Consider the following 57671-nt stretch of genomic DNA (forward strand, 5'->3'; position numbering starts at 1 on the left):
GCGCCGTCATCCAGATCGGCATCGTCATCGGCGGCGCCGACGGCGACTTCGACGACAACGAGAAGGCCGTCGTCCGCGAGGCCTGCCACGCCGTGGGTCTCCCGCCCGCCGAATTCGAACTCTGACCCGCACCCGCCCGCTCCACTCAGAGGATGACGGACGCCGGCGCGTGATCGATTTGTCCAGGAACGCGTCCAGGTTGGCGCGGAGGTGGGCGACGTTCACACACCGCTCCGGACGATTGTCTCCGCCTTGCCCGTGGTTCGGCTCGGGCACCATTCAGGTGACCGTCGTGGCCGCCGAACGGCAGCGGGCGGCCCCGCCGGACTAGCGGCCGGTGGCCGGGGCGGTGGTGAATTCGCGCAGAGCCCGCGCCAGCCGGCCGAGACCTGGGTCCTCGACCGGCATGTGCCCGCAGTCGTCCAGCATGACCAGGCGCTTGCGGGCGGCCAGCCGGTCGAAGAACGGCATGCTCAGCTCGACCGGGGTCCAGCGGTCGGCGGCCGGGTGGACCATCAGCACCGGGCAGGCGGTGAACTCCTCCGGCTCGATCTCGGGGACCGAGTTCAGGTAGGTGCGCAGGAACCGCAATGAGACCCGGCCCCCTCCCCCGAGTCGGTCACGCGCCACCGCCGCGTTCAGTTCGGGCTGGTTGGACATCGCCGACATCCGGGCCAGCCACCTGACCGGGATGTGCAGGCCGTCCAGCGCCCGCAGAGCGTTCATGCCCGGCCTGGCGGCCCTGCCCAGCGGACCGAACCGTGCGGCGGCCGTCCGGGCCTCGGCGCTGCGCACGTCCAGCAGGCAGGTCACGGCGAGCCCGTCGGCGCCCGCGCGGGCGACCGCGCTGTAGGCGAGCATTCCGCCGACGCTGGCGCCCAGCACCAGCACCGGCCGCTCGTCGCGCTCGCGCCGGATCAGCTCCGCGGCTAGAGCGACCCACGTCGAATACTCGACGCGCCGCCCGTTGCAGCGGGTCCGCCCGTAGCCGGGCATGTCGGGGGCCACCACCTCCACCGGCCCGACCAGCCTCGCGTACGGCAGCAACATGTGCCCGTACCCGCCCGCGCCGTGCAGGACGAGGAGTTTCACCGGCGCGGCGGGGTCGGCCACCCGCTCCAGGTGCACGTCCATGCCGCGCCAGTGCCACCACTGTGACACCGCTTGCGGGACGTCCGCCTCGCGCACCCACGTCGGGAAGAACCGCAGGTAGTCGACGGCCATGACCGCTCCTTGCGCCGGTTGGTCGGTGACCGCGACGATAGTGAGCGATTGCTCGCTTTTCTACTCGCGTCAGGCCCGTCGATGCCCGGTACTCCCAGGCCGCTCCGCCCCCGTAAAACCCCACGTCAGAGTCGGTCGGCCGCGACGGATGAGCGGATCCTGGACGCGGCTGCTCGCGTTTTCGTCGAGCACGGCTACGCCGCCGGGACGACCAACCGCATCGCCGAGGCCGCGGGCCTGTCGATCGGGTCGCTCTACCAGTACTTCCCGAACAAGGACGCCATCTTGCTGCAGCTCGCGCGGCGGCACGTCGAGCAGGGCCGCCGGGCCGTCACCGCTGCCTTGCCGACCGGCCCACCGGCGACGTCGCCGCCTTCCGGCGGGAACTGATCGTCCTGCTCACCGGTGTCGTGCACCGCGCCCCTGACGGCCCCGGCGGGCCGACCGGAGAGCCGGGCACCGCCGGCAGGCCATGAGCCGGCCGGTGCCGGCCCCGGCCCGTCCCCGGCGGCGAACTGCCCATGCCGGGCCGCCTCACCCTCGCCAAGGGGGACAACGTCCGTGGTCGCCGACTTCAACGACTTCGGCCACGGGAAGCGCATACGCCCGTGGGAGCGACGCGGCAGCACGGGTCAACGGGGCCGGCCGAGGTGGTTGCGGCGTTCTTCGGGGGTCAGTTCGCGGGTACGGCGGGTCCGGGCGAGTTCGAGCACTCGTGCGCCGGGGCCGCATACCTCGCAGGCTCGGATGCGGACGAGCTTTCCGCCGAGACCGGTTGACAGATCACGTCCGATGATCAGCGGCGGGCTGAGTCCCCTGACGATCCGTGTGCCGTCCGGGTTGAAGGCGGCGAGGCCGCCGCTCGCACCCCAGCCGGTCAGTTCCAGCGGTTCGCCGCCGGTGGTCCGCCAGAGCCGCAGGGGGCCCGCGGGCTCATTGGTGACGAGCCAGCCGCCGTCGGGGCTGAACCGAACTTTGCGGACACGGTTCTCGGCGCCGCGCAGGACGGCGACCGGCTCCCCCCGGCCTCCGGTGTCCCAGAGCCGGATGGCGCCGTCCGCCGCCGCGGCGGCCAGCCGCCCTCCGTCCGGGCTGAAGGCCAGGCCCGTGATGTCGTCCTGATGGCCGCGCAGGACTCTCGGCTCGCCCTTATGAGCGAGGTCCCAGAGAAGAACGGTGTGGTCATCGCGAGCATCGGCCAGCAGGGTGCCGTCAGGGCTGAGCGCCACGTCGCCATCGGCCCTGGCGCTGGGCTGGGTCTCCCAGCCGGTGACCGGGGTCAGGTTGCCGGTCGCCGGCACCTGCCATACTCGCGGCTCCGTGCGGTGCCCGCCCGCCGCCAGCCGCTTTCCGTCCGAGCTGAAGACCAGGCTCGCCGGTGGGCCGGGGAAGGCCGCGGGCGTCGCGGCGGGCGCGCCACTGGCGGCCAGATCCCACAGGCTCAGCGTCCCGGCCCTGCCGACGCCCGCCATGCGCCGGCCGTCCGGGCTCAGCGCGACGAGGAATCCGGAGTCGCGCTCACCACGCACTTCGGTCGGCTTCGTGGTGCCCGCCGTGGTCCACACATCGATGCGGATCTCTCGCGCGCGGAGAATCGAACCGGCACTCCGGCTGACCGCCAGTGTGGCGGCGTCCGAACTGAGCGCCAGCAGTCTGCCCTCGCTCGGCGCCGGATCACCCGCCGAGGCGTCCCACAGTCGCAGGGAACCGCCCGCGTCGATGCCGACCAGCGACTTCCCGTCCGGCGCGAACGCCGCGCCGCGCCAATCCAGCCGGGGCGCCCGCAGGACCAGCGGGTCGACGTCGCTGCCCGTCGTCCAGACGCGGATCACGCCGTCGGCCCCGTAGGTCGCCAGGCGGTCGCCGCCGGGGCTGAACACCAGGCCGTTCAGCCTCGGCGCATGGTCGTCCAACTCGGCCTGCGGAGTCCAGTCACCGTCCGGTCGCTCCAGGCCGTCCCAGACGCGTGCCACGTCGTCTTCGACGGTCGCGACCCACGGCCCGTGCGGGCTGACGGCCACCTGCGCGGGCCCGCCTCGTGCGGCCGCGCGCCGCGACCGTGGCCGGTCACCGGTCATTTCCCAAAGGTGCAACGGTGAGCCGATTCCCCCGGTGGCGAGCAGCCGGCCGGTGGGGCTGAAGGCGACACTCCGCGCCGCGCGGCCGGGGGGACGGAACTTGATCGCGCCTTCGCCGGTCCCGGAATCCCAGATCCGTACACCGTCGTCGTGAGCGCTCGCCACCCTGCCGTCGCGGCTGACGCTCACGCCGTGCACGCCGCCCTCGACGGTTCCCAGCACCGTGGGAGAGCCGGCGGCCTCCAGATCCCACAGCGCGACCTCACCGGAGGAGCTTCCCGTGGCGAGCCGCCGGCCGTCATGGCTGAAGGCGGCACTCCGTATGCGGCGCGTGCGATCCGGCGGAAACGCGTAATCGATGCGCCGCGGAGCGGAATCGTCGAAGGTCCAGATCACCAGCCCGCCGGCGCTCCCTCCGGACCCCCAGATCGCGATCCGGCGACCGTCCGGGGTCGCCGTCATCCCCTCGGCCCTGTCCAGGCCGGACGGCTGGGAGCCGCGCAGCCGCGCGTCGGCGGTGGCCTGGCGGAGCACGAGGTCGGACTCCCGGGTGGCTTCGGTCTCGTACGCCTCGATCGCCAGCAGCAGTGCCAGCTCCGGGTCCTGCTGGAGCTGGCGGCGCGCCTCCGCGGCGAGCCGCACCGAGGTGCTTCGATCGCGTTCGGTGTCGGCGTTTCCCATCTGCACGAGAGCGAGCGCGGTCAGCGCGGCGACCGCGACCGCGGTGAGCGAGAGCGCGCCGAAGGCCAGGCGGGTCCGGCGGCGGCCCCGGGCCCGCCCGGCGGACGCATGCGCCCTGGACAACGCCAGGAACGTGCGCTCCAGCTCGTTCAGCGGGGGGACGCCCTCGTCGTCCCACGCGGCGAGGCGGTCGCCGCGGTACAGGTAGTCCTCACCGCGCCCGTTGCGGGACCATTCGGCCGCGTCGAGGGTGAGCCGCCGGTGCCGCAGCAGCCTCTCCCGGTCGGCGGTGAGCCATTCCCGCAGCCTGGGCCAGCAGTGAATGATCCCCTCATGTGCGAGGTCGACCGTATCGCGGTCCACCACGACGAGCCGGGCGGCGGCGAGCCGGTCGAGGACGGCGGCCACCTCTCCGGGGGCGCCGATGCCGGTCAGCTCGTCCCGCTCGATCTTGCGGCGGATGTCGGGAGTGCCGTCGCCCGGCGCGGTGAGGCGCAGCAGGACGGCCTGGAGCAGGTGCCTCCGGCCGGTCGCCAGATCCGCGTGCAGGTTCTCGGCGATCCGCGCGATCGCTCCCGTCACACCGCCCGCGGCCTGGTGGTCAGCGAGCCGCAGGGTGCCGTCCTCTTGCCGGCTCCAGGTCTCCCGCAGGGCCTGCGCCACCAGGGGGAGCGCTCCCATCTGGTCGGACGCCTCGACCAGCACCGTGGTCACCAGCTCCGGGTCCACGCTCAGCCCGACGCGTTCGGCGGGCTCGGTGACGATGGCGCGCAGTTCCCGCTCGGTCACCGGCCCGACCTGAAGGTGCACGCCCGCGCGGAGCGCCGTGGCCAGGCTCGGGTGCGCGGTGCAGTGCCCGACGAAGTCGGCGCGGATGCCCAGCACCAGCCGAGGGCCGTCCTCCGCGGCGGCCATCGCGCTCAGCGCGTCCAGGAAACCGGCCCGCTCCCGATCGTCCGCGCAGCGGGTGAACACCTCTTCGAACTGGTCGACGATCACCACGGCGGACGTGCCGGCATCGACCGCGCGCAGGGCGGGCACCGGGTGCGCACCCGGAGTGAGCAGCGTGACCGGGATGCCATCGGCGGTCAGCCGCGCCGCCAGCCCGGCCCGCAGCAGCGACGACTTGCCGCTGCCCGAGGCTCCGGACACCGCCGTCAGCGATGACCCGCGCACGGCCTCCAGCAGCTCGTCGAGCAGGCGGTCCCGGCCGGAGAACAGCTCCGCGTCGTCGGCGCCCAGCGGGAGCGCGCCCGGGTACGGGCAGCGCCACCGGGACCATTCGGCCTGCTCCGCCGCCAGCCGCCACCGCTGCTCCCATTCGGCGCGGTCGCCGCCGCAGGCGACGGCGTACGCCACGGTCGCCTCAAGGGTCGGCAGCCGCGTCCCGGCGGCGGCCTCGGCCAGGGTGCTCCGGGAGAAGTGCGCGCGGCGCGCGAGTTCGCGGTAGCTCGGCCGCCCCGCGCGCTCCCGGATCTGCCGCAGCTCCCAGGCGAGCCGCTCGACGGGACCGGCGAGCGGATCCACGGGCTGTTCAGACCGCCCCAACGTGCAGCCCTCCATATCGCCGCCGTGGCCCCAGAACCGATTGTCCGGAGTCCGCGGACGTTGTCCGGAGCCCACGACGACCCGTTTCGGACATGTCGCGACAGCCCTAGACCTTAAGGGTCAGCGTCCGCCACGGGGAAGGAAGGCATTGGTGGCACAGAGAAAAGCGGAGGGCACGGCGGTCGGCACACTGCCGCCGGGGGCGGCGTGGTCCTGCCGTTTCGGCCGGTCCGCCCAGGAGATGCTTCCGCGCGAGATACCCGATCATCTGCTCCCGGTCGTCGAGGCCCTGCTGTCCGCGCAGACGGACGAGGCGGCCAGGAGGACGCTGGGGCTCTCACCCCGCACCTTCAGCCGGCGCGTGGCGGAGCTTCTCGGCCATCTGAACGCCGCCACTCGGTTCCAGGGCGGGGCGGAGCTGGCGCGCCGCAGCCACCGGGACCACTGCGGGTGCGCGGCCGCCGCGGCGTCGCAGGCACTGGCGAGTTCTAGCCACGGCCCGTTCGCCGGCCTGCGGCCGCCCATATAGTCGCCGTGCAGATTGGGTTCCGTAGATTGCCGAAGTACCGTATTGGAGGTCGCATGGCTGCGTTTTCGGGGAAGCTCAAGAAACACCTGATGCAATATTCTGCGGTTCTGTTCGTCCATCTCCTCGGACGCCTCAACCAGTGGTTCTGCAAGACGGCCGGGGGCGCCGCGCGCCCGGTGGTTTTCGACATCGACGAGGCCGTTCCCGAACTGCGTGAAATAGAGCGGGCGTTCGCCGATATCCGCAGCGAGTTCCTGGCCGCGTCCGAACAGGTCGCCGTAATGCCGACCTACCATGAGCTCGACCCGCTCCAGCACTACATCTCCGCGACCACGCCGCACGACTGGCGGATGTTCTACCTGGTCGCCATGGGCGAGGAGGCGGAGGAGAACGCGGCACTGTGCCCGAGGACGGTCGCGGCCCTGCGGAAGGTCCCGAACCTGTTCCAGGCGAGCTTCTCCATCCTGGACCCCGGGAAGTCGATCCCGGCGCACGAGGGCCCCTACTACGGCTACCTGCGATACCACCTCGGCATCGAGGTGCCCGCCGACAACCCGCCGGGCATCAGGATCCGCGATCACCTGTACACGTGGAAAGAGCGGGACGGCATCCTCTTCGACGACAGCTGGAACCACGAAGTGATCAACAACAGCGCGGACCGGCGGGTGGTGCTGATCGTGGACGTGCTCAGGCCGATGCCGGCGATGCAGCACGCCGCGAACCGCTTCTTCGCCTACCTCGCACGCTTCTTCTACGGCCGCATGCTGCTGCGGCGCCTCGAGCAACGCGCCGCCGCGGCCACCACCGCCCGCTGAGTACGGGCCATCCGAGCGCCGGGCGTCCGAGCGCCGGGCGCCCGAGAACCGGGCATCACGCGGCCCCCCGGCCCGGTGCGCCTGCGGTCGCCCGGCGCTCGTCCTCGACGCGCTCGATCATCCCCGCCAGGAGGGCGAAGGACTCCCAGGCGAAGATGTCGCGGGCCGTGACCGTCCAGCCGTGCCGGCGGGCCGCCAGAGCGCACAGCTGGGTGGCGGCCATCGAGTCGCCGTGGTCGAAGAAGTTCTCGCCGGGATCGCAGCGGATGCCCAGCACCTCGTACGCGAGGTCCAGCAGGACGGAGAGCGGCTCGTCGACCGTGCGGGCGGGATGTGTCGGCAACGGAATCCTCTTCCTCTGTGCGTCTGCGGATGATCGGAGGGAACTGCGCATGCGTCATTCGGTGCGCCAGAAGCGCTCCACCTTGCCGGAATGCGAGCGCGGAAGGGCGTCGACGACATCGGCGGTCACCGGGATCTTGTGTGCGGAGATCAGGCCCCGGCAGTGCTCGCGCAGGGCGGTGATGCCCGGCGGATCCTCCGGGTCGGCGGGGACGACCAGCGCATGCAGGACGTCCCCCAGGAGCCGGTCCGGACGCCGCACCACCACCGCTTCCGCGATGCCCGGGTGCGTCAGGAGCACGCCTTCGACTTCGCGCACGTTCACGTTCGCGCCGCCGACCAGGACGACATCGTCCAGGCGGCCGGTGAGGTACAGGTAGCCGTCGCCGTCCGTGCGGCCGGTGTCGCCCACGGAATAGAAGCCGTCACCACGTCCGCGCAGCCGGTGAGAAGCCGCGCCATCGAAGGCCCGGGTCCAGGGGCTGCGCATGAAGACCTCGCCGACCTCGCCGGGTGGCAGCGGTCTCCCGTCCCGGTCCGCTATCAGCACCTCGGTGGACCCGAAGGGCCGCCCCACGGTGCCCGGATGGGCCAGCCATTCGTCGCCGTCGCAGAACGTCCAGCCCGTCATCTGGGTGGAGGTGTACATCTCGTGCACCCGGTCGCCGCCCAGCCGGGCGATCCAGCGCCGCTTGACATCGTCCGGGCAGGTCGCGGACGCGTGCATCATCCCCGTCAGGGAGGAGCTCAGGGCGTCCCAGAGCGGTCCGCTCGCGTCGAGCAGCGCCATCTGGTGCGGCGTCAGCTGGCACCAGGTGGGACGGAACCGTTCGACCGCCGCCCGCAGCGACGCGGGGTGGAGTCTCCCCGGCAGCACCACATGGGCTCCACCGGTGATGCCGGCCATGCAGGTCATGAGGGGTGCGGCGTGCGACAGCGGTCCCACGGAGAGCTGCACGGCGTCACGGTGCCAGCCGGCCGCCCGCATGAGCTCCCGGGCGCCGCCGAGCGCCCGGCCGGGGCCGGGGACGACGGGATACAGCCGGGGAAGGCCCGTGGTACCGCCCGTCGGCAGGTGCCAGGTCACGTCCGGCTCGGGCGCCGGCAGCCGCTCGTCCGACGCGGTCGAGCCGTGTTCCAGCGCCGCGGCCAGTTCCCGTTCCCCCAGCGGGAACGCGTCCGCGAAGGCCGCCCCCAGTTCCGCGCCGAGGGTCCTGCGCTCAAGCCCGGTCGCCCCGGGCGGAAGGATCAGCGGGTCGGCGCCGAGCATCCAGGACGCCAGGACGGCCCGGATCAGCCCCTCGCCGTTCGGCAGCGCGACAACGGTGTGCCTACCGGGCTCCCATCCGCCGTCCAGGACGAACCGGGCCGTCGCCACCACCCTGCCGGCCAGCTCACCGGCGGTGTGGCAGGACCACTCGCCGGACGGCTCCGCGACGCTCAGCAGCGGACGGGCGGGCGCCGTGCGCGCCAGCGACAGCAGCCGGCGGGCCGCCGTGGTCTGCAAGCGGAACAAGGTGCTTCAACTCCCTCCGGATCGTCCAAAGCCGGTTGCCACAATATTTTGCGCGCGGACCATCGAAGGCCCCGTGGCGAATTGTCGCCACATCGCTTCACCGCCGCCCAGCGGAACTGGTAGATCTGAGCCAGCCGGGAATGCGGCAGGAGAAGGCCGAGTGCAGAGGACTTGAGAATGCCCGATGAAATCGGGGACCGCAGCGGGACCAGTTCCGAGAACGAAGAGGCCTTGGTGCGCGAATTCATCAGGAGGCTGGTCGGCGAAATCGCCCCCGCGGAATCCCCGGAGGTGCGGCCCGGGCACATCCTGCTGGACGAGCTGGGTTATGACTCCGTGCGCGAGGTGGAACTGACCTTCGCACTGGAAGAGATATTCGAGTTCGAGCCGTTCGTCATCGAGGATTCACCGGTCATGAGAACCGTCGCCGATCTGGAGGACTTCACCCTCGACATGATCGCCCGGGGACGCGCGTCGGTCCCCACATGGAGCGAGGTCGACGGGGCGGGAAGCCTCATCTCCACGTTCGCGCGGACGAGTTGACATCGGGCATCCGGAGAAGCTGGGAGGCGGGGAGTGACGGTAGCCGACGACCTTGGACGGTCGGACGACGCCGAAACGCGGTTCGTCTGGGACTACGGGCGGTCCGATGAACGGCTGCACGCCCTGTACGAGCGGAGCAAGGCGGCGCAGTGGAACGCCACGACGGACATCGACTGGGACGCCGGCGTGGGCACGCCCGGCCATGTCGAACTCCTCGGCACCGGCCTTCCGCTGGAACGGGCCGGATCCCCCGTCCCGCCCGAGCGGTGGTCCGACTTCCAGTGGGAGTTCCACTCGTGGATGACCAGCCAGTTCCTCCACGGTGAACAGGGCGCCCTGCTGGCCACCAGCCGTCTGGTGGCGATGGCCCCCGACATGGACACCAAGTTCTACGCGGCCGCCCAGGTGGCCGACGAGGCACGGCACGTGGAGGCGTACGCCCGCTACGCCGGCCTGCTCGGCAACACCTATCAGGTCAACCCGTCGCTCAAGCGGATGCTGGACACGGTGGTGACCGAGAGCCGGTGGGACATCGTCTTTCTCGGCATGCAGATCATCGTCGAGGGGCTGGCGCTCGCCGCGTTCAGGCTGGAGAGCTGCCGTTCCTTCGATCCCGTGATCGCCCAGCTCACCCGGCTCGTCGCCCGGGACGAGGCCCGGCACGTGACCTTCGGCGTGCTGGCCCTCCGGGAGATCTACGGCGAGCTGACCTCCCGGGAGAAGGCCGAGCGGGAGGAGTTCGTCAAGGAGGCGGCGCTGCTGATGTCGCGCAGGTTCCGCCTGGAGGAGATCTGGCAGCGCCTGGAGGTGAACGCGGCGGACGGCGCCGCCTACGCGCTCCGGGATCAGCGGATGATCGACTTCCGCCGGGTGATGTTCACGAAGATCATCACCTCGCTCGCCAAGGTGGGCCTGCTGACCCCGGGTGTCCACGCGCACCTGGCGCAGCTCCAGTTGACGCGCGCCGTCCCCGCAGAGGTGAACGCATGACCACCGCACAGAGCCGTATCGCCGCCGCGAGCACCGCGCCCCCGTCCCCGTCGCCGTGCACGCCCTCGCCCACGCCCACGTCCAGGCCCACGCCCGAGTGCCCGGCCACGCCGCCGCGCTGCGAGCACGTCCTGTGCTGGCTGGACCATCCGGGCCTGGACGAGTCCGTCCACTTCTCCGACGGCCGCGGCACCTGGACCGGGTACTCCTACGCGGCGCTGGCGGCCGGAGCGCGCCGCAACGCCCACCTGTTGCGGACAGCCGGCATCGGCTCCGGCGACATCGTGCTCCTCATCGGCGGGAACACGCCCGGATTCGTCATGTCCCTCTTCGGCGTCCTGCACGCGGGCGCCACACCGTCCATCGTCGCGCCGGCCGTCCCCGCCGAGCTGGCCGATCGCCTCACGACCATCGTCGGCACGATCTCCCCCGCGGCTCTGCTGGCCGCGCCGGAGCCGGCGCCGCTCCTCGACGATCTCCTCCGCCCGCTCGGCTGCCGCGTCCTGGCGGAGGCTCCCGAGGACGCCCCGATGGACGACACCGCGGCGGAGCCGCCCGACGTGGCGCTCGTCCAGTTCAGCTCCGGATCGACGGGCGCGCCGCGGGGCGTACAGATTCCGTGGCCGACGCTGAACGCGCACGTGCGCGCCCTGGACGACTGGCTCTCGATCACCGGCGCCAGCCGGGTGGTGTCGTGGATGCCCTTTTTCCACGACATGGGCCTGGTGGGCTGCCTGCTGCTGCCGATGGCCCGCGGGGCCGCGGCCTGGTACCTGCGGCCGGAGGAGTTCATCGGGGCCCCGGACCGCTGGCTCGCCGAGATCACCCGGGTGCGCGGCACCGCGACCGCGCTCCCCGCGTTCGCCATGGGCCACGTGCTGCGCAGGCTGCGTCCCGCCCAGCTTGACAAGTACGACCTCGGCAGCCTGCAGAGCCTCATCGTCGGCGCCGAACGCGTCGACCCGGACGTGCTTGACGCGTTCCACCGGCTGCTGACCCCGCTGGGCCTGCCGCACCGGGCCCTGCTCCCGGCCTATGGCATGGCCGAGGCGACCCTGGCCGTGACGGGCATACGGCCGAGCCCGGAGAAGATCACCACCCGGGTAGTGGACATGGAGGCGCTGGAACCGGGCAAGCCGGTGACCTTCGCCGCCGGTGACGCGCGTCTCGACGATGACCCGCGTCCGTCCGTCCGGCTCATCTCGTGCGGCCGCCCGCTCGCCGGGGTGGGGGTCCAGATCCTGGACGACGGCGGCGCGCCGCTGCCGGAGGGCGTGTTCGGGGAGATCGCGGTGAGCGGGGACGGCCTGGCGGCGGGCTACCTGGAAAGGGAACTCGTCCCGTTCGGCGACCGCCACCGTACCGGCGACATGGGATTCATCCTCGGCGGAGAGCTGTACGTCGTCGGACGGGCCGGAGACGCCATCAAGGTGCGGGGCCGCTGGCTGTTCGCGGACGACGTGCAGACCATCGCCGCGGCCGCGTCGCCCAAGCCGCAGCGGACCGTCGCCCTTCTCGGCAGCCTGTCGGGACAGGACACCGCGGTCGTCACCGTAGAGGACTGCACCGCCGAGGAGGCCGCCGCCGTCGGCCGGGCCGTGGCCGCCAAACTGCCCGGGCTGCGGGTGACGGTCCTGCTGACGCCGCACGGCACGCTCCAGCGCACCACCAGCGGCAAGCCCAGGCGGCGCGCCATGTGGCAGGACCTGGTGGCGGCGGGCGCTCCGTCCGCCCACCGAGTCTGGGACTCCGCGGCGGACCGGGCCTGAGCCGCCCGAGGCCGCCGCGCCGGACCGAGAAGAGGATCAGTGGAACGCAGGGGAATCATCGAGCAGATATGCCGTTCGCTCACCGTGGCGCTCGACCGTGAGATCACGGAACTGCACGAGACCACGATGCTCTACGAGGAGCTGGGGCTGGACTCGGCCGGCACCCTCGCGCTGCTGCTGGACCTTGAGGACACCCTCGGGTTCGAGGTCGACCCCGAGGACCTCGATATCGAGGTCTTCCGCACGGTCGGCACCCTTGCCGACTACGTCACCGGGCACCTCGTCACGACGGCCACGGCGTGACCCATGGGCGCATCACCGGATACCGAGCGCGGGGCCCTGGGACTGTCCCGGGTGGCGGTGCGGCTGCCCGAGGGCACCGAACCCGTCGACCTCGTCCTTGAGCGGGCGGGCCGCAGCCTCTTCGAGCGGCGGATGGCGAAGAGGTTCCACGGGCTGCGCGACACCCCCGCCCTCGCCCCCGGCGAGCGCATGGAGGACCTCCTGGTCGGGGCGGGCCGGGAGGCTCTCGCGGGACTCGGCGCCGACCTCGTGCTGTACGGGCACTCGCAGGTCGTCCAGGAATTCGCGACGCGGCCGGGGTTCGGCCGCCGGCTGTGCGCCGCGCTCGGCGTTCCGGAGGCGGAGTTCTACGGGGTGTCCCACATCAACTGCGTCAGCGTGCTCCGGGCCGTGGAGATGGCCCGCCGCTACCACGACCGGCCCGGTGCGGGGCCGGCGGACCGGGTCCTGGTGCTCGGCGGGGACCACGGCAGCTTCGCCGGCTCGGCGCGGATCGTCTCGGGAGTGACCGTGGCCGGAGACGCGGCCGCCGCCGTCGTGGTGCACTCCGCGCAGGGCCCTGCCCTCCCCCGTTACCGCTACCTGTCCGGCGCGGCTCAGCGCGACCACCGGTTCCACCGCTCCCTGCGGATGTCCCGGGAGGAACTGGCGCGCTACCCGCAAGCCTGCCTGGAGCACACGGCCGCGGCCCTGCGCGAGGCCGCGGACCGGACCGGCCTCGCGATCACGGACCTCGACTGGATCATGCCCGACCTGTCCAGCGCCCTGTTCTGGCGGAACTTCTGCCGCGAGACGGGCGTCGAACGCGACCGCGTCTGCCTCGACCTCCAGCCCGCGCAAGGGCACAACAACGCCGTCGACGCGCTGTCGGCCCTCCAGTACGCCGACCTGACCGGACGGCTGCGGAACGGCGACCGGTGCGCGCTGGTCGCACTGGGGCACGGCGCGTACTTCCAGGTGATCGTCGTCGAAGTGTTGGACGGGTAGAAATGGCCGAGCTGTACATCGACGCGTTCGCCATCGCGGTCCGCTCGCGTCCGCGGCTCCGGCCGGCGGACGAGCTGGGCCGCAGGAGCCTGCGCCGGCAGGTGGCGGAGATGATCGCGCGCACCCGCGGCGTCCCCCTGGCGCGGGTGTGCGCGCGGCACCCCGAGCCGGGCGACCCGGCCGACGCCGCGGACTACGCCGCCACCTGGCGGGCGCTCGGCGCGCTCGGTCCCCCGGACGGCCACCAGACCCTCGTGCTGGTGCGCTCGGGCCCGGTGCTCGACCCGATGACGGCGCCCCTCGCGGCCACCGTCCGCGCGGTCGGCTGGACCGGTGACGACGTGGGGATCAGCCACCTCGCGGAGCAGGGCGGGACGCAGGTGTTCCGGCTGCTCGGCTGGGCCGTCCCCGAGGACCGGGGCGCCACCGTCGTGATCGTCGACGACCCCGCCTACGTGGTCGTGCCGGCCGAGAAGCCGGCCTTCGCCGCGGTCGCCCTGAGGCTCGCCCGCACCGGAGCGCTCCGTGTCGCCGGCTGCGGCGAGACGCCCCCGGAGGCGCCCGCACCGCCCGCGGAGGCGCGGCACGCACGCGTCTTCTCCGGTCCCGGCGCCTGCGACGCGTGGCTCGACCTGTACGCGGCGCTGTCGTCCGGGGCGGTCGCCCCGGGCGAGCTCGTACTGCTGCGGACGATGGGCGACGAGCGGTGGGGCTGGCTGCTCCTCGACGTCGTCCGTCCCGGCGAACTGACGATGTCCAGCGTTCCAGTGGAGGACCCACGGTGAAGAAGACAGCGGCCGCCGAGCAGCGCCTGCTCCATGAGGCGTTCCTGTGGAGCGTGGACGGCGACGAGCACGCGGAGGCGCTGCGCATCGGCGCGGAGAGCATCAGCTACGGACGCCTCCACCAACGCGCGCTGCGGCTCGCCGGCGATCTCGTCGCCCGCGGTCCGCGCAGGCCGCGCCGCATCGGCGTGCTCGGCTCCCGCAGCGAGGACATGTACGCCGGTCTGCTCGCCGCCCTGTACACCGGCGCGGCGGCCGTCCCGCTCAATCCGGCCTTCCCGCCCGAACGCCTCCGCCACATGATCGACGCCGCCCCGCTCGACGGCCTCGTCGCCGACGCCAAGGGGCTGCCCGTGGTCGCGGAGCTCGCCGACGCGCTGGGCGACGTCCAGGTGGTGCACCGGCCCGCCGGCCCCGGCCTGGACGAGCCGCTGCCGTCCTCGCCGGAGGACGTCGCGTACATCCTCTTCACCTCCGGCTCCAGCGGACGGCCCAAGGGCGTCCCCGTCCTGCACTCCAACGCGGCGGCCTACCTCCGGCAAATCAGGGCGCGCTACGACTTCACGGCGGCGGACGTCTTCTCGCAGACCTACGACCTGACGTTCGACCTGGCGATGTTCGACCTCTTCGTCGGATGGGGCGCCGGGGGCACCGTCGTCAGCGTCCCCAAGCACGTGTACGTGTCGCTGCCCGATTTCGTGGCCAAGCACGGCATCACCGTCTGGTTCTCGGCCCCGAGCATGATCGGCCTGGTCCGCAAGGCCAGGGGGCTGGAGCCCGGGTCGCTTCCAGGGGTGCGGTGGAGCCTGTTCTGCGGCGAGGCGCTGCTGGTCCGCGACGCCGCCGAATGGCAGGAGGCCGCGCCGAACTCCCGCCTGGAGAACCTCTACGGGCCGACCGAGCTGACCATCTCGTGCAGCGTCCACCGGTTCGACCCGGACCGGTCGCCGGAGCTGGCGGTCAACGACGTCGTCCCCATCGGGACCGTCCACCCCCGTCTGCGGTACCTGATCCTCGGCGGGGAGGAGAACGAGGACGGCACCGGCGAGCTGTGCGTCACCGGCGACCAGATGTTCCCCGGCTACCTCGACCCGGCCGACGACGGCGGCCGTTTCCTGGACCATGAGGGGCGGCGCTGGTACCGCACGGGCGACCTGGTCCGCCACGCCGAGGACGGTGAGCTCGCCTACCTCGGCCGCGCCGACCACCAGGTCAAGATCAACGGTGTCCGGGTGGAGCTCGCGGAGGTCGAAGCGGGCCTGCGGAGGCTGGCGGGGGTGCGCGAGGCCGTCGCGGTGGCGGTCGAGGGACGGCTGGTCGCGTTCCTGACGGGCGACGAGCGGCCGGCGGCCGTGCTGATGAAGGAACTCGCGTCCTTCTACCCCCGGTACCTGGTCCCGCGGCACTTCGCGTACGTGGACGACCTGCCGCTGAACGCCAACCGGAAGGTGGACCGGCTGGCGCTCACGCGGCGGGCCCGCGAGCTGCCGGGCGGCTGAGCTACCGGGTGGCCGAGGCGACGGCCGCGCCGGCCGCCCGTAGCGTCCGCCAGTCGTAGAACTCCCCGACGGAGACGTCCACCCCGAACACCTCCGACATCCGCGCCAGCAGCCGCACCGCGATGATCGAGCTGACGCCCAGCTCCTGGAAGTCGTCGTCCAGCCCGATCTGCTCGACCCCGACGGCCTCCTGCCAGAGCGTCGCCAGCGCCTTCTCGACCTTGGTCTGCGGCGGCGCGTACGGGGTGTCGACGTACCGGGCGGCCAGGGCGGACCCGGTGGTCTCGGTACCGGCCCCGCCCACGGTGGCGGCGAACCGGTCGACGAGCGCCTCCCGCCTGCTCAGCCCTCCCGGACTCACCACGACCTGCGGACCGGCGCCGGAGGCCAGGATCGATCGCAGCACCCCGGCCCCCTCCGGCGGGCTGACGGCGATCTCGCGGTAGGCGTCCTGGACGGCGTACTCGGCGCGGGCGGCCATGCCCACGCCCGTCCACTGCGGCCAGTTGATGGAGACCACGTGGCGGCCGGCGCTCCACTGGGCCTGAGCGTAGGCGTCCATTACCGCGTTGGCCCCGGCGTAGTCCGACAGGCCGTAGTCGCCCGTGATGGCCGCGATGGACGAGTACAGCACCAGCAGCTGCGGCCGGAACACCCGGTCCAGCACATAGGTGCCCTGCACCTTCGGCGCGAGCACCCGCCCGACGGCCGCCTGCGCGCGTATCTCGATGAGACCGCCGCCGGTGACACCGGCCAGGTGGAACACGCCGTCGACCCGGCCGTGGACGCGCATCACCTCCGCGCGGATCTCCCTCATCCGGTCCTCGTCCGCCACGTCCCCGGCGCACACCAGCACGTGACCGCCGGCCTTTTCCACGTCGAGGACCGCCCGGAGCCGTTCCCGCAGCGCCTCGTCCGGTGACCCGGCGGCGAGCGACTCCCACTCGGAGCGGTCCGGCAGCCCGGTGCGGCCCACCAGCACGACACGCGCCCGCGCCAGCGTCGCCAGATCCTTGGCCAGCTCCAGGCCGAGGCCGCCCAGGCCGCCGGTGACGACGTAGACGCCCTCCTCCTTGAGGACGGACGGCATGCCCGCGGCCTCCTCGGGCCGGATCGCGGAGTGCCCGGCGACCCACCTCTTCCGGCCGCGCAGCGCCACCTCCCGGTCCGTGGAACCGGACCGCAACTCCCGGAACAGCTGCGTGGCGACGGTCCCGGCCTTGCCCTCTCCCACGTCGACACCGCGGATGGCGACGGAACGCATCTCCCGGGGCACGGTCTTGAGCAGCCCGCGCACCGCGGCCTTCGCCGGGTGGACGTCGCCGTCGCCCAGGGCGTCCTGCATGCCGCTGGTCAGGACCGAGACTTCGAGCGCGGTCCCGGCAGACCTCCGGGAGAACTTCTGGAGTGCCAGCAGCAGGCTGTACAGGCCGAGGTCGAGGTGCCTGCGCACGGTGGCCTGCTCGGTGCGCACGGAGCCGCCGCCGAGGAGCCAGGCGTGCACGAGGTGGACCCGTCCCGGCCCGGCGTCGAGGACGGCGGCGGCCAGCCTGCCGTAGTCGGCGGCCTCGCGCGGCCGGACGGTGTGCGCGCCGTCCGCGGTCTCCGCGTACCGGCCACCGGGCGTGACGACGACGACGTTCCCGCTCCCGGCCCGGATGAGCCGGATCAGTTCGCCGGTCACGGCCTCGTCGGGATGGGCGAACACCACCCACGCGTCGGCGCCGTCCACGGCGGAGGCCTGCGGCGGGCCCGTCTCGGTCCAGGTCGGCACGTAGAGCGGTCCATCGTCCCGGGGGACGTTCGCGGTGGTCCTGTCGCCCGCCGGTTTCACCCAGAAAGTTTCGCGCTCGTAGGGGTAGGAGGGGGCGTGCGCCCGGCCGCGCTCCTCGTGCGCCCAGAAGCGGTCCCAGTCCACGGGGCAGCCGTACGACCACAGCCGGCCCACGCCCTCCAGCAGGACCCGGAGGTCGTCGCGCTCATCCCGCGCGGTGCGGAGCAGGGGAACGGCCGGGACGGGCTTCGCCCGGGCGGGGGCCGGCTCGGTGAGGGCCGGCTCGGTGGAGGCCGGCTCGGTCGCACGGGCCGTCTCGGTGACGAGGTTGGACAGCGTCTGCCCGGGGCCCACCTCCGCGAAGCAGTACCCGCCGTCCGCGAGCAGCAGCCGCGCGGCGTCGGCGAAGCGGACGCAGGCGCGGACGTGCCGCGTCCAGTACGCCGGGTCGGTGGCCTGCTCGGCGGTGATCCAGTCGCCCGTCACGGTCGACACGAACGGGATCCGGGGGGCCCGCAGCCGCACCGCGGCGACACGGTCCGCGAAAGCCCGCAGGACAGGGTCCATCATGCGGGAGTGGAAGGCGTGCGACGTGCGCAGGCGGCTGACCCCCGCCTTCCGCGCGGACAGCGACTTCTCCAGGTCGCCGATGGCGGCGTCCGGGCCGGAGACCACGCACATGCCGGGGGCGTTGACGGCCGCCAGGTCGACGCCGGGCGGGAGCAGCGGGCCGAGTTCGTCCTCCGGCAGGGCGACGGCCGTCATGGACCCGGACGGCAGCGACTCGATCATCATGCCGCGCTCGGCGACCAGGCACAACGCGTCGTCGGCGTCCATCACCCCGGCCAGGGCGGCGGCCACGTACTCCCCGACGCTGTGGCCCGCCATGGCGGCGGGCTCGACGCCCCAGGACGTCAAGAGCCGGGCCAGCGCGTACTCCACGGCGAAGAGGGCGGGCTGGGTGACCGACGTCCGGCCGATCAAGGCCTCGGCCCGTCCGGCCTCCTCGGCCGTCGCGGGGAACAGGACGCTCCTCAGGTCGAGCGAGTGCGAGCGGCGCAGCACGTCGCAGCAGTGGTCCAGGACCGCGGCGAACTCCGGCTCGCGCTCGTAGACCCCGCGCGCCATGCCCACGTACTGGGCGCCCTGCCCTGGGAACAGGAAGGCCGTCTTGGGGGTGCGGTCGCGCGGCACCGGGTGCGCCGGCGCGGCCCGCCCCGCGCCCAGCCGCCGTACGGCGTCCTCCCGGTCGGCCACGACCACCGCACGGCGCACGGCCCGGACGGGAAGGCCCTCGGCCAGCGTGTAGGCGATGTCCGCGAGCCCGCTCGCGTCCTCGTCCGGAGGGGACGCGCTCAGCCGGGACTGGAACGCCTCCTCCATGGCCGCCAGTGCGGTCGGGGTGCGGGCCGAGAACGTCAGGAGCTGGTACGGCCGCCGCGGCGCGCCGGTCTCCACCTCCGGGGGCTGCTCCAGGATCAGATGGGCGTTGGTACCGCCCACGCCGAAGGCGCTCACGGCCGCACGGCGGGGAGCGGGGTCGCGCGGCCAGGGCATGGTGCGGTCCACGACATGGAAGGGCCCGGCGTCGAAGTCGATGTCCGGGTTCGGGCCGGTGAAGTTGAGGCTGGCCGGGATGATCCCCTCCCGGACGCTGTGCACGGCCTTGATGAACCCGCAGATCCCGGAGGCCGCGCCGAGGTGGCCGACATTGCCCTTCACCGAGCCCAGCGCGACGGTCCGCGCGCCCCCGCGGCCCGCACCGTACGCCCGGTTCAGCGCGGCCACCTCGATGGGGTCGCCGATCGGCGTGCCCGTGCCGTGGCCCTCGACGTAGCCGACCGACGCCGGGTCGATCTTGGCCGTCCGCAGGGCGGCGGCGAGCACCTCCGCCTGGCCCCGCTCCCCCGGTGTCGCGAACGCGGGCTTCGCGGCGCCGTCGTTGTTGATCGCCGAGCCGATGACCACCGCGTGGACGGCGTCCCGGTCGGCGACGGCCTGGCTCAGCCGTTTGAGCACCACCGCGCCGGCGCCCGCGCCGAACACCGTCCCGGACGCCTTCGCGTCGTAGGGCCGGACGATGCCGTCGGTCGCCAGGAGCCCGCCGCCCTCGCTGTGGTGGTAGCCGCCGTACAGCCGGAGCGGGATGTCCACCCCGCCGGCGATCGCCATGTCGCACTCGCTGTTGAACAGCGCCGCGCACGCCATGTGCACGGTCACCAGGGAGGTGGAGCAGGCGGTGACGCTGCTGACGGACGGGCCGCGCAGCCCCAGGTGGTAGGAGACGGCGGTGGACAGGAAGTCGGTGTGGTTGTCGATCCGAGCGCGCGCCTCGCCGATCGTCTCCATGAACCAGGGGTTGGCGCGCACGTGCCGCGTCAGGTACTCGTTGTGCCCGGCCCCGGCGTACATCCCGATCCGGCCGCCGAAGCGGTACGGGTCGTATCCGGCGTCGTGCAGCGCGTCGTGGCTGATCTCCAGCAGGACCCGGATCTGGGGGTCCATCGCCTCGGCCTCGCGCGGGGTGATGCCGAACAGCGCCGGCTCGAACCGGTGGAAGTCGTCGATCTGCGCGGCGACCTTGACGTAGGCCGGGTCGGCCAGGACGTCCTCCGGCACACCGGCGCGGCGGAGCTGATCGTCGGTCAGCCGTTTGAGCGACATGGCGCCGGCGCGGAGGTTGTCCCAGAACTCCGGCAGGCCGCGCGCGCCGGGGAACCGGCCGGCCATGCCCACGACGGCGATCGCGTCCCCGTACTCTCCGTACACGTGCAGCTCCTTGTGCCGTCCGGCGGATCTACTTGCCCGCCCCGCGGTTGTCTCCCATGCGGACCTTCGCCGAGCCCGGCATCAGTCCGGCGAACGCGGGGCAGCCGGCCGCTTCCGGCGGCAGCGCCGACAGGTCGGTCCCCGCGCTGACCTCGTCGTGGGTCGGTCCGACCCGGTCCGCGACGGTGCGCAGGCGGTCCAGGTCGAACCCGTACAGCCGCGCCGCGTTCCCGGCCAGCATCCGCTCGGTGTCCGCGACCGGGACCCCCTGGAAGGCGGTGCTCACGGCCGCCGCGGAGAACGGGTAGGAGGCCTCCAGGTGCGGGTAGTCGCTGCCCCAGAGGATCTTGTCGATGCCGATGTCGTCCCGGATCGCGACCTCGCCCGGGTGGACGAAGGTGGCGCCCGCGTAGCACTGCCGATGCCAGTATTCGCTGGGCCGCAGGGACAGGCCGTCGACGGCGCTCTCGGCGTCGTAGGCGACCGCGCCGCCGCCTCCGGCCGAGCGCATGGACGTGAAGAGCCGGTCCATCTTGCGCAGCTCCCGGGGAATCCAGCCCATGCCGGACTCGGTGAAGACGACCTTCAGGCCGGGATGCCGTTCCAGGACGCCGCCGAGGATCAGTTGCCGGAACCGGCTGACGTCCCACCAGCGCAGGTCGAGCAGGAAGAACATGTCATCGATGGGCGTGTCGCCCGTCCTCGGGCCCGCCCCGCCTCCGTGGCAGTTCACCGGGACGCCGAGCTCCTCGCAGACGCTCCACAGCGGGTCGTAGGAGTGGTGGTAGAGCGGTGGCACACCGGAGCCGGGAGGAGCGCCAGGCAGCAGGACGCCGCCGGTGAGGCCCGCCTCGCGTGCCCACCGGACCTCCGCGACCGCCGCGTCGACGTCGTGGAGCGTGATCTGGAAGACGCCCGCCCGGCGGCCCGGGGCGTCCCGGCAGAACTCCGCCAGCCAGCGGTTGTGGGCCCTGAGCCCGGCCTGCCGGCGCCTCAGGCCCTCGGCGCCCGCCACCCCTTCCTGGGCGCTGGCGAGCGACGACGTGGAGAAGAACGGTGGCACGGTGTTGGGGTAGATGACCTCGGCCACGACCCCGTCCGACTCCAGCTCGGCCGTCCGGCGCGCGGAGTCCCAGTTGCGCGAGGCATTGGGGCCTTTCAGGTCCTCGTAGGGGACGGTGAACTCCGCGGCCCAGCGGTCGAAGTCGTCGGCGTAGGCGGAGTCCAGGTAGTCCCGGTACTGCACGAGCTCCGCGCCCCCGTGGCAGTCGGCGGAGATGATGACGTGGCGGCTGTGTCCGCCCATGACTGCTTCCTTTGCCTTCTTCAGGTGCTGTCTTCCGGTGCTGTCTTCCGGGAACCGGAACCCTGCGGGGAGGCCGGTGACGGGGGCCGCGCGAGCCCGTCCCCTGTCACCGGACCGCCGCTGGTCACGTGCGCGCGTAGTTGTAGGTGAACGCGTACGCTTCGGGGTCGATCGCGAGGTACTCCTCTCCGTCCTCGTCGGTGAGGAAGCTCTCGTCGTCGACGACGCTCCAGGATTGGGGCTTAACGTTGACTTCCCGCATGTCACACCTCCTCTCCATTACCGGCCGGACACGAGCCGGGCGCGCGAGCGCGGCCCGGAGCATCAGCGGAAGTGGTGGTCGCACTCGGGGACGACGAAGTCCATGTGCGCCCCGGTGAACCCGTCTCCGAATCCGATGTGCATGACGCCGGCGCCCTCGTTCAGCTGCGAATTCACCCGCCAGTCGACGTCCGGCAGGACCCCGAGGTTCGTCCCCAGGCCCAGTTCGAGGGCCTGGAGGCCGTGATCCGGATTGGTCGCGCTGAGCAGTTCCTCGGTGAAGTCCCTGCCGCCCGCGGTGATCCCGGTCAGCACGTTGTCCTTCATCTCCAGCCGGATGGCGCCGAGTTCGGCGATCTCCGCCCTGAGTACCCGGGCCTCCTCGACCCGTTTCCGCCCGGACTCGGTGCACCGGGGATCGCACGCGGCCAGGACACCGGCGGCGTGCGCGGTCCCGTCCATGCTGAAGGAGTCGGCACCGGTCTGCCCTGCCTGCCTGGTGATGGACAGTTCGCAGCAGCTGCCGACGCTCACCCAGTTGCCGGCTCCGATCGTCGCGCGCGGCCACGCGTCCACGGACAGGGCGGCGCCCAGCGAGCACACGAGCCGCATCGTGTCCGCGTCCCCGTCCGCGGGGAGCGGCTCAGGCGGCCCGAAGACGACCTGCCCGGCCCCCTCCCGCAGCTTCTCGATCCAGTAGGTCGCCGTGTCCGCGGCGCGGACCCAGTCGGTCCGCAGGGTCATGTCGAGCGTGTAGCGGGCGGGCCCGGGCGAGCCGTCGAAGCTGATGATCGGCACCACCAGCACGCTCTGGTGCTTGAACATCAGCCGGATCCGCTTGCTGATCATGTGGTGCTGGAGGAGGAGGACGACGTTCGCGCCGGCCGGCAGCTCCTCGGCCTGTTCCAGGGGGACGTACGCCAGCCCCCGCTCCGCCGCGGCCCGCCCCAGCTCGGCGTCGTCGGCCACGGCGAAGATGTCACCCCGCGGGAACAGCTGCCTGAGCAGGGCGTCGGATGTGGTGGAAGTCGTCATGGGCGGTTTCTCCCCGTCGCGGTGGGCTCAGCCGCGGAACCATTGCGCGGCACAATGGGGTTCTTCTCGATGAATTCTGCGACGATCCTCCGGGCCGCCTCCTTGTCCGCGGAGGGGACCACTTCGGAGGGGTCTCGCAAGGCGTAGTACTCGTCCCTGAGAATCGATCCGACGAGCGCGTCATGGTGGGACCCGTCAACGAAATAGTAGTCCCGGAGAACACCTTCGATGGTGATCAGCCCGGCGCACATGTTCTCGACCGCTTTCCGATTGAACATCCCGCAGGTGAATTCCACCCGATGCGCGTTCTTCGCGTCGAAGAGCATTCCCACGAGCAGGATCGACGCCTCCAGGCCGAAGCCGGCGCCCCACATGTCGGCATCGCCGATCATGATGCCGATCTCATAGTTCCCCGGCGTCTGGGTCGCCTTCCAGCTGACCATGCCGAGGGCCTGGCCGTCCGGCGTGCACGCGATCAGGAACTCGTCGTCGGCCTGCTCCAGAAATGCCTTCAACTCCGCCGGGCGGGCATGGCTGCGAACACCGGAAGCGTAGATCCAGGTATCCGACGAGGTCCACTCGGAGAGAAGGGCGTAATCCTCCTCCCGCAGTGGCGCAAGCGTCACCGAATACTTATTGGGCATGCGACCTCAGCCTCCCGTGTCTCGCTGGGGTGTAAAGGTAGCGGCCCGCCGGGGGCGGGGAAAGCCGGGTGGCTAGTTGTCGCCAACCCGCATTCGGGAAGTGCTGTTCGGCCGCCTTATGACTTACGGTTCCTCCTGTGTGAGCCGGTGCCCGCGGGCAGCGTCTCCCACGTGCCGTGGAACGGCCGCCCCGGCCTTCGCTCGCGTGGTGCCGGGCCGGCCGCACCGTCAGCACCGGATGCGGGAAGGAGGTGCCATTCATGGGCAAGGACCCGAAACGGGAAAACGAGACGGTCGACATCACCGCTCTTGCCGACGAAGAACTCGACGACGTCGTCGGCGGCGCGGACGACATCATCGTGCCGGCCAAGAAGAACCAGTGACGGTGACAGGCCGGGCGGCACGGGGGGCGCACCTGCTCTCCCTCGTGCCGCCCGGCACACGGCACCGCCCCGGGGAGGAGCCGAGGAATGACGGGTTCCGGAGAGACCGCTGAACTTCCGCTCACCGCGGGCCAACTGCAGCACTTCGCGGTGATACGCAGGAATCCCGCACTGCGCATGGCGATCTGGTCCTGTTTCCGGCTTCCCGGCGAACTGGACGTCGACCGGCTCACCGACAGCGTCGAGACCCTCGTGTCGCGGCACGAGGCATTGCGCGTCGAAATACTCGAACGGCCCGGCGGAGAACCGCGCCAGCGGATCAGGGACCTGCCGCCCCGGGCCGGCCTGATCTCCTGCCAGAGCGTCCTCGCCCGCTCGGAAGAGCAGTTCAGCCGCTATGTTCGGCACATCCTGGTCCAGGAGGTGCGCCGGGAATGGGGCGGGGACGCCTACCCCTTCAAGTTCCGGCTCTTCCGGTACAGCCCTACCGTCCACACGCTGATGGTCGGCTTCTCCCACATGGCGGTCGACGGGATCGGCGCCGATCTGCTCATCCACGACCTGCTGCGCACCTACGCGGACGCCGCGGCGGGCCGCACCCCCCGCGGTCTGCCCCGCCGGGGATTCGCCGACTCGGTCAGCCGGCAGTCCGAGGCGATCGGCGGCGGACGGCGCTCCACCGGACGGGACCGCCCGGATCCATCGCCGCCCACCCGGTTCGACGTGCCGCCACCGGATCCCGGGGAGGACGGCGGCCAGAGCAGGCAGTCCACCCTGTCCCTCTCCGGAACCGAGCTGGCGGCGCTCAGGGAGCAGGCCGACCTGCACGGCTGCACGGAGTTCACCTGGATCCTGGCCGCCTTCGCCAGGACCGTCTTCCGGTTCACCCGGCAGGACCGGATCAGCATCTCCGTGCCGGTCGACATGCGCGGACCGGGCGAGCGCGAAGTCGTCGGCATGTACGTCCTGGAGGTCCCCGTCGTCGTCGAGCGACCGCGGGACACCGGTGACGCGCGCGGTCTCGTCGCCGGGGTGGGCAGCGCGGTGCTCCGCGCCATGGTCCGCGCCCGGCGGTCCAGGACTTGGGGAGACGAGTTCGGCCCCGACCTGTCCATCAACTACCGGAAGATGTCCGCACTGGACGGCCGCGCGGCCGGCCGGCTGAGCGGCGCCCAGTACCTGCCCCGGATCGACTACCTGACGCCGGGCATGAGCCTGCTGGCCTTCAGTTACCCGGACGTCCTCGACGTCCAGGCGCTGCTCGACTCCGGAGTGTTCTCCGCGGACGCCGAGAAGGACGTCACCGAGACACTCAGAAGAGACCTGACGTCGGGTTCGAGCCGGTGAGGGAGAGGCCGAGTGCCGGATGAATCGTCGTTCGACTTCTTCGCCCGTCCTCCGCGCGGCCCCGCCGGCGAGGCCCGGCGCCCACCGGGGCCCGGTCCTGGAACCGGGCGTACGAGCGGCGCCCCGCGGTTCCGGGAGGAGGCGCGGCAGGCCGCCTCGGCCGGCCGGGAGCTGGGCCCCCCGATGGAGCGGGCCGGGTTCCCCCGGCCGCCGCGTCCCACCGGCGTCCGGGACCTGAGGCCCCGGACGCGGCGCAGGCGCCCGGTCCCCGTACAGCTCCAGTCACAGGTGAGCGACTGCGGGCCCGTCAGCCTGATGATCGCGCTGCGGCACCACGGCATCCGGGTGAGCCTGGAAAGGCTGCGCCAGGACACCGACAGCGGGCGGGACGGCGTGTCGGCCCGGTCCCTGCTGGCCACCGCCCGAGGGTACGGACTGCCGGGCAGGGGCGTGCGGACGTCCCTGGACGGACTGCGGAACCTGCCGTCCGGGTCCATCCTCTTCTGGAAGTTCAACCACTTCGTGGTCCTCGAACGCGCCACGCGCCAGCACGTCTACATCGTCGATCCCGCCTACGGCCGGCGACGGCTGCGCACGGAGGACGCCGACCGGCTCTTCACCGGTGTGGCGGTCGAGTTCGAAGCTCCGATGCGCCGGGTCCCCCGGCGATCCTCGGCCGAGGCGCCGCGCAGCCCCTGGCGGCACCTCCTCTATTTCCTGCCCCGGTCGAAGAAGTGGCTGCCGCTCGTCGCGGCGTCCCTCGCCATTCTCGTCTCCGGACTGCTGCTGCCCATGGCCACCGCCTACGCCGTCGACCACAACGGCCTCGGCGGCGAGCTGACGCCCGCCCGGGCCACGGTGACCGTGGCGTTGTCCGCGCTGTCCTTCTTCCTCCTGCAGCTGATCCGCGGCACGGTCATCCTCGACATCCAGGCCGCGGCGGAGAAGCGGGTGACGCTCGGCGTCTTCAACCGGCTCCTGGCGCTGCCCTACGGCTACTTCGCCCGGCGCGCGCCGGGCGACCTGGCGCTGCGCGTGCGGACGAGCACGTCGGTCCGGCAGGTGCTGACCGCCTCCGTGCTCTCGGCGGTCTTCGACGGAGTTCTGGTCATCTGCTATCTCGCCGCGTTCTTCCTGGTGGACTCCCAGGTCGCGGTCTGGGTCTCGCTGCTCGCGGTCGTCCAGATCGGGCTCCTGCTGCTCGCCTGGCGGCCACAGGTCTACCTGGCCGCCGACGAGCTGGAGAGCCAGGCGCATTCCAACAGCGCGCTGAACGAACTGCTGGAGGGCATCGGCACGGTGAAGGCCGGCGGCCTGGACGAGGTGGTGGGGGGCCGCTGGACGCACTCGCTGATGGAGGAGATCAACGCCGGCACGAGGCGCCGCCGCCACTTCAACCTGTTCTCGTCCCTCATCGGGTCCGTGCACTTCCTGGCGCCGCTGCTCGTCCTCGTCGCCGGCGCGTTCAAGGTGAGCGCCGGGGAGCTCAGCCTCGGCCAGATGACGGCCTTCACCTCCCTGTCCATGGGGGTCTTCAGCCCGCTGACCAGCATGGTCCAGGCCGGTTTCCAGGTGGCCACGCTGAAGGCACCGCTCACGCGGCTCGGTGACATCCTGGACGCCGCGCCCGACGAGCCCGTGCGGACGGCGAAGCCCCACTTCGACACGAGGGGGGACCTGACGGTCCGGCGCGCGCGGTTCCAGTATCCGGGCGCCGGGGCCCCGGCCCTGACGGACATCGACCTGGCCGTCCCCGCCGGGGGCTTCGTCGCGCTGCTGGGCGCCTCCGGCTGCGGCAAGTCGACGCTGGCCATGCTCCTTTCGGGGCTGTACCGGCCGAGCGCGGGCCAGGTGATGATCGGCGGTACGTCCTTCGACGACATCGACCGCGCGTCCCTGCGGCGGTCGATCTCCTTCGTCAACCAGGACGCCCGCATCTTCGCCGGTTCGATCCGCGACAACATCACCATGGGCGCCGCCGGGGAGGAGGGCCACGACTGCGACTACGTCCGCGCCGCCACCATCGCCCAGATCCACGACGAGATCGCCGCGCTGCCGATGGGCTACGAGACCCTGCTGGGCTCCGGCGGCACCGGGCTCTCCGGCGGTCAGCGCCAGCGGATCGCCCTGGCCCGCGCCCTGGTGCGGCGTCCGCGGATCCTCATCCTCGACGAGGCGACCAGCGCCCTGGACCGGGTGACGGAGGAACGGGTGATACGGAGCATTCGGAATTTGAACTGCACGCTGCTCGTCATCACCCATCGGCTGGCCGCCGTCACCGACGCCGACGAGATCTGCATCATCAGCGGCGGGAGGATCGTGCAGCGCGGCGACCATGGCCGGCTCGGCTTTCAGCCCGGCCCGTACCGCGACCTGATGACCGCGTCGGGCGTCATGAGCGCCCCGTGGCCGCAGGCCCGCTGAGAGACCGCGGTCGGGCAGAGGGCAGATTGAGCTGGAAGTCTTTCGGGTGAACGACGTCCTGGAGACCCTCCATATCCGCTCCCGTATCCGCCGCTGAGCCCCGCGCGGTCTTCGCCAGGACATCGGGGGTCCCGGTCGGCAATCGGGCGTACACGCGGAAGCCGCCGTCCTGGAGCGGCTCGGCTTGCAGGGATCCGCCGAGCGCCTCCGCCCGCTGCCGCATTCCGATGATGCCGTGCCCACCGCGGCTCAGGGCATGGTGGCCGTCCCGGTTCGGCCGGGCGTTGGTGACTTCCACGAGCACCGCGTCCGTCTCATGGATGATGCGGACGCTGACCGTTGTCGGCCCGGCGTGACGAAGGATGTTGGTCACGGACTCCTGCACGATCCTGTAGGCGGCCTGGTCGACGGCCGGTGGCACCGGGCGCTCGCCTGACGCGTCGAGGTGGATGGCCAGGCCGCAGCTCGCCATCTCCTCGATGAGGGCGGCGACCTGGTTCAGTCCCGCGCCCGGCCGTCCGGGCACGGTCTCGGCCGTGGAGGAGGGTTCCGCTGTGTTGAGCGAGTCGACTAAGGCGTGGACTTCCGCCGCGAGTTCCTTGCTGGTGGTCTTGATCGCGGCGAGCGCCGCGGTGGCCCGGTCGAAACCGTCGGAGGTTCCGGAGAGGGCGAGGGCGCCGGCGGCCTGGACGTAGATGATGGTGATCCTGCTGCCGAGGGCATCATGGAGATCCCTGATGGCCTGATGCCTGCATTGGTCGTGGACCGGTCGCGAGCTCATCGGACTCCTCCATGTGGACGTTGCTGTCCAGCACACTCGTGCAGCGGGACCGGTGGAAACATCGGCCATCGGGTCGATGGCGCGGGCGCCGGGTGGTTGAGATGGCCGCTGGACACGTCGCCGGGGTGTCAGTCCGGCATCGATTCTTGGTCGCGGACGGCGCGTGAGGCCAGGCCGGTGAGCTCGGTCCGGTTGGTCACGTCCAACTTGGAGAAGATGTGCGACAGGTGGGTCTTCACGGTCGCGCGGGTGACGAACAGGCGTTTGGCGATCTCGGGGTTGGTCAGGCCGTCGGTGACCAGGCGTACGACCTGCCGTTCGGCCGGGGTGAGACTGGCCCAGCCGCTGCTCGGCCGCGCCCGGGCACCCCGGGCGCGGGTGGCGTACTCGACGGCGGTGTCCAGAGACAGCGCAGATCCCTCGTCCTCGGCGGTGGCGAAGGCGTCGCCGCCCAGGGCGTCGAGGGCGGCGGCGCGGGTCTCGTCGACAGCGGGTTGGTTGACCGGGGCCCGGGCATAGCCCATCTCCTCTCGGGCCGCCTCGCAGGCGGCGAGCAGGCGCACGGCCTTGTCCGCGCCCTGTGACCGCGCGGCAAGGGCGGCGAGGGCCTCCAGGCTGTCGACGTAGAACGGGCGCAGCTTGTGTTCGAGACGGATGGCCAGCGCCTCATGGTGGAGGTCTTCGGCCCGGGCCGGATCGTCGGCCGCCGCGAGGTGTGCCAGTTCCTCCAGAGCATCGGCCAACGGGTAGTACGTGCCGATCGCGCGGGCCAGCGCCGCCGCCCGTTCGGCCCTTGCCCGCGCTCGGTCACGCTGCCCGAGCCGCCGCGCGGCGGCCGCTTCGACGACCAGCGCCATGCACGCCACGCGGTTGTCGCTCGTCGGCACAGCGAAACGACCGCCTCGCTCGGCCCATCTCGCCGCGCCTTCGAAGTCGCCGCCGTAGAGATGCAGTTTGCCCAGTCCCCACGCCAACCAGGAGATTTCGGTGAGGCCGGCGTCCTCGATCTGCCGGGCGATGGGGTCCAGAAGCCGTCGGCCGCCCTCCAGGTCCCCGGACAGGCAGATGAACCAGGCCTGGTGAACCGCCAGGTTCCCGACGGTGAAGGAGTCCGCCAGCCCCTCGGCGATGTGGGTGGCCTCGGTCGCCAACTCCACAGCGCGGCGGACGTCGCCGCCGAAGAACACGCCGAAGGATTCGCAGTTGCGGGTGAAGGCGGCGCTGAAGCGGTCCCCTCGGCGGTGCGCTCGGCTGAACGTCCGCCGGGCGAGCTCCAGGGACTCGGCGTGCCGGTCCTGTTCGTGGAGCGTGAACCCCTTCACCATCATCGCGAAGTCGGTGGTGAAGTCGTCACCGGCCGGGAGGCTGAATGACGTGGCCTGTTCGGCCAGCTCCACGGCGGTGGGGAAGTCGTGGTAGAAGGCGCTGTAGGACATGAGCGCCAGGCACCGGCCGCGCAGGGCGTCGTCGCCGCGTTCGATGGCGATTTCCAGACTCCGCCGTCCCGCGTCTTGGACCAGTAGCGGGTCCCCGGTGGCCATGCCCATGAGGGCCATACCGGCAAGCAGCCTGCCCTGCAGGACCGAGCGGTCCTCGGGAGCCAGGCGGATGGCCTGCTCCAGCATGCCGCGGCCCTCATGGAGATGGCCGTGCAGAAACCACAGCATGCCCATGGCAGCGGCCAGCCGCCGCCCCCGCTCGGGGTCGTCGGCGCCCAGCGCCCAGCCCAGCGCGTCGCGGATGTTGTCGTGCTCGGTCTCCAGCGTCCGGCACCATCGGTCCTGGTCGTGATCGATTCCCGCAGCCGCGGCCTCGGCCACGTTCAGGAAATAGCCGAGATGGCGATCGCGGGCGGCCGCGGTCTCACCCGCCTCCGTCATCCTGTCCCGCGCGTACTCGCGGATGGTGTCCAGCATCCGGAACCGGGCCTCGCCGGCACCGTTGTCGACCACCAGCAGGGACTTGTCCACCAGATGGCCGATGACCGCCAGCGCGTCCGCCTCACCGGAGCCGTCGCCGGCCTGGTCCACGGCGCAGACTGCTTGGGCGGCGGCCAGGTCGAAGTCACCGCCGAAGACGGCCAGCCGGCGGAACACCACCCGGTCGGGCTCCTCCAGCAGGTCGTAGCTCCAGTCCACCGACGCCGCCAGGGTGCGGTGCCGGGCGATCGTGTCCCGCCGGCCACTGATCAGCAGCCGGAAGCGATCGTCCAGCCCGGCCGCGATCTGCGCTGGGGACAGTGCCCGCACCCAGGCCGCCGCGAGCTCGACGGCCAGCGGAATGCCGTCCAGGCGGCCGCAGATGGTGGCCACCGCGGGGTCGTCGGCCAGGCCGGAGGCCTCGGGCTGCACCAGCGCGGCCCGGTCGGCGAACAGCCGCACCGCCTCCTTCCCGGCCAGCGAAGGCACTCGCCACACCGTCTCGCCCAGCACGCCCAACGGCTCGCGGCTGGTGGTCAGGACCGATACCTCAGGGCAGGCGCGCAGCAGCCCGCCGGTCAGGTCCGCGCAGGCGTCCAGCAGGTGCTCGCACGTGTCCAGGCACACCAGCAACCGGCGTCCGCGAAGCTGGGTGGTCAGCGCTCGCAAGGGTCCGCCGGTCGGCTCCACCAGCACCCGCAGGGCCGCCGCGGTCAGCTCGGCCACCAGTGCGCCGTCGCCGACACCGCCCAGCTCGATCCACCACACCCCGTCCGGCCACTGGTCGGCCATCGCGGCAGCGGCCTGCACGGCCAGCCTGGACTTGCCGCAGCCGCCCGCGCCGGTCAGCGTCACCAGCCGCTGTCCCTCCAGCAGCCGCTTGACCGTGGCCAGCTCCTCGGCCCGGCCGACGAAGCTGGTCCACTGCGCCGGCAGGTTGTTGGGCACCACATCCAGCGACCGCACCGGCGGGAAATCCTGCGAGAGATCCGAGTGCCGCAGCTCGTACAGCCGTTCCGGGCGCAGCAGATCCCGCAGTCGATGCGGCCCGAGGTCCGCCAGCCACGCCGCCTCCGGCAGGGAGTCGGCGGCCAGCGAGGCGGTGGCCGCCGTCAGCAGTGTCTGTCCGCCGTGCGCGACGTCCCGCACCCGAGCGCACCGGTGGACGGCCACATCGGAGTAGCCGCGGCCGTGCTGCCCGCGCTCTTCGGTGGTGTGCACCCCGATCCGTACACGGACTGCCAGCCCCGCCGGCCAGTCCTGCCGCGCCAGCGCCAACTGCACCGCCAACGCCGCGGCGATCGCCTCGGCCGCCGACTCGAACATCGCCTGCACGCCGTGGCCCGGCCCGACCCCGCCGGCCCGTACCCCGCCATGAGCCCGTACGGCCGAATCGATCACTTCGTAGTGCAAGGCGATCGCCGCGTCCGCGGAGTCCGGCGCCATTTCCCACAACGGCATCGCCGACTCGACCTCGGTCAGCAGAAAGGTCGCCGTTCGCCGCGACTCCCGTCGCGGTTCGCCCTCGGCCATCGGTCCTCGATCTCGGTGTGCTCCCTGCCCGCCAGTATTCCCTCCACCGCCGGGGCGCCTGATATCAACCACCTCGCCGACCGGCATCGGCCATCCGGACGAGGATCCTCGCCCCGGCCGCGGCCAGACTTGCCCAGCAAGCGCCCTAGGAGGAGGACGGAACGATGAGCCGCGAACATCCGATGCCCGTCGCACGTCCCGGGCAACTGCGATTCCGCATCGAGCACTGGCAGGCTCTTTGGGCCAGGCCCCATCCCGACCTTGCAGCACGCGCCGTCACTCCGGACGTCACGGTCCTCTGTCCCGGCGACTCCGAGCCCATCATCGGAATCACCGAATACAAAGAGAAAATCGCTCGCCTCCTGCATCGAGTACCCGACCTGCGCCGCGAGGCCGTCGATCACGCAGACAACGGTGAGGTGCTTTTCGTGGAATGGCTCGCCCGGGGCACCGGCGCACACGAGCCCTTCGAGTTCAGCGGAATCGACCGGATACGGCTGCGCGACGGACTGATCAAAGAACACCGGATCTACTACGATCCCGCCTGGCTCAACCTGGTGTGAACATACCGTACTCAACGCCGACCGGGACGCTGCGGTGCAGGCGAGTCCCGTCGTTCTCCCGCTTGTCGGCGAGCCTTTTTCCGCCGGTGACCCCGGCTACTCCCAAGGTCACTGCGCGTGCACACCACCCGCTGCGATGACGCCCCCCTAGAGCACGAGCCCATGTCGGCGGAAAGCCGACGACGTCCGATCGAAAGGACTCCATACATGACCACCAAGAAACAAGCGAAGCCGTTGACCATTGCTCGCGACGCGGGCGGACTCGGCGGCCCCGTGGCCGGGCTGATGTTCACAACTGCGATCGCGGGCGCAGGCCGACTCGCGGGCGACCCGTTCCCAGCGCCGGGTTCGTCCCCCGAGGTCATCCGCACCTACTACAGCGGGAGCGCGCGGGCGGCTCGGTTCAACGCCATCTGTCAGACGCTATCCCTCCTGGCTCAAGCGCGGTACGTGGCCGCGATGGTGCGCGTGGCATCGCGGCATCCGACCCATCCCCGGCTACTTGGCGGGACCGTGCTCGTCGCTGGTGGCGCCGCAGTGGCGGCGCTTGCCACTTCGGCGACCACTCAGGCAAGCCTGACCGTCCCGAAGGAACGCACCGACACCGAAGTTCTGGCTACAACGCGACGCGTGTTCGTCACCGGAGGGCCGGTCCACGGTGTAGCCAATGGCGTCCTCACCGCTGCCACCGTTGTCGCCGCGCGTCAGAAGGGACTGCTCGGTAGGACCGGCGAAGGACTCGGCCTGCTCTCCGCGGTGGCCAACCTGATCACTCCCGCCTACTTCCGCTGGGAGCCCGCCGGCTGGCTGATCCCGATCGGGCGGTTCAGCAGCTACCTCGTCAGCGGCGTGATCGGTGTCCGGCTCGCCACCAGGGAAACGAGCCAACGCCGACCACAACGCAGAAGGGCAGGCTCGAGTGCCTCCCGAGACGTCCGCTGACCACGTCGTACGGCCTCGCGGTGGCGCGCTGCGGCTACTTCGCGGCAACCGTGAGTTTCGGGTGCTGTGGATGGCCCGAGCGGTTTCGGTCCTCGGCGACTCCCTCGGTCTGGTGGCCTTGCTCGTCTACCTCCAGGCCGAGACAGGAGCCGCGATCGCCGTCGCGCTGCTGCTGTTGGCCGGAGACTGCGTCCCGGGACTGTTCGGCCCGGTCGCCGGCCTCATCGGTGACAGGTATGGGCTCCGCAGGGTGATGGTCGCCTGCGAGGTGGTTCAAGGGCTCCTGGTGCTCGCGATAGCCGCAGCCTTGCCGCCGCTCCCGGTCCTGCTGTTCTTGGTCGCGGTGCGGGGGATCGGCGCCACGACCTTCGTCGCGGCCTCACGCAGCGCCGTGCCCCGTGTTGTCGACGACGAGGATCTTGAGGCGGCCAACGCCGCCCTGGGCGTCGGCACCTACGGGCTCGAAGCGCTCGGCCCGCTGATCGCGGCGGCACTGTTCGCGCTGGGCGGGATCCGCGGTGTCCTGCTCGTCGACGTCGCCACTTTCGCCATCTCCGCCGCCTTGCTGGCCTGGCTTCCCCGGCTCAGTAGCGTGCGCCGGCCGGCGGCCGCGACCCACCGGAGCCCATCGGTCGGGTGGTACCGCGAGGTGATGGCCGGCCTCGGACACCTATGGTCGATCCCCACCGTGCGTGCGGTCGCCGCAGGTTTCGTCGGGGTGGTCGCCTTCAGTGGCGTCGACGATGTCGCTTTGGTCTTCTTGGCCCGGGACGAGCTCGGCGGGAACAGCACCGACGCGGCCGTTCTCTATGCCGGAGTGGGCACCGGCCTGCTGCTCGGCTACCTGCTGATCGCCCGCGCGGGCGGACGATGGCCGGCCCTGGCACTGCTGATCGTCGGGTTCGTGGTGAGCAGCGCCGGGAACCTGGTCACCGGGCTAGCCGGGTCGATTGCGGCCGCCATGGTGCTCCAGACCCTGCGCGGGGTCGGCATCGCCGCCCTCGACGTCGGCGTCAACACCCACTTGCAGCGCGTCGTCCCGCCCAGCGTCCTCGGCCAAGCATTCGGCACGCTCTACGGCGCAGTCGGGCTAGGCGCTGGGCTCTCCTACGCCCTGGGAGGTCTGCTGCTCGCCGCAACCGACGCACGCATCACATTCGTCGCCGCGGGTACAGGCGGTCTGCTCGTCAGCATCACCGCGGCCGCCGCGCTCCACCGCACCAGGACCCGCCGGGCAGGTTGCAGCACTGAGATTCGCACAGGTCCCTCTGACCGCCCAGTTGGCCGAGGCGACGACACTGGCGCAGAAGGCGCCGAACCTTCATGACCACGCCGCCACCGAGGGTGGAACCGCATCCCGCGTCCGTCCGCCAAAGCGCTCCGGTCGCTCCCGTGACGAAGACTCGCATGATCCCTCCTTCGACGCGGCGGGGAATTGACGGCCAATACCGGTCTTCTATGTCAAAGGTATCAACACTGAAAATCCGCTGGACACTGAAAGCGTTACAAAAGTGAGTCGCCGGTCTATTTTAAAAGGGCTCTTGCGTACCCCCGACAAAGGAGCTGTGCATGACCACCCGACGCGCCGGCATCTTGATTGGTGCTGTTCTCGCCCTGCTTTTCGGGATGGCCCTCCCCGCCACAGCGGCCGACGGATCCGACAGCGAACTCCGCCCTCCCGCCACCAAGGCCGCGCCGCCCATCATCGGCGGCACCACCGTCACCGACGCCCCCTGGGCGGCCTCGATCTATCGAAGCAGCGGATCGTTCACCTGCTCCGGCACCATCATCGCCCCGACGTGGGTCCTCACCGCGCGGCACTGTGTCAGCAGCGGCATCACCGTCCGCGTCGGCAGCGTCTACCGGTCGCAGGCCACCACGATCAGGGTCACCAACTACCAGGTGTCGCCGCAGGGCGATCTGGCCCTGGTGCGGTTGTCCAGCGCCCACAACACCACCTACTCGCAGCTCGCCGACGCCAACCCGCCGGTCGGCTCCACCAACCAGATCTGCGGCTGGGGCCGCACCAGCTACAACGGCCCGACCTCGAACCAGCTCAAGTGCGCCGACGTCCGTGTCACGTCCACCTCATGCCGTGACTACTACGGCGGCCAGGCGGTCTGCAGCAGCAGGATCACCGGCAACGCCTGGAGCGGCGACTCCGGCGGCCCGCAGCGCTACAACGGCCGGCAGGTCGGCGTCGCCTCCACCGCCGACGGCCGGTCGACCCAGCAGTACGGGAGCGTGCCCTACAACCGTTCCTGGATTCGCTCGGTAGCCGGCGTCTGACCCTCTCGCCGCTCGGAGCGCCCGGCCGGAACTCCCTCCCGGCCGGGCGTCTCCGTGAACCGGGGCAGGCGAGAGCCGGTTCAGTCGCGGGCGCGTTTCTCGATTCCGAACGTCAGCCGCATAGGAGCGCGGCCAGTGGACGCCCGCCGGGTCGAGGCCGTTGGCGGACTCGTCCGGGATGAGGACCCTCGGCTCGCCCAGGATGGCGGGGGCGAGGGCCGGCCGTCGCCGCATGCCGAGGGAGAACCCAGCGGGGACGTTGCGATTCGTCCGGAGAACCCGCTCAGTCCAGGAGCGTCCGTTCGTGGGGTGGGAGGGGGTCGAGGTCGGGCGGGACGCCGGGCGCCTGGCCGGTGGGGGAGAACAGCGGGAACCACAGGACGAAGGTGCTGCCGACGTCCGGTGTGGAGAACAGCCGGACGTGGCCGTTGTGCGCCTCCACGATGCTCCGCACGATCGCGAGCCCGAGGCCGGTGCGGCGGTCCCGGGAGCGGCGCGTGTCCGATCCGCGCCAGAACCGGTCGAACACCCGGTCCTGGTCGTCGGCGTGGATGCCGGGCCCGGCGTCCCGGACGGCGATCCACTGCCATCCGCCGGTCCGGTCGGCGGCGACGGTGATCTGGGTGCCGACGCGTGCCAGCCGCACCGCGTTGGACAGCAGGTTGCCCACGGCGCGGCGCAGCGCGTCGTGGTCGCCGATCACGGTGAGGCCGTCGCGCAGCCGGCGCTCGATGGTCAGCCCGCGCGCGGCCGCGAGCGTGTCGAACTCCTCGGCCGCCTCGCGCGCCGCCAGCCCCAGGTCCACGTCGGCGTCCTCGAAGGCGGGGGCGGACCGGCGCGCGGTGGCCAGCAGATCCTCCACCAGCCGCGTCATCCGGGTGGTGGCGCGGTCGACGACGTGGACGGCGCGGCTCCGGTCCCCGATGTCGGCGTCGGGTTCGCTGAGCACGGTGTCGAGGTTGGCGCGGATGATCGCCAGCGGGCTGCGCAGCTCGTGCGAGGCGTCGTCGATCAGCCGGCGCTGGGCGTGGAAGGCGTCGTCGAGCCGGTCGAGCATGGAGTCGATGGTGTCGGCGAGGTAGCGCAGCTCGTCCCGGGGGCCCGAAAGCCGGATCCGCCGGGACAGGTCGGTCGCCTGGATCTCCTCGGCGGTGCGCGCGATGGCGCCGACCGGCTTGAGCGCCCGTCCCGACAGCACCCAGCCGATGCCGAGGCTCGCCACGAACAGACCGCCCAGCATGATCACCGAATAGCGCCTGAGGGTCTGCTGGGTCTCGTAGTTGACCGCCTGCTCGACCTGCCGGACCCTGACGACCTCGAACTGCCCGAGCCGCTGCCGGGTGCCGTCCTCCAGCTCGACGATCTTTTCCGCGTTGAACGTCTTGGTGATCGGCTGGGCGTCGGAGCTGCGGGCCACGGCCAGGTAGACCCCGCCCAGCACGACCGCCGTGAGGACGAACAGCAGGGTCGAGTACATGACCGTCAGCCGGAACCGGATCGACTGCACCATGCTCAGCCTCCGCCATCCCCGCCGGGACGGCCGGTCGCGTCCCGGTCGTCCGGTGGGGGCGGTCATGCCGGGCTCCCCGCGGTGACGGCGGCAGGGCCGGTCTCGCGCAGCCGGTAGCCGTGCCGGACGACGGTCTCGATGACCTGCTCCTCGTCCGGAGCGGCGAGCTTGCGGCGCAGCGTGCCGACGGTGACCCGTACGGTGTTGGTGAACGGGTCGGCGTTCTCGTCCCACACGTGCTCCAGCAGTTCCTCCGCGGAGACGATCTGCCCGGGCCGGCTCATCAGATAGCGCAGGACGGCGAACTCCTTGGGCGTGAGCCGCAGCTGCCGCCCGCCGCGGAACGCCTCCCGGCGCCCGGTGTCCAGCCGCAGGTCGCCCACGGTCCACACCGCCGACCCGCCGCCGCTGTCGCGGCGCAGCAGGGCCCGGACGCGCGCCAGCAGCTCGGGGAAGGCGAACGGCTTGACGAGGTAGTCGTCGGCGCCCTCGTCGAGGCCCCGCACCCGGTCGGCCAGCCGGTCCCGCGCGGTGAGCATCAGGATCCGCAGGTCCGGGCCGCTCTCCCCGACCAGCCGGCCGCTGCGGATCGCGCGGCACAGGTCGAACCCGTCGCCGTCGGGCAGGCTGAGGTCCAGGATCATCAGGTCGTACGCGGAGGCGTAGAGCTTCTGTGTCGCCTCCTCCAGCCCGTAGACGACGTCGACGGCGTAGTCGGCGCGGACGAGCCCGTACCGCAGCGCCTCGACCAGGTCCTCTTCGTCCTCGACCACCAGCACCCGCATCGGGACGCCCCCCTTTTTCTGCACATCGGGCCGCACCGAGCCCGTTCCTGCGACGACCCGTCCCTACGACGGTACGCGGGTCAGCGCGCGAGCCGCGTGGCTCCTTCCCGCGCCCGGTCCGCGGGGATCGCGAACCCGATGCCGATCGAGCCGCCGCTCCCGCCCCGCGTCAACGTCGCGATCGCCGTGTTCACTCCGATGACCTCGCCGCGCGCGTTGACCAGCGGGCCGCCGGAGTTGCCGGGGTTGATGGACGCGTCCGTCTGCAGGGCCTGAGCCACGCCGCCTCCGCCCATGCGCACCTCGCGGTTCAGCGCGCTGACGATGCCGCCGGTGATGGTCCCCTGCAGGCCCAGCGGGGAGCCGAGCGCGAGCACGGGATCGCCGACCCGCACGTCCGAGAACCGGCCGAACGTCAGCGGAGCCGGGCTCTGGTCGGCGGGGATCGACAGCACCGCCAGGTCGAGGGTGCGGTCGGAGCCTGTCACCCGCGCCGGGACGCGGCGCCGATCGGCCAGCACCACGGTGACCTGGCCGCCGTCCTCGACGACGTGCGCGTTGGTCAGCACGTGCCCCTGGCGGTCGATCACGAAGCCGGACCCGGTGCCGCGCCCCGTCCCCGACCGCACCTCGATCGACACCACGGCGGCCTGCACCCGGGCGGCGACGTCGCTGAGATCGCCGGATCCGCCGTTCACCGGCCCGGCACCGGACTGCGGCAGCGCCGTGGACGCCGGGTCGCCGCCGGTCATCCGCCCGGCGACGCCCCCGGCGAGGCCCCCGGCCAGCAACGCGGCGAGCACGGCCGCGACGACCGCCCGTCCGGGGCCGCCCCTGCGGTCGCGGCGGGGCCCGTCGTGGTGCGGCGTCGTCCACGGGGCGGACGGCGCCGGACGTCCGAACGGATCGTCCCGCGGCCACGTGCGAGGGGGCGGAGGCGACCGGAAATCGGGGCCGCGAGGATCGCCCAGGCCATATCGGGCGTCCTCCCCGAAGCCGTACAGGGCGTCGTCGCCTCGGCCGTACCGGGCGTCGTTCCCGCGGCGGTACCCGGCCTGCTCGCCGAGGCCGTACCCCGTGTCGTCGCCGAGGCCGTGGGGGGTCGTGTCGTGGCCCATGCCGTACCCGGGATCCGCGTGCGGTGGATAGCTCATGAGGCTCCTCACGCTCATCTCTCACTGGTCAGTACTTCGGCTCCGCATGCAGTTCATTCACGGAAGGCGCGAGAACCACAGCAGGGATCCGGCAGCGACCACGCAAGAGAGCAGCAGACCGGCGCCGATGAACCAGCCCCAGATCTCCCGTTGCTCCACGCGGTAGCCGATGCTGCTGCCGATGTCCTCGTACACGCCGCGCAGCTCGTCGCCGGAGGCCGCCTCGTAGAAACGGCCGCCCGCGTCCTGCGCCAGCCGCTCCAGCGCGGGCCCGTCGACGGGCACCGGTATCTGCCGCCCGCCCTGCACCATCACGCCCCCGGGGGTGCCGTAGGCGATCGTCGACACCGGGACGCCGGCCTGCGCGGCGCGCTGGGCCGCCTCCTCCGGGCTCCGCCCGGCGGTGTTGGTGCCGTCCGACAGCAGCACGACGCGCCCCGGCGGCGCCTCCTCGCCGAACTGCGCCCCGAACCCGGCGATCGCGTCCAGCGAGGCGATCACCCCTTCGCCGATCGCGGTCCGCGGGCCCAGCGACAGCCCGTCGATGGCGGTGCGCATCGCCGGGCGGTCCGTGGTGGGCGGGACGACGACCGACGCCGTCCCCGAGAACGCCACGAGACCGACGTTGAAGCGGTCCGGCACCCGCTCAAGGAACGTCCGGGCCGCGTCCTTGGCGCCCTCCAGCCGGTTCGGCTGCACGTCACCGGCGCGCATGGAGTGCGACACGTCGATCGCCAGCATGATCGTCGCCTGTTCGCGCGGCACCCGCACGTCCGCGGCCGGACGGGAGAACCCGGTGACGAACAGGCCCAGCATCAGCAGGAACACCGCCGCGGGAAGATGGCGGCGCCAGCCGGGACGGGTGGGGGCGACCTTCTCCAGCAGCGCCAGGTTGGTGAACCGCACCGCGTACTTGCCGCGCCGCACCTGTACCACCACGTACAGGGCGACGAGGACGGGCAGCGCCAGCAGCAGAAGCAGCCGGGCCGGGTCGAGGAAGCTCACGCCGCACCTCCCGGAGAGGACGGCGACGGCCGCACCGAGCCAGGCGGTGGCGGCCGCACCGGGCCGGGCGCCGCCGCGGCGGTGCGGCGCTGCGCCAGGACGTGCTGGACGAGGTCGCGCATCCAGTCCCCGTCGGTGCGCAGCCGCAGATGCGCCGCGCCCGCGCGCCGCAGTCCCGCCGCGATCTCCTCGCGTTGCCGCACGGCGGCGTCCGCGTACCGCTCGCGCAGCCGGCGCCCGGCCGTGGCGACCTCCCGCCTGCGGCCCGTCTCCGGGTCGACGAGCGTGAGCATCCCCACGTCCGGAAGCGTCAGCTCGCGCGGGTCGACGACCTCGACCGCCAGGAGCTGGTGGCGTGCGCCCAGCAGCCGGAGCGGCCGCTCCCACGTCTCTGCCTGCTCCAGGAAGTCGGAGACCACCACGGCCACGCCGCGCCGCCTGGCTCCGGTGCGATGCAGCAGGTCGGCGGCCGTGCCGAGGGAGGCGCGCCCGTGCCCTCCCGCGCCGCGCGGCGCCGACAGCAGCGTGCCCAGCAGCCCCAGCAGATGCGGCCGCCCCGTGCGCGCCGGAACGCGCCGCACCCCGTCGTCGTGGACGATCTGGGCGCCCAGCCGGTTTCCGGTCCGTTCGGTCAGGAATCCGACCGCCGCCACGGCGAACACCGCCAGATCCCGCTTCTCGAGCCGTCCGGTGCCGAAGTCCATGCTGGCGGTGGCGTCCACCACCACCCATGTCTCCAGCTCCCGGTCGGCGACCCGGTCGCGCACGTGCGGAGCGGTCATCCGGGCGGTGAGGTTCCAGTCCATGGCGCGCACGTCGTCCCCGGCGACGTACTCGCGCCCCTCGGCGGGTTCCGACCCGGGCCCCGGCAGCAGGCCGAGGTGATCCCCCTGGAGCAGCCCGTCCAGGCGCCGGGTGACCAGCAGCTCCAGCCGGCGCAGGGCCTGCTCGGGGGCCAGCTCACGCAGACTCGGCTCGTTCATGCCGCCCTTCCGTCCTCGCCGGCCGGGGCCGCGGCGACCGGGGCCTCGGCGTCCGCCTCGGTGGGGGCGACGAGGGGCGTCGGCACCGCGGCGACGATCGTGTCGACCATCGATCGCGCCCCCACGCCGTCGGCGAGCGCGTCGAACGACGGCACCAGACGGTGGGCGATCACGTCCGCGGCCAGGTCGCGCACGTCGCCCGGCAGGACGTACTCGCGCCCGCGCAGCAGGGCCAGCGCCCGCCCGGCCGCGATCAGCCCGAGCGTCGCGCGCGGGCCCGCCCCGTACGCGAGCAGCCCGGCGACCTGCGGGACGCCGTGCCCGGCCGGATCGCGGGTGGCGGCCACGAGCCGCACCGCGTACCGCGCCACCTCGTCGTGGACGAAGACGTCCGTGGCCGCGTCCCGCAGGGCGGTCACCTCCGCGGCGTCCAGGATCCGGCTCGCCTCGGGCGGCCGCACCCCCATCCGGTAGACGATCGCCAGCTCCTGGGCCTCGGTCGGGTACCCGACGTCGATCTTCAGCAGGAACCGGTCGCGCTGCGCCTCGGGCAGCTGGTACACCCCCTCCGACTCGATCGGGTTCTGGGTGGCCATCACCAGGAACGGCGCCGGCACCGGGAACGTGCGGCCGGCGATGCTGACCTGGCGTTCGGCCATCACCTCCAGCAGCGCCGACTGCACCTTGGCGGGCGCGCGGTTGATCTCGTCCACGAGCACCAGGTTGGCCATCACCGGGCCGGGCTCGATGTCGAAGCTCTCGGTGGAGGGCCGGTAGATGCGGGTGCCCACGATGTCGGCGGGCACCAGGTCCGGGGTGAACTGCAGCCGGGCGAACGACCCGCCGACGACGGTGGCGAGCGTCTGCGCGGCCAGGGTCTTGGCCACGCCCGGTACCCCCTCCAGCAGGCAGTGGCCGCCGGCCATGACCGCCACGAACATCCGCTCGATCATGCGGTCCTGGCCGACGATGACCCGCTTGACCTCGAACAGGGCCCGCTCCGCCAGCGCGCTGGCCGCGGGCCTGGCGCGGGCGGCGTCGAGGCCGTCGCTCATTGCGTGCCCTCCGCCACGGACCGGCCGTCGTGCTCCGGGCAGTCGCGGCCGGGCGTGTCCGTCTGGGACGCCTGGTAGTCGACGATCTGGAACTGCGTGCGGACGGGTTCCGGTCCGGAATCGGCCAGCGCCGAGCCGCCGAAGGCCACGGTGCCCGCCGCGGCCAGTCCCGCCGTCCCGATGAAGATCTTCGTGCGTCGGCTGAGAGCCATGCTCCCTCTCCCCTTCGTCGTGTCCGGCCGCCCGTCGTCCGGACGGCACACGACGATCACAACAAGCCGGGGCGAAAGCGGACCTAAGGAACGCCTGGAACAGGATGTTCAGCGAGGCGGGGACGCTCAGCCAGCTAGGACGTCAGGGAGACGGGACGTCAGGGAGGCGCGACGTTCGGCGACCGGATCGGCTCACCGGCGTGCTCGGCGAGGACCCGGCGGAAACCCTCGACATCGGGAAGCTCCGGCATGACCGACCCCTACCCGCTGCTCACCGTCGATGCGTGCCGTTCCACTGTGCGTGGAGGTCCGCCCCGCCCGAGGTTCGGGGTCAGCGGTCGTCGAGAAGGGGTTGCCGCGGGTCCCACGGGGTGCCGTCGCGGTGGTCGCGGCGGCGCCGGGCGATGCCCGACAGGGCCTCCAGCACCACCCGGTTGGCCAGCGCGGACGTGATGTCGGCGTGGTCGTAGGGCGGGGACACCTCCACCACGTCGATCCCGACGACCGGAAGCTCGTAGGTCACCCGCCGGACCGCGTCCAGCAACTGCCGCGCGGTCAGGCCGCCGGGCTCAGGGGTGCCGGTGCCAGGGGCGTGCCCCGGATCGCACACGTCGATGTCGACGGACAGGAACACCCCGTCGCAGTCGTCGGTGGCGATCCGGAACGCCTCGGTCATGCACGCCTCCAGGCCGCGCGCGACGATCTCGGTCATTTCGTACGAGCGCATGCCCTGCTCGGCCATCCACGCGAGCGTCTCCGGGCCGGGCCAGTAGCCGCGCAGGCCGAGCTGCAGGAACCGGTCGCCGCGCAGCGCCCCGGATTCGATCAGCCGGCGCATCGGCTGGCCGTGCCCGATCAGCGACCCCAGGTTGACGTCGCCGGTGTCGGCGTGGGCGTCGAAGTGGACCATCGAGACGCGGCCCTGCCCCCAATGCCGGGCCACCCCGGCGGCGTCGGGCCACGCGATGGTGTGGTCGCCGCCCAAGGTCAGCGGGATCGCCCCGGTGCGGGCGACGGCGTACACGGCGGCCTGCAGGTCGTGGACGGAGCGCTCGGCGTCACCGGAGTACATCTCCACATCGCCCGCGTCGTAGACGGTCAGGTCGCCTCGCAGCCCGTCCACCCGCAGTGCCAGGGACGGCCGCGAACCGTCGTGCGGCAGGTAGCAGGTCTGCCGGATGTACTGCGGCCCGAACCGGGTGCCGGCCCGGTGCGAGGTGCCGCCGTCGAACGGCGCCCCGAGGATGACCACGTCGGCGCCGGCGTAGGTGGACGGGTCCGACCAGGTGCAGCGCGGCACCCCCAGGAAGGTGATGTCGGGTCCGAACTGCGGGCCGTACCGTTCCGGCGAGGTCATCTGCGGGCTCCAGAGTCCGGTGGGCAACACGCGGGGTCGACGATCCCGATGATGTCCACCTTCCCCGGCCGTATCGGCGTCACCCGTGCGAACCACCAGATTGCGGCCGCCGAGGGTCACTGGGGCACCGTGCTCCCCTCTCGCGGGAACGCGCCCGTCCCGGCAGCGTGCGTCCGTTTCCGCCCACCGGTCGGACGCCGCCGCAGATCATCTGGTCCCAGATCGGTCCGGGTGCGGTCGGCGCGCGCCGCCCGCACCCGGACGGTGATCAGAGGGAGTTCCAGAAGGAGCAGTTGCTGCTCTCGGAGATGTCCGTGCGGTGGATCCCGCCTGGTCCGGGTGCCAGCGACAGGACGTCGTCCGGCGAGCGGAAGCGCGGCCAGTGCGGCGTGTGGCGCGCCTTGGGCCGGCCGGTGTGGGCGAAGGAGGTCCAGTAGCCGACCATGGCGTCCGAGAGCCGCTGCTGCCCGGTGTTCAGCTCGCCGAGCAGGCCCGGGAACAGGAAGGTCAGCTCCGTGGCGTGCTCGGCGCCCTCGTCGAACCCGGGGACGTCGATCAGCGGAGGCGCGGCCCGGTCGGCGAACTGGTAGGCGTACACCGGGACGCCGGCGCGCTTGAGCGACCGGAACGCGTCCTGGTGCCCGCAGGTCGACAGCGCGCCGCCGAAGTCGGTCTGGATCGTGGCCAGGGCGATCCTCGGGTCGGGGTAGTCCGCTGCCGGGTAGTGGGCCAGGACCGCGTCGGCGTCGGCGCCGTAGGTGGAGCGGACGATGCTCTCGTACTGGTCCACGGTGATCGGACGCGGGTAGATGAGCGAGACGAACAGCCGCATCTCGTCCAGGGTGTTGCCGTGCATGATCGGCATCCGGTTGAAGCGGCCTCGTTCGATGGCCTCCGCCGGCTGCAATGGCAGGACGCGGTCACCGCCGGCGACGGGCCCCGCGTTCATGCCCTCGCCGTCGAAGGTCTCCAGGAGCGTCTTGACGGGGACGGCGCGCAGGCAGGCGGCGTTCTCGGCGGGTGAACCCTTGGCGCAGCCCACGGCTCCGGCGAGCGTCACCGCGTCCGCCTCCGCCGCGTCCTCGGTCCGGGCGGGGGCGGCGCAGCTGAAGCTCTGCGGGATGACCTTGTGGAAAAGTCCGGCGGCGGCCGGGGAGACGAGGTTGGCGCAGGAGTCCGCGGCGCCGGCGGACTCGCCGAACAGCGTCACGTTCCGCGGGTCGCCGCCGAAGGCCGCGGCGTTGCGCCGTACCCAGCGCAGGGCCGCCTGCTGGTCGAGCAATCCGTAGTTGCCCGCCTGGTGGCGCCGGTCGGCGCCGGTCTCCAGCCCCGGGTGGGCGAGCCAGCCGAGCGGCCCGAGACGGTAATTGACCGTGACGACCACGACGCCGCCGTCCTCCGCGAGCTTGGCGGCGTTGTAGACGCTGCCGTTGCCGGTGAGGTTGCTTCCGCCGTGCACCCACACCATGACCGGCAGCCCGTGCCGGCCCTTGCCCTCGGGCGGACGGTGCGCGCGGTTCGGTGCGGTGACGTTGAGGTACAGGCAGTCTTCGACGTAGGTCGTCTCGCCGCCGTAGGGCGGGGCGATCTGGGCGCACTGGCTGCGCGGGAACGTCGCGTCGTAGGTGCCCGCCCATGGCCGGGCCGGCTGCGGCGGCCTCCAGCGCAGGTCACCGGCCGGCGGCTGGGCGAAGGGGATGCCCTGGAAGAGCCGATGGTCCGCGTTCACCTGACCGCGCACCGGCCCGAGGTCGGTGTGCACGATCGCGGACGGGTCCGGTGGTCGGTGTTGGGCCGCGGCCGGAGCCACCGCCCCGAGTGCGACGAGAAGGGCGGACGCGAGCAGTGGGATGCCGGTGAGCCTCACAGGGCCCCCTTTCAGCACGATGCTTATGGCGCCCCCCGACTCCCCAAATTAGAACTCTATTCTAGGATGGGCGCAAGCGCGTAGGGCGAGTTCCGGCCCGGCAGGGTGGTCCGGGCCGGAACGCGCGCGGTTGGTCAGTAGATGTACGGCCAGGCGGCGCTGTCCCAGCCGATGAGGTTGATGCCCAGGTAGGGGGCGCCGCTGTCCGCGTAGTAGTGGTAGAAGAGCACGTCGCCGTCGACGTCATCGAGGACGGCCTGGTGACCGGGCCCATGGATCGAGCCGTGGCCGGCGAGTATCTCGGTGCCGCCGCCGGAGTTCATGGGCACACCGTTGCGGTCGACGTAGGGGCCGGTGATGGACGTCGACCGGCCGACCATGATGCGGTACGTGCTGGCGGCGCCCTGGCAGCACAGGTCGAAGGAGACGAACAGGTAGTAGTAGCCGCCGTGCCGGTAGACGATCGGCGCCTCGATCGCACCGCCGCCCCGGGATGCGATGGACCGCACGGCCGTGTCGGACGAGGAACGCAGTCCGCCACCGGAGTCCAGGCGGATCATCTTGATGCCGGACCAGAATGACCCGAAGGTCAGCCACCATCGGCCCGATCCGTCGACGACGAGGTTCGGGTCGATCGCGTTGTAGTTCACCGAGGGACTGCTCTCGATGACCATTCCCCGGTCGGTCCAGCTTCCGGCTGCGCCGGTGGGGCTTGTGGCCAGGAAGATCGCAGATCGCTGGGACCCGAACGTGGACGCCGAGTAGTAGAGGTAGAACTGACCGTTGTGGTAAGAGATGTCTGGCGCCCACAGGCTCCGGGCGCCGCCGGTGTACGGGGTGGTCCACGACGCGCCGCCGGGCCAGACGACCCCGGCGTCACTCCACGCGGTCCGGTCGGTGGACGTCTTGATCGGCAGGTTGTCGCCGGTCGTGACGACGATGTACGTCCCGTCGGGCGCCTTGGCGGCGGAGGGGTCGTGCGCGCCGGTCGAGCCGGTGATGATTCCGGGGTCCGGATACGCCGCCAGGGCCTTTTCGGCGGACGCGTTGACGAGCCGTGCCTGCCGGTCGCTTCCGCCGTCCCGGGTGATCAGGACGGCGGACGCCGCCACCAGCGCGACCGCCATGGCGATCACCAGGGCGCGCCGGGGTCGCCGCCTCAGGTGCGGCGTTCGGGGAGCGGTCATTGAGGATTCTCCTTTCGGGTGACGCTGCCGGCCCGTGTGCGCGGAGGGCGCTGCCGCGGCCGCATGGCCGACAGCTTTCCGATCCCGCGCACGACAGCAGTGTTACCGGTAACATCGACGCCTACGCACTGTTCTCGCTTTCCTCCGGGGATGTCGGCGTCGGCGCCCGCGCCTGCCACGGCCGGCGATGTGCTTGACGGGAGATGTCCTGCATCCGCCGTCGCCGACCGATTTCAGCGCTGCAAAGGAGCATGCACCGATGCTGAGAGGAACGCAAGCAGAACTTGTCTCACCGGCCCGGCCGGCCCAGGGGTCTCAGCGGGTCACCGCGCGCGGGGGCCGGCCGTGCTCCCCCGGACGATCAGCCGGTGCGGCGCCCGGAGCTCCAGGCCGGGCGGCGGGGTCTTGCTGCCGATGCGCAGGAGCAGGCGTTCGACCGCGGTGGTCGCGATCATCGCCTTGTCCGGCGAGATCGTGCTGACGGTCGGGTTGGAGTACCGGCCGTCTTCGATGTCGTCGTAACCGATGACCGCCACGTCCTCGGGGACGCGCATGCCGCGCGAGATGAGCGTGTGGATGGCGCCCAGTGCGACGAGGTCGCTGTAGCAGAAGACGGCGTCGGGCGGGTCGTCCCGGTCGAGGAGGTAGGCCATGGCCTCCGCGCCGTCGGCCCGGTTGAAGCGGGGCCGGCCGATGATGAGGTCCTCGTGCACGGGGAGCCCGCGCTGCTCGTGGGCCGCGCGGAATCCCCGGGTGCGCAGCTGGGCGGCCTCGCCGGTCTCGTACGGCTGGTCGCCTATCGCGGCCACCCGGCGGCGGCCGAGGTCCAGCAGGTGCTCGGTGGCGTGCCGGGACGCCGCGACGTCGTCGATGCCGACGTGGTCGAAGGTGCCGTCGCTGACCCGCTCGCCGAGGATGACCAGGGGCAGGTTCGGGTCACGGTCGGCGAGGGCCTCCTGGGACAGTCCGAGCGGGCTGAAGATGACGCCGTCGAAGAGCAGTCGGCTGGAGCCGTGGTTGATGAGCATTCGCTCGTGCTCGCGGTCGCCGTCGGTCTGGTCGATCAGGACGTTGTAGCCCTGGAGCCGGGCGGCGCGGATGACGTCCTGGAGCAGCTCGGAGAAGTAGGGGGTGTCCAGGTACGGCACGACGAGGGCGATCTGGCCGGAGCGGCCGCTCGCCAGGTTGCGGGCGAGCACGTTGGGCCGGTAGCCGAGCTGGTCGACGGCCTCCTGGACGCGCCGGCGGGTGCGCTCGGTGACGTTGGCGTAGCCGTTCACCACGTTGGAGACCGTCCGGCTGGACACGCCGGCGAGTTCCGCAACGTCGCGAAGAGTGACCTCTCGTCCTCGCCGCATCGGTTCCCTCCGCCGACGTTTCGATCCCGACGTTGTTCCGGGCTCCCCCGAGAAGTTTCCGGCAGGTCCCCCCTTGCCGTCCACGGGGTCTGCGTGCATCCTGTTTGCAGCGCTGCAAAACATAGTAGGACACGGTGGAACCCCGACCCCACCGTGGTGCATGCGATCCTCGCCACACCTTGCGCCCCTCGCGACGCCGAGTGTGCGGGCGGGACATGACGGTCGGCCCTTGGTGTGCCACCACCAAGGGCCGACGTGCCCAACACGCGAGACGAGTGCCTCGAACCCCCTGGGAGGGACCAATGAGTGTCAGGCACCTCAGTGTAGAACGGCGCTCACGCCGGGCGACCCGCGCGGCGGCCTTGGCGATGGTCATCGCCATGGCACTGGTGACGACGAGTTGCGGTGGCGGGGGTGACACGTCGGACGGCCCGATCAAGATCAAGGTCTGGGCGTGGTACCCGTCGTTCAAGCCGGTGGTCGAACGGTTCAACAAGACCCACACCGACGTACAGATCGAGTGGACGAACGCCGGCACCGGCCAGGACCAGTACACCAAGCTGCAGACCGCGCTCAAGGCGGGCAAGGGCGCGCCGGACGTGGTGATGATCGAGTTCCAGGAGATCCCCACCTTCCAGCTCACCGAGCACCTGGTCGACCTGGGCGAGTACGGCGCCAACAAGGTCAAGGGCAACTACGCCGACTGGGCCTGGAAGCAGGTGAGCAACGGCGACAAGGTCTACGCGGTCCCCGTGGACGCCGGGCCGATGGCGATGCTCTACCGCAAGGACATCTTCGACAAGTACGACCTCACCGTCCCGAAGACCTGGGCGGAGTACAGGGAGCAGGCCGAGAAGCTGAAGGCCGCCTCGCCGACCAGCTTCATGACCGACTTCGGGGCCAACGACGGCGGCTTCATGACCGGGCTGCTCTGGCAGGCCGGGGCGCGCCCGTTCGACTACAGCGCCGCCACGGCGCCCGGCATCGGCCTGAACGTCAACAGCGCCGAGGCGAAGAAGGTGATGACGTACTGGGAGGACATGGTCGACAGTGGCCTGGCCGACACCACCGCGTTCGCCACCACCGACTTCTACACCGGCCTGACCAGCGGCAATTACGCAACGTACCTGGCCGCCGGGTGGGGCCCGGGCTACCTGGCGAGCGTGGCCGAGAAGACCGCGGGCAAGTGGCGGGCCGCGCCGCTGCCGCAGTGGACCGCCGGAGGCAACGCGCAGGGCGACTGGGGCGGCTCGGCGTTCGCGGTGACCGACCAGACAGAGCACCCCGAGGCTGCGACCAAGGTCGCCATGGAGATCTTCGGAGTCGACAAGGACGCTTGGCGGATCGGCATCGACCAGGCTTTCCTGTTCCCGACCGCGACGCCGATCCTGGAATGGGACTACTTCCAGGGCAAGGAGTACGACTTCTTCGGCGGCCAGAAGGTCAACGAGGTCTTCGTGCCGGCGTACAAGGGCATCGGCGAGTTCGACTGGAGCCCGTTCAACAGCTACTACTTCAACCAGCTGACCACGGCCATGAACCAGGCGGTGGAGAAGAAGTCGTCCTGGCCTGGTGCGTTGGACACCGTCCAGCAGAACCTGACCGGCTACGCCTCGAAGCAGGGCTTCGAAGTAGCCGCGCCGTGAGGAGGCGCAACGGGTCGGCATCGGCCCGGGAGATGTCGCCCGGTCCCAGGGACGGGGACCGGGCGGCCCGCCCGGCGTACCGCCGGCCGGCCGCGCGACGCCGGCCTCGGATGGGCCGGCAGGCGGTCGCCGGGTGGCTGTTCGTCACGCCTTTCACCATCCTGCTCGTCGCGTTCCTGCTGCTGCCGATGGCCTACGCGGCCAAGCTCAGCCTCTACCGCTCGACCCTGGTGGAGGGCGAGGTCTTCGCCTGGCTGGACAACTACGGTCAGGCGCTGGGCGACCCCCAGTTCCGCCAGGGCGTCCTGCGCGTGATCATCTTCGGCCTGGTGCAGACCCCGATCATGGTCGGGCTGGCGCTGGTCTTCGCCCTGCTCATAGACGAGGCCATGTCCCGCCTCTCGCGGTTCTTCCGGCTCGCGGCGTTCGTGCCGTACGCGGTCCCGGCGGTGATCGGGACGCTGATGTGGGGCTTCCTCTACAGCCCAAGGACCGGCCTGTTCAACTCCGTCGCGGGCCTGGAGCTCATGTCCAGCAACCTGGTGCTGCTCTCGCTGGGCAACGTCGTGACCTGGCAGTGGGCCGGATACAACATGATCGTCCTGTACGCGGCGCTGCAGGGTCTGCCGCGGGACGTCTATGAGTCGGCCCGGATCGACGGCGCCGGCCCGGTGCAGATCGCGCTGCGGATCAAGACGCCGATGATCTCCGCGGCGATCGTGCTGGTCACGATCTTCACGATCATCGGCACCCTCCAGTTCTTCACCGAGCCGCTGATCCTGCAGCCGCTCAACCCGGGCGCCATCACCAACAGCTACACGCCCAACCTGTACGCGTATCACCAGGCCTTCTCGTATCAGCAGTACAACTACTCGGCCGCCATCTCGTTCCTGCTGGGAGCGGTGGTCTTCGTCGGGTCGTACATCTTCCTGTTCGCCACGAGACGAAGGAACGCGCTGCGATGAGGACGGTGACGATGGACGGGGCGGGCACGTCCGCCAGAACCACCGCGCCGGCGCCGCGCCGGACGTCCCGGTTCGGCGGCGGACGGATCGCCTCGCACGCGGTGATGGCGGTCATGGCGGTGTACTTCCTGCTGCCCTTCTGGTGGCTGCTGGTCGCGGCGACCAAGAACAACGACGGACTGTTCGGTTCGCAGCCGCTGTGGTTCGGCGGCGACTTCAGCCTGTTCGACAACCTGTCCCGGCTGTTCAGCCGGCAGGACGGCCTCTACCTCAAGTGGCTGCGGAACTCGGCGCTGTACTCGGTGGTGAGCGGCGTCGGCGCGACCGCGATCGCGGCGCTGGCCGGGTACGCGTTCGCCAAGCTGCACTTTCCCGGCCGCAACGCGCTGTTCGCGACCCTGCTCGGCCTGATCATGGTGCCGTTGACCGCGCTCGTCCTGCCGACGTACCTGCTGATGAGCGAGATCGGCCTCACCGACACGATGTGGGCGGTCATCCTGCCCTCGCTGCTCAACCCGTTCGGGGTGTACCTGCTGCGGGTCTACGCGCACAACTCGGTGCCCGACGAGATGCTGGAGGCCGCCCGCATCGACGGCGCCGGTGAGCTGCGGGTGTTCATCAGCATCGCGCTGCCCGCGATGCGTCCGGCACTGGTCACCGTGCTGCTGTTCACCATGGTGGCCACCTGGAACAACTTCTTCCTGCCGCTGGTGATGCTCAGCGACGACGAGCTCTTCCCGCTCACCGTGGGCCTGCGCACCTGGTACCAGTCGGCGACCATCGGCAGCGGCGGCGGGGAGGCTCTGTTCAACGTCATCGTGGCCGGCTCGCTCGTCGCGATCATCCCCCTGGTCATCGCTTTCCTCATGCTCCAGCGGTACTGGCGCGGGGGCCTGACCATCGGCGCCCTGAAGTGACCGCCCCTCGAAGGGAAACCATGCTGCACGCATCTGTCGTCCTCGACCCCGCCGCGGTCGTGGCCCCGGTCAGCCGCCGCACGTTCGGCTCGTTCGTCGAGCACATGGGACGCTGCGTCTACACCGGCATCTACGAACCGGACCACCCGTCGGCGGACGAGGACGGGTTCCGCACCGACGTGCTCAGGCTGACCCGCGAGCTGGGGGTCACGGTGGTGCGTTACCCGGGCGGCAACTTCGTCTCCGGTTACCGCTGGGAGGACGGCATCGGACCGCGCGACCAGCGGCCCCGCCGCCGCGACCTCGCCTGGCACAGCGTCGAGACCAACCAGGTCGGCATCGACGAGTTCGCCCGCTGGGCCGCCAAGGCGGACGCCGAGATCATGTACGCGGTGAACCTCGGCACCCGGGGCGTCCAGGAGGCGCTGGACGTCCACGAATACGTCAACCATCCCGAAGGCACGACCCTGTCGGAGATGCGGCGGGCGAACGGGGCGGCCAAGCCGTACGGCATCACGCTGTGGTGCCTCGGCAACGAGATGGACGGACCGTGGCAGACCGGGCACAAGACCGCCCACGAGTACGGACTGCTCGCGGCCTCCGCCGCGCGTGCGCTGCGCTCGGCGGAACCGGGACTGGAACTGGTGGCCTGCGGCAGCTCGAGCTCGGCGATGCCGACGTTCGGCACGTGGGAGGCCACCGTCCTGGAACACGCCTACGACCTCGTCGACTACGTCTCCTGCCACGCCTACTACGAGGAACTGGACGGCGACCTCGGCTCGTTCCTGGCCAGCGCCGTCGACATGGACCACTTCGTGAACAGCATCGTCGCCACCGCCGACAGCGTCGGCGCGCGGCTGCGCAGCAAGAAGAAGATCAACCTGTCGTTCGACGAATGGAACGTCTGGTACCTGTCCCGCTTCCAGGGCCAGGAGTCGCCCACCGGCTGGGACGTGGCGCCGCGGGTCATCGAGGACGAGTACAACGTCGCGGACGCCGTCGTCGTCGGCAACCTGCTGATCTCCCTGCTGCGGCACAGCGACCGGGTCACCGCCGCGTGCCAGGCGCAGCTCGTGAACGTGATCGCGCCGATCCGCACCGAACCGGGCGGGCCGGCCTGGCGGCAGACCATCTTCCACCCGTTCGCGAAGACCGCCGCCCTCGCCCGAGGTGAGGTGCTGCGCACGCGCCTCACCTCGCCGACCTACGGCACCGCCCGGTACGGCGAGGTGCCGGTGGTCGACGCCATCGCCACCCACGACGCGGAGACCGGCGAGGTGGTCATCTTCGCGGTCAACCGCGACCAGGCCGATCCCGTGGAGCTGACCGTGGACCTGCGCCTCTTCAACGAGGACCTGAAACTCGCCGACGCGTGCACGCTGACCGACGGCGACCTGTCCGCCACCAACACACTCGAAGAGCCCGACCGGGTCGTGCCGCGTCCCACCGAACGGGTCTCGGTCGACGGCGCCGCGCTCACCGTCGTCCTGCCCCGGGTGTCGTGGAGCGCGATCCAGCTGGGACCGGCGGGAGACGCGCGGTGAGCCGCCGGCTCCCGGTGCCAGGCCTGGTGACGGCGCTGCTGATGGCGCTCCCGCCGGGACAGGCGGTCCATGGGGTCAGCGGAGGGAGTTGCCTCCGTCGGCGATGAGTGAGCGGCCCGTGATCCAGGCGGCCTTGTCGTCGCACAGGAACGACATGACGCCGGCGAGGGCTTCGGGGAGGCCGGCGCAAACCCAAAGGTGTGGCACGTGCGGCGGCGGACAGGAGGCGCTCCGGGCGGGACGCCATGTGGCGGACCACCCGGAGCACCTCCGCCTGGAAGCCTGGTGAAACGCCATTGTCCGGCTGGTAGGTGAGCCCGTGGCGTCAGGGTTCCCGTGCGGGGGCGGTGACCTGCGGCGGCCGGCCCCGCGGCGGGGGCGTCGCCACGGCGGCGGTACAGTGCAGCCGCACCGGCCCGCCGCCGAACTCGTCCCGCCACCATTGCTCGCCGTCCAGCGGGGGCAACTGCGTCGGAGTTGCGGTTGCCAGGGATCGGTGGACGGTCTGGCCCGAGGGCGGACTCAACGGGCGGAAGCGCGGCCTACGGCGTCGGTCGGCTCGGCGCCCGGCCGCCCGCGCAGCTCATGACCGATCTGGTCATTTGGTTCGAGAGACGAATGTGCCTTACCGGAGGGGCCATGGAAGCGGCGGAAGAACCCGGGACGAAGTCCTCGCAGGCGGAGGGTGAGGCCGGCTCGCCTGGTCCGCAGGTTCCTGGACTGCATGAGCCGCGTTTGCGGGCCGTGATCAGCCTGTTGACGCGGCAGCTGGTGAAGAACCTGGTCGCTCTGGTGGTGCCGGTGGGCCTGATCTCCGCGGCGGTGGCGCTGTGCGGGACGATCGGCCTGCTGCTCGTGGCGGACTGGGGCGACCCCGTCGTGGACGACCGGCTGGTCCGGTTCGAATCTTCAGCGGGATCGGCCGTCACGGCCCTGGTGATCAGCATGGGAGTGATGGCGGCCCACCTGGGCCTGACCGCGCTGGTCGTGATCAAGGTGGCAGGCTCACTGCTGGGCAGGCCCATCTCGGCCGGGTGGGCCTTGCGCACGGTGGCACGGCGTTCCGGATCTCTGCTGGTGCTCTTCGGCGCATTTCTCGCCACCGGTATGGCGGTGCCGGCGATCGTCGTGGTCGCCGGAACGGAATCGATCTGGGTAGGCGTGATCGTCGCCGGGTGCGTCGCGGTGCCGCTGCTGTGGTGGCTCCCGGTGACCGTGCCGGTGGTGATGCTCGAAGGCACGGGGCCGCTACGGGTGTTCCCGCGGGCATGGGAGATCACCAGAGACCGGCGCTTGCGCATGTTCGTCCACCTGACGGTGGCGGTGGTCGCGATCCCCGTCGCACTGGGAGCCGGCCTCGCGTGGCCGGTCTCGCTGTTCACCGGTATCGAGCACCACGCAGCGCAAATCGTGGCTGCGACCGTTACAGGCGTGCTGACCACCATCGTCCAAGGGACGGCCCTGGCGGTGGTGGCGCTGGAGCAGCGGCGTCCGCCGACAGGTAGGCCGGACCTCGGTTCCGGCGGCCTCCCCGCAATCGACCTCGCCGCTGTGGCCGACCGGCTCTCCGCACACCGCCCCACGCCGAAGACCAGGCCCGCGGTGGCACTGCCGCTGACGGCGCTCACGATCGCGGCGCTGGCTGCACCCGGATTCATCTACGGGGCCTATCTCCATGGCATTCCCAATAGCTCCCTGGCCGTCGACGAGCAGCCCGTTCTCCATGACGTAGGTCACAGCGTCCTGCTGGACGACGGCACACTGATAACAGCCCGTTCCGACAAGCACCATCTCTGCTCGGACCGGGAATGCAGCGAAATCAGCGAGCTGCCCAACCTTCCCGGGGAAGCCTTCCCATCGGTGAGGGCGGCCAAGCTTCCGGACGGATCATTCGCCGTCGTTCAATGGCAGGCACAGGACGGCCGGAAGCCAGTGTCCGAAGATCTGAATGTCAAGCTCACACGGTGCACGGCCGAAGAGTGCGCGAACAGCGATCAGGACCCGCGCTTGGCGACCATTCCGAATTTCTTCGAGGGTGATGCGGACATCGCTGTCTCCACTCGAGGAATCCTGGTCGCGGTTCTGACCGATACAAAGGACCGGGGTCGCGCGGTCGACAGGTTGCGCCTCCTGCGCTGTGCAAGCGTGCCCTGCAAGAAGTCTGAGCTCCTCGCCGAACTCAGGCTCCCGGAACCCAATTCCTCAGGTTTGGAGCCGATCGGCCTCGCCCTCGGCGCAGGTGAACGGCCCGTCGTCGCCTATGAGGACGGCGCCACGGGCGCCATCACCCTTCTCAGCTGCGCCGACCCCGACTGCCGTCGGTCCGTGACGCGCCACCCGGTGGGCCCGGCCTTCTTCTCGAGCAGCGAAGAGGCGAAGTACTTCCGCGGTGCCGCGAAATATAACAGCGGCGTCGAGCTCGTGGTTCCTCCGGACGACCGCCCGGTTCTCGTCCACCGGGACACCAGGACCGGCACCGCCCGATTGCTGCGTTGTCGCACCCCCGCCTGCCCTGAGGTGGACGTCCTCCCCCTGACTGAACCAGACCTGAAGATGCGCCTGGCCAACCTGGCACTGGGGCCCGGCGGACTCCCCATTGTCGCCACCATCGACAGGCCGCACAAAAGGGCCGTACTGATCGTCTGCGACGTTGCCGACTGCTCCCGCCGCGACACCGTGGATCTCGGTGGATACTCCACAGACCACGCCGGCAGCCTCGACATGAGCGTTGCGCGGGACGGGCGACCACGGGTGCTCTGGGATTACAGAATGGGCGCGGAGTCTCCATATACCACGTTCCTGCTGACCTGCCGCGAATCCCGATGCGGCAGCTGAGCCCGGATCCACGGCATGACGTCTCCAGCTTGACAACAATTGACGCCGAGTGGGCCGCGTGCGGCCGGAGGAGCTAATGGAAGAAGCGGAGTCATCCAACAACAGACTGGTGAAGGACATGGCCGATGAAAAGGATGACGGCGTTTCCCCCGGTCGGATGCCGAAACCAGAAGCACCGGACATCTTGACCGCGATCCGCCTGCTGGGAAGGAACCTGGCCGCGCCACTGGTCCCGGTGGCACTTATCTCGGTGGCGCTGACGGTGCCGGTTCTCGCGATCCTCCTCATGGGCTTGGACGGCCAGGCGCTCATCATCAACGGTGAGTTGCGTTTCGACGAACCGCGACTGGAGTCGCTCGTCGCGGGCTCGGTGCTCACCGGTGTGCTGCTGGCAGGCCACCTGGTCATGGTGGCGATGGTCGTGGTCATGGTGGCGGGTTCGCTGCTGGACAGCCGTGTTCCGGCCGGACGCGCGCTGCTGCGGGCGCTGCGGCGATCCGGCCCGCTCCTGGTGCTCCTGATCTTGACCGGCGGCACGGTGATGGCAGCGGTCGCCGCCATGGCCGTCACGCCGCTCGTGACGCACACAGGACTGTTCGTTGCGCTGGTGCTCTGCCTGCTCGCGGTGTCCACGTGCTGGCTGTTGCTCACCGTGCCATTCGTAGTGCTGGAAGAGGTCGGGCCGTTCAAGGCGATGTCCCGGCTCTGGGAGATCAGCCGGGCCCGGCGAATGATGATGTTCCGGCATGCGCTGGTGCTGACGATTCTGTTCCCGGTCGCACTGGGATTGTGCGGCAGGGCGCTTTCATCGCAATTCACCGGCATCGCCAACAGCATCGCCGAGGCGCTGGTCGGGACTGTGGCGAGCGTGCTGATGGTGGTCCTTCAAGGTGCGGCGCTGGCGACAGTGTCGCTGAATCAGTCTTACCCGTTCTCGGCCGATCCGTTCGGGAGGGCTCGGAAGAAGCCCCAGACGCTGGACCTGGCCGGGGTGAGCGCCCGGCTTCCCACACGCACCCACTCCCGAAAGGCCCGGCCGGTACGTACGGCGGCGCTCCTGGCGCTGACACTGCCGGTCCTGACCGTCCCCGCATTGCTGTACGGGGAGTATCTGCAATCCAATCCACTGGGACTTCCCAACGTCGCCGTCTCGGAAGTCACCCCGCGGGCGGCGAACTATGAACTCCTGGTGCGAAGCGATGCCAAAGCGGCGGTCGTAGCCAGGTCACCAGATGACCCCCTCCAAATACAGGTATGCACTCACCGTGAATGCGACCATGCATCGACCTTCACACACCCGGTTCCCGACGGTCGCGGGCAGGTACGAGCGGCGGCACTGCCGGATGGAACCATGGCGGTCGCCTTGGTCACGATCTCGAAGCACAACGCGGCGGAGGATGACGACGAGCGCATCCCGATGGAGGTTCGCCTCATGCGGTGCACGGTTCAGGGATGCCCGAAGGAAATCGAAAAATCCCCGATCATCGCGAAGGGCATCGGCCTCAAGGGCCGGACCCTCTCACCCACCATCGCCATCGCTCCCTCTGGCCGGGGCATCGTGGCCGCGGTTCTCTTCGACATCGGGGAAAACGAATATGAACCTCGCCCAAGCCCTATGCACATCGTGCGGTGTGACGACCTTCCGTGCCAGGCACCCCGGACTTTGACCACGGCCCGCGTGCCAGCCGGCGGCGGCTGGGACAGGCGCAATG

47 protein-coding genes (1 of these 47 running past the window's edge) are annotated in these 57671 nt (G+C 71.3%); 24 read left to right on the plus strand and 23 right to left on the minus strand.

The features are described 5' to 3' along the window. Window positions 1-14 precede the first annotated feature (14 nt). The gene (locus ACTWPP_RS04105) at window positions 15-125 is read left to right on the plus strand and encodes a TerB family tellurite resistance protein (protein WP_443103401.1); all 111 of its coding nucleotides are present in this window, start codon (window positions 15-17) and stop codon (window positions 123-125) included. A gap of 202 nt (window positions 126-327) precedes the next feature. Here the strand turns inward: ACTWPP_RS04105 and ACTWPP_RS04110 are convergent, their stop codons facing one another. Beyond that, window positions 328-1224: an alpha/beta fold hydrolase gene (locus ACTWPP_RS04110; protein WP_443102714.1), complete on the minus strand. Its 897-nt coding sequence runs from the start codon at window positions 1222-1224 to the stop codon at window positions 328-330. 81 nt (window positions 1225-1305) lie between these two features. Between ACTWPP_RS04110 and ACTWPP_RS04115 the strand changes: the two genes are divergently transcribed. Continuing rightward, the gene (locus ACTWPP_RS04115) at window positions 1306-1614 is read left to right on the plus strand and encodes a TetR/AcrR family transcriptional regulator (protein WP_443102715.1); all 309 of its coding nucleotides are present in this window, start codon (window positions 1306-1308) and stop codon (window positions 1612-1614) included. 242 nt (window positions 1615-1856) lie between these two features. Here ACTWPP_RS04115 and ACTWPP_RS04120 read toward each other — a convergent pair whose 3' ends face one another. After that, a complete protein-coding gene (locus ACTWPP_RS04120) occupies window positions 1857-5510 on the minus strand; it encodes an nSTAND1 domain-containing NTPase (RefSeq protein WP_443102716.1) in 3654 nt (1217 codons plus the stop codon). Window positions 5511-5682: 172 nt separating this feature from the next. On the opposite strand from ACTWPP_RS04120, the gene ACTWPP_RS04125 reads away from it, so the two are divergent. Beyond that, window positions 5683-6060 (plus strand): hypothetical protein, encoded by a 378-nt coding sequence (locus ACTWPP_RS04125; protein ID WP_443102717.1) that lies wholly within the window; start codon window positions 5683-5685, stop codon window positions 6058-6060. Between the two features lie 53 nt (window positions 6061-6113). After that, window positions 6114-6875, plus strand: a complete 762-nt coding sequence (locus ACTWPP_RS04130; RefSeq protein WP_443102718.1) for an aspartyl/asparaginyl beta-hydroxylase domain-containing protein — start codon at window positions 6114-6116, stop codon at window positions 6873-6875. 55 nt (window positions 6876-6930) lie between these two features. On the opposite strand, the gene ACTWPP_RS04135 is transcribed toward ACTWPP_RS04130, so the two are convergent. Continuing rightward, window positions 6931-7218, minus strand: coding sequence for an acyl carrier protein (locus tag ACTWPP_RS04135; RefSeq protein WP_443102719.1), 288 nt, complete (start codon window positions 7216-7218; stop codon window positions 6931-6933). Between the two features lie 54 nt (window positions 7219-7272). Beyond that, window positions 7273-8724, minus strand: a complete 1452-nt coding sequence (locus tag ACTWPP_RS04140; protein WP_443102720.1) for a class I adenylate-forming enzyme family protein — start codon at window positions 8722-8724, stop codon at window positions 7273-7275. A gap of 186 nt (window positions 8725-8910) precedes the next feature. On the opposite strand from ACTWPP_RS04140, the gene ACTWPP_RS04145 reads away from it, so the two are divergent. From ACTWPP_RS04145 to ACTWPP_RS04175, 7 genes are read left to right on the plus strand one after another with little or no spacing between them, the layout of a single operon-like run. Then, window positions 8911-9276: a hypothetical protein gene (locus ACTWPP_RS04145; protein ID WP_443102721.1), complete on the plus strand. Its 366-nt coding sequence runs from the start codon at window positions 8911-8913 to the stop codon at window positions 9274-9276. Between the two features lie 33 nt (window positions 9277-9309). Further along, complete coding sequence (locus ACTWPP_RS04150) at window positions 9310-10266, plus strand: diiron oxygenase (protein WP_443102722.1); 957 nt, start codon at window positions 9310-9312, stop codon at window positions 10264-10266. Further along, window positions 10263-12035 (plus strand): AMP-binding protein, encoded by a 1773-nt coding sequence (locus ACTWPP_RS04155; RefSeq protein WP_443102723.1) that lies wholly within the window; start codon window positions 10263-10265, stop codon window positions 12033-12035. Before ACTWPP_RS04150 ends, ACTWPP_RS04155 begins: the two co-directional genes overlap by 4 nt. 39 nt (window positions 12036-12074) lie before the next feature. Beyond that, window positions 12075-12338 (plus strand): acyl carrier protein, encoded by a 264-nt coding sequence (locus tag ACTWPP_RS04160; protein WP_443102724.1) that lies wholly within the window; start codon window positions 12075-12077, stop codon window positions 12336-12338. Between the two features lie 3 nt (window positions 12339-12341). Next, window positions 12342-13325 (plus strand): 3-oxoacyl-[acyl-carrier-protein] synthase III C-terminal domain-containing protein, encoded by a 984-nt coding sequence (locus ACTWPP_RS04165; RefSeq protein WP_443102725.1) that lies wholly within the window; start codon window positions 12342-12344, stop codon window positions 13323-13325. A gap of 2 nt (window positions 13326-13327) precedes the next feature. After that, complete coding sequence (locus tag ACTWPP_RS04170; RefSeq protein WP_443102726.1) at window positions 13328-14110, plus strand: hypothetical protein; 783 nt, start codon at window positions 13328-13330, stop codon at window positions 14108-14110. After that, window positions 14107-15609, plus strand: a complete 1503-nt coding sequence (locus tag ACTWPP_RS04175) for an amino acid adenylation domain-containing protein (RefSeq protein ID WP_443102727.1) — start codon at window positions 14107-14109, stop codon at window positions 15607-15609. Before ACTWPP_RS04170 ends, ACTWPP_RS04175 begins: the two co-directional genes overlap by 4 nt. A gap of 1 nt (window position 15610) precedes the next feature. Here ACTWPP_RS04175 and ACTWPP_RS04180 read toward each other — a convergent pair whose 3' ends face one another. The 5 genes from ACTWPP_RS04180 to ACTWPP_RS04200 form a co-directional block, all read right to left on the minus strand. Beyond that, window positions 15611-20152: an SDR family NAD(P)-dependent oxidoreductase gene (locus ACTWPP_RS04180; protein ID WP_443102728.1), complete on the minus strand. Its 4542-nt coding sequence runs from the start codon at window positions 20150-20152 to the stop codon at window positions 15611-15613. A gap of 28 nt (window positions 20153-20180) precedes the next feature. Next, window positions 20181-21458, minus strand: coding sequence for an amidohydrolase family protein (locus tag ACTWPP_RS04185; RefSeq protein WP_443102729.1), 1278 nt, complete (start codon window positions 21456-21458; stop codon window positions 20181-20183). Between the two features lie 124 nt (window positions 21459-21582). Further along, on the minus strand, window positions 21583-21720 hold the full coding sequence (locus ACTWPP_RS04190; RefSeq protein ID WP_443102730.1) for a hypothetical protein: 138 nt from the start codon (window positions 21718-21720) through the stop codon (window positions 21583-21585). 62 nt (window positions 21721-21782) lie between these two features. Further along, window positions 21783-22754, minus strand: coding sequence for a hypothetical protein (locus tag ACTWPP_RS04195; protein ID WP_443102731.1), 972 nt, complete (start codon window positions 22752-22754; stop codon window positions 21783-21785). Further along, window positions 22751-23398 carry a GNAT family N-acetyltransferase gene (locus ACTWPP_RS04200; protein ID WP_443102732.1) on the minus strand — a complete coding sequence of 216 codons (648 nt, stop codon included), beginning with the start codon at window positions 23396-23398 and terminating at the stop codon, window positions 22751-22753. Before ACTWPP_RS04200 ends, ACTWPP_RS04195 begins: the two co-directional genes overlap by 4 nt. Before the next feature lie 260 nt (window positions 23399-23658). Between ACTWPP_RS04200 and ACTWPP_RS04205 the strand changes: the two genes are divergently transcribed. From ACTWPP_RS04205 to ACTWPP_RS04215, 3 genes are all read left to right on the plus strand, one after another. Next, complete coding sequence (locus tag ACTWPP_RS04205) at window positions 23659-23781, plus strand: hypothetical protein (RefSeq protein ID WP_443102733.1); 123 nt, start codon at window positions 23659-23661, stop codon at window positions 23779-23781. An 87-nt stretch (window positions 23782-23868) separates the two neighbouring features. Then, window positions 23869-25128 (plus strand): condensation domain-containing protein, encoded by a 1260-nt coding sequence (locus ACTWPP_RS04210; protein WP_443102734.1) that lies wholly within the window; start codon window positions 23869-23871, stop codon window positions 25126-25128. Between the two features lie 12 nt (window positions 25129-25140). After that, a complete protein-coding gene (locus ACTWPP_RS04215; RefSeq protein ID WP_443102735.1) occupies window positions 25141-27552 on the plus strand; it encodes a peptidase domain-containing ABC transporter in 2412 nt (803 codons plus the stop codon). Here ACTWPP_RS04215 and ACTWPP_RS04220 read toward each other — a convergent pair. Next, complete coding sequence (locus ACTWPP_RS04220) at window positions 27521-28333, minus strand: sensor histidine kinase (protein ID WP_443102736.1); 813 nt, start codon at window positions 28331-28333, stop codon at window positions 27521-27523. The two genes, ACTWPP_RS04215 and ACTWPP_RS04220, sit on opposite strands and share 32 nt — an antisense overlap. A gap of 128 nt (window positions 28334-28461) precedes the next feature. Next, window positions 28462-31785, minus strand: coding sequence for a helix-turn-helix transcriptional regulator (locus ACTWPP_RS04225; protein ID WP_443102737.1), 3324 nt, complete (start codon window positions 31783-31785; stop codon window positions 28462-28464). A gap of 164 nt (window positions 31786-31949) precedes the next feature. On the opposite strand from ACTWPP_RS04225, the gene ACTWPP_RS04230 reads away from it, so the two are divergent. From ACTWPP_RS04230 to ACTWPP_RS04245, 4 genes are all read left to right on the plus strand, one after another. Continuing rightward, a complete protein-coding gene (locus ACTWPP_RS04230) occupies window positions 31950-32348 on the plus strand; it encodes a nuclear transport factor 2 family protein (RefSeq protein ID WP_443102738.1) in 399 nt (132 codons plus the stop codon). A 207-nt stretch (window positions 32349-32555) separates the two neighbouring features. Continuing rightward, a complete protein-coding gene (locus ACTWPP_RS04235; RefSeq protein WP_443102739.1) occupies window positions 32556-33290 on the plus strand; it encodes a hypothetical protein in 735 nt (244 codons plus the stop codon). Window positions 33291-33351: 61 nt separating this feature from the next. Continuing rightward, the gene (locus ACTWPP_RS04240) at window positions 33352-34617 is read left to right on the plus strand and encodes an MFS transporter (RefSeq protein ID WP_443102740.1); all 1266 of its coding nucleotides are present in this window, start codon (window positions 33352-33354) and stop codon (window positions 34615-34617) included. A 242-nt stretch (window positions 34618-34859) separates the two neighbouring features. Next, window positions 34860-35579, plus strand: coding sequence for a S1 family peptidase (locus ACTWPP_RS04245; protein WP_443102741.1), 720 nt, complete (start codon window positions 34860-34862; stop codon window positions 35577-35579). 283 nt (window positions 35580-35862) lie between these two features. Here the strand turns inward: ACTWPP_RS04245 and ACTWPP_RS04250 are convergent, their stop codons facing one another. The 11 genes from ACTWPP_RS04250 to ACTWPP_RS04300 form a co-directional block, all read right to left on the minus strand. Continuing rightward, window positions 35863-37155 (minus strand): sensor histidine kinase, encoded by a 1293-nt coding sequence (locus ACTWPP_RS04250; RefSeq protein WP_443102742.1) that lies wholly within the window; start codon window positions 37153-37155, stop codon window positions 35863-35865. Beyond that, window positions 37152-37874, minus strand: a complete 723-nt coding sequence (locus ACTWPP_RS04255) for a response regulator transcription factor (protein WP_443102743.1) — start codon at window positions 37872-37874, stop codon at window positions 37152-37154. The genes ACTWPP_RS04250 and ACTWPP_RS04255 overlap by 4 nt, the downstream gene beginning before the upstream one ends. Before the next feature lie 80 nt (window positions 37875-37954). Next, window positions 37955-39028, minus strand: a complete 1074-nt coding sequence (locus ACTWPP_RS04260; protein WP_443102744.1) for a S1C family serine protease — start codon at window positions 39026-39028, stop codon at window positions 37955-37957. Between the two features lie 57 nt (window positions 39029-39085). Further along, on the minus strand, window positions 39086-40033 hold the full coding sequence (locus tag ACTWPP_RS04265) for a VWA domain-containing protein (RefSeq protein ID WP_443102745.1): 948 nt from the start codon (window positions 40031-40033) through the stop codon (window positions 39086-39088). After that, window positions 40030-41016, minus strand: coding sequence for a DUF58 domain-containing protein (locus ACTWPP_RS04270; protein ID WP_443102746.1), 987 nt, complete (start codon window positions 41014-41016; stop codon window positions 40030-40032). The genes ACTWPP_RS04265 and ACTWPP_RS04270 overlap by 4 nt, the downstream gene beginning before the upstream one ends. Then, complete coding sequence (locus ACTWPP_RS04275; protein ID WP_443102747.1) at window positions 41013-42071, minus strand: AAA family ATPase; 1059 nt, start codon at window positions 42069-42071, stop codon at window positions 41013-41015. The genes ACTWPP_RS04270 and ACTWPP_RS04275 overlap by 4 nt, the downstream gene beginning before the upstream one ends. Continuing rightward, window positions 42068-42283 (minus strand): hypothetical protein, encoded by a 216-nt coding sequence (locus ACTWPP_RS04280; protein ID WP_443102748.1) that lies wholly within the window; start codon window positions 42281-42283, stop codon window positions 42068-42070. The genes ACTWPP_RS04275 and ACTWPP_RS04280 overlap by 4 nt, the downstream gene beginning before the upstream one ends. A gap of 331 nt (window positions 42284-42614) precedes the next feature. Continuing rightward, window positions 42615-43640, minus strand: a complete 1026-nt coding sequence (gene speB / locus ACTWPP_RS04285) for an agmatinase (protein ID WP_443102749.1) — start codon at window positions 43638-43640, stop codon at window positions 42615-42617. A 268-nt stretch (window positions 43641-43908) separates the two neighbouring features. Then, the gene (locus ACTWPP_RS04290; protein ID WP_443102750.1) at window positions 43909-45507 is read right to left on the minus strand and encodes a carboxylesterase/lipase family protein; all 1599 of its coding nucleotides are present in this window, start codon (window positions 45505-45507) and stop codon (window positions 43909-43911) included. A gap of 134 nt (window positions 45508-45641) precedes the next feature. Next, window positions 45642-46694 (minus strand): arabinan endo-1,5-alpha-L-arabinosidase, encoded by a 1053-nt coding sequence (locus ACTWPP_RS04295; RefSeq protein WP_443102751.1) that lies wholly within the window; start codon window positions 46692-46694, stop codon window positions 45642-45644. Between the two features lie 323 nt (window positions 46695-47017). After that, window positions 47018-48052, minus strand: coding sequence for a LacI family DNA-binding transcriptional regulator (locus ACTWPP_RS04300; RefSeq protein ID WP_443102752.1), 1035 nt, complete (start codon window positions 48050-48052; stop codon window positions 47018-47020). Window positions 48053-48432: 380 nt separating this feature from the next. Between ACTWPP_RS04300 and ACTWPP_RS04305 the strand changes: the two genes are divergently transcribed. From ACTWPP_RS04305 to arfA, 4 genes are all read left to right on the plus strand, one after another. Further along, window positions 48433-49698, plus strand: coding sequence for an ABC transporter substrate-binding protein (locus ACTWPP_RS04305; RefSeq protein ID WP_443102753.1), 1266 nt, complete (start codon window positions 48433-48435; stop codon window positions 49696-49698). A gap of 110 nt (window positions 49699-49808) precedes the next feature. Then, window positions 49809-50663: a carbohydrate ABC transporter permease gene (locus tag ACTWPP_RS04310; protein WP_443102754.1), complete on the plus strand. Its 855-nt coding sequence runs from the start codon at window positions 49809-49811 to the stop codon at window positions 50661-50663. Beyond that, window positions 50660-51580: a carbohydrate ABC transporter permease gene (locus ACTWPP_RS04315; protein WP_443102755.1), complete on the plus strand. Its 921-nt coding sequence runs from the start codon at window positions 50660-50662 to the stop codon at window positions 51578-51580. The genes ACTWPP_RS04310 and ACTWPP_RS04315 overlap by 4 nt, the downstream gene beginning before the upstream one ends. A gap of 20 nt (window positions 51581-51600) precedes the next feature. Beyond that, window positions 51601-53124, plus strand: a complete 1524-nt coding sequence (arfA, locus tag ACTWPP_RS04320; RefSeq protein WP_443102756.1) for an arabinosylfuranosidase ArfA — start codon at window positions 51601-51603, stop codon at window positions 53122-53124. 75 nt (window positions 53125-53199) lie between these two features. Here arfA and ACTWPP_RS04325 read toward each other — a convergent pair whose 3' ends face one another. Then, window positions 53200-53331 carry a hypothetical protein gene (locus ACTWPP_RS04325; RefSeq protein WP_443102757.1) on the minus strand — a complete coding sequence of 44 codons (132 nt, stop codon included), beginning with the start codon at window positions 53329-53331 and terminating at the stop codon, window positions 53200-53202. A gap of 432 nt (window positions 53332-53763) precedes the next feature. Here ACTWPP_RS04325 and ACTWPP_RS04330 point away from each other — a divergent pair, with 432 nt between their 5' ends. Together ACTWPP_RS04330 and ACTWPP_RS04335 are read left to right on the plus strand one after the other, a co-directional pair. Then, window positions 53764-55959: a hypothetical protein gene (locus ACTWPP_RS04330; RefSeq protein WP_443102758.1), complete on the plus strand. Its 2196-nt coding sequence runs from the start codon at window positions 53764-53766 to the stop codon at window positions 55957-55959. Between the two features lie 76 nt (window positions 55960-56035). Next, window positions 56036-57671, plus strand: partial view of a hypothetical protein gene (locus tag ACTWPP_RS04335; protein ID WP_443102759.1) — the 5' portion only. Its footprint extends 635 nt past the window's final position; the window shows 1636 of its 2271 coding nt (coding positions 1-1636); the start codon lies at window positions 56036-56038; its stop codon lies beyond the right edge, outside the window.

The organism is Actinomadura sp. 3N407 (assembly GCF_052245875.1).
In the GTDB taxonomy this organism is placed as follows: Bacteria; Actinomycetota; Actinomycetes; order Streptosporangiales; family Streptosporangiaceae; genus Spirillospora.

Coding starts and splice junctions, on each gene's coding strand:
- ACTWPP_RS04110 (WP_443102714.1), bottom strand. CDS start 1,224: ATGGCCGTCGACTACCTGCGGTTCTTCCCGACGTGGGTGCGCGAGGCG.
- ACTWPP_RS04115 (WP_443102715.1), top strand. CDS start 1,306: ATGCCCGGTACTCCCAGGCCGCTCCGCCCCCGTAAAACCCCACGTCAG.
- ACTWPP_RS04130 (WP_443102718.1), top strand. CDS start 6,114: ATGGCTGCGTTTTCGGGGAAGCTCAAGAAACACCTGATGCAATATTCT.
- ACTWPP_RS04145 (WP_443102721.1), top strand. CDS start 8,911: ATGCCCGATGAAATCGGGGACCGCAGCGGGACCAGTTCCGAGAACGAA.
- ACTWPP_RS04155 (WP_443102723.1), top strand. CDS start 10,263: ATGACCACCGCACAGAGCCGTATCGCCGCCGCGAGCACCGCGCCCCCG.
- ACTWPP_RS04165 (WP_443102725.1), top strand. CDS start 12,342: ATGGGCGCATCACCGGATACCGAGCGCGGGGCCCTGGGACTGTCCCGG.
- ACTWPP_RS04170 (WP_443102726.1), top strand. CDS start 13,328: ATGGCCGAGCTGTACATCGACGCGTTCGCCATCGCGGTCCGCTCGCGT.
- ACTWPP_RS04185 (WP_443102729.1), bottom strand. CDS start 21,458: ATGGGCGGACACAGCCGCCACGTCATCATCTCCGCCGACTGCCACGGG.
- ACTWPP_RS04190 (WP_443102730.1), bottom strand. CDS start 21,720: ATGCGGGAAGTCAACGTTAAGCCCCAATCCTGGAGCGTCGTCGACGAC.
- ACTWPP_RS04195 (WP_443102731.1), bottom strand. CDS start 22,754: ATGACGACTTCCACCACATCCGACGCCCTGCTCAGGCAGCTGTTCCCG.
- ACTWPP_RS04200 (WP_443102732.1), bottom strand. CDS start 23,398: ATGCCCAATAAGTATTCGGTGACGCTTGCGCCACTGCGGGAGGAGGAT.
- ACTWPP_RS04205 (WP_443102733.1), top strand. CDS start 23,659: ATGGGCAAGGACCCGAAACGGGAAAACGAGACGGTCGACATCACCGCT.
- ACTWPP_RS04210 (WP_443102734.1), top strand. CDS start 23,869: ATGACGGGTTCCGGAGAGACCGCTGAACTTCCGCTCACCGCGGGCCAA.
- ACTWPP_RS04220 (WP_443102736.1), bottom strand. CDS start 28,333: ATGAGCTCGCGACCGGTCCACGACCAATGCAGGCATCAGGCCATCAGG.
- ACTWPP_RS04225 (WP_443102737.1), bottom strand. CDS start 31,785: ATGGCCGAGGGCGAACCGCGACGGGAGTCGCGGCGAACGGCGACCTTT.
- ACTWPP_RS04230 (WP_443102738.1), top strand. CDS start 31,950: ATGAGCCGCGAACATCCGATGCCCGTCGCACGTCCCGGGCAACTGCGA.
- ACTWPP_RS04235 (WP_443102739.1), top strand. CDS start 32,556: ATGACCACCAAGAAACAAGCGAAGCCGTTGACCATTGCTCGCGACGCG.
- ACTWPP_RS04245 (WP_443102741.1), top strand. CDS start 34,860: ATGACCACCCGACGCGCCGGCATCTTGATTGGTGCTGTTCTCGCCCTG.
- ACTWPP_RS04250 (WP_443102742.1), bottom strand. CDS start 37,155: ATGACCGCCCCCACCGGACGACCGGGACGCGACCGGCCGTCCCGGCGG.
- ACTWPP_RS04255 (WP_443102743.1), bottom strand. CDS start 37,874: ATGCGGGTGCTGGTGGTCGAGGACGAAGAGGACCTGGTCGAGGCGCTG.
- ACTWPP_RS04260 (WP_443102744.1), bottom strand. CDS start 39,028: ATGAGCTATCCACCGCACGCGGATCCCGGGTACGGCATGGGCCACGAC.
- ACTWPP_RS04270 (WP_443102746.1), bottom strand. CDS start 41,016: ATGAACGAGCCGAGTCTGCGTGAGCTGGCCCCCGAGCAGGCCCTGCGC.
- ACTWPP_RS04275 (WP_443102747.1), bottom strand. CDS start 42,071: ATGAGCGACGGCCTCGACGCCGCCCGCGCCAGGCCCGCGGCCAGCGCG.
- ACTWPP_RS04280 (WP_443102748.1), bottom strand. CDS start 42,283: ATGGCTCTCAGCCGACGCACGAAGATCTTCATCGGGACGGCGGGACTG.
- speB (WP_443102749.1), bottom strand. CDS start 43,640: ATGACCTCGCCGGAACGGTACGGCCCGCAGTTCGGACCCGACATCACC.
- ACTWPP_RS04295 (WP_443102751.1), bottom strand. CDS start 46,694: ATGACCGCTCCCCGAACGCCGCACCTGAGGCGGCGACCCCGGCGCGCC.
- ACTWPP_RS04300 (WP_443102752.1), bottom strand. CDS start 48,052: ATGCGGCGAGGACGAGAGGTCACTCTTCGCGACGTTGCGGAACTCGCC.
- ACTWPP_RS04305 (WP_443102753.1), top strand. CDS start 48,433: ATGGCACTGGTGACGACGAGTTGCGGTGGCGGGGGTGACACGTCGGAC.
- ACTWPP_RS04310 (WP_443102754.1), top strand. CDS start 49,809: ATGGGCCGGCAGGCGGTCGCCGGGTGGCTGTTCGTCACGCCTTTCACC.
- ACTWPP_RS04315 (WP_443102755.1), top strand. CDS start 50,660: ATGAGGACGGTGACGATGGACGGGGCGGGCACGTCCGCCAGAACCACC.
- arfA (WP_443102756.1), top strand. CDS start 51,601: ATGCTGCACGCATCTGTCGTCCTCGACCCCGCCGCGGTCGTGGCCCCG.
- ACTWPP_RS04330 (WP_443102758.1), top strand. CDS start 53,764: ATGGAAGCGGCGGAAGAACCCGGGACGAAGTCCTCGCAGGCGGAGGGT.